The sequence below is a fragment of the Proteiniclasticum sp. genome (genome assembly GCF_003514505.1).
Taxonomy (GTDB): Bacteria; Bacillota; Clostridia; order Clostridiales; family Clostridiaceae; genus Proteiniclasticum.
Genome location: NZ_DOPX01000009.1, coordinates 57,672 through 115,342, shown reverse-complemented (window position 1 = coordinate 115,342; position 57,671 = coordinate 57,672). Strand labels below are relative to the sequence as shown.

Below are 57,671 nucleotides of genomic sequence, written 5' to 3'. Positions count from 1 at the left end.
AAACCTGCATCTATGACGATGAGGGGGTTTTTCAGCCTCTTTTCCATTTTTCCAAGTACTACATCAAGATTCTCTCCTTTCAGAACATCGGCAACTACTTCTAGTATGAACCGATCTGATTTCAGCTCCATCCACATGAGTTCTTTAACTACCTCATAAATCTCCTTGTAAAGAGAAAGTGGAAAAACACAATAGCTTCTCCCTTCTTTCTTCATCTTTTTAAGAACCGGCCTGAGCATCTCTCTTTGCTCCTCCAAAACAAAGAAAAACACAGCAGCTTTCGTCAGAGACATCTCTTCAGATGCCTTTTCAAAATACAGAGCATTTTCCCTCTCTGCACCTTCTTGATCATATATGACCTCTTCAATGTCTTCTTCCAGAATCCACTCTTCTATTGTTAAAACGTTTGTCTTTCTTCTGATTTCTTCCATTATCTCACTTATTTTCATACTGATCCCTCCTGTAGTTCCATTGTGCTCTTTGCACAATTTGTTCCAACTACTTTCTTACAAAGCTCACATAGATATTGTTTTCATTGATTGTTATTATTGTAACAGATATTGTTATTATTGTCACAATCAGATTTGAGCATGAATTGTAAGATGTTTCACTATTATTAAGCTTGAGTTAATTCTAGACGATCCTCAGTTTTATTAATCAAGTGGACTCTACATCATCAGCTCTCTGATGTGCAAAATGCCAAACAAGCAATCTAAAGGAGGAACAACATGTATTATGAACATCTATTAAGTCCCGGTTCCATAGGTGGACTTTATCTCAAGAACCGTGTGGTCATGCCCGCCATGGGAGTCAATCTAGCCAATACGAATGGAGAAGCTACAGAAGTCATCTCCCGCTACTACGAAGAACGTGCAAAAGGCGGTGTAGGCCTGATCATCACAGAAATCGCCAGAATTGATGAGGAGTATGGTGTCGGTACCCCAAACCAGCTTTCTGTAACAGAAGGAAGACACATCCCTCACCTTGAGCGGATGATTTCTTCCATCCAAAAATATGGTACGAAGGTTTTTATCCAGCTGCATCATCCAGGAAGAGAAACAAAAAGCGCCCTCATTGGTGGAAAACAGATTGTTGCCCCCTCCGAAGTCATGTGCAAAGTCACTGGAGAAATGCCAAGAGCACTGACAACAGAAGAATGTGAATCGCTAGTAAAAAAATTCATCAAAGGGGCAGTTATCGCGAAAACTGCAGGCGCAGACGGTGTGGAAATCCATGCTGCACACGGATATCTTTTGAATCAGTTCTTGTCTCCCTATACCAACCATAGGACTGACAAGTACGGTGGAAGCTTCCACAATCGAATCAGAATTCTCTCTGAAATCATCACAGGCATCAAATATATGTGCGGTACACACTTTCCTGTCTCTGTCAGACTGAGTGCAGATGAGTTTGTAGAAGGAGGGTTACGCCTTCCTGATTCAGTGAAAATTGCTAGAACCCTTGAAAGCTATGGCATAGATGCTCTAAATATCAGTTCAGGAATCTACGAAAGTGCAATCACCATCATTGAACCTGGCTCCTATGCACAAGGCTGGAAAAAACATCTGGCTTCTGAAATCCGAAAAAATGTCAAAATTCCAGTAATCGCAGTCAATAACATAAAAGATCCTGAGACCGCTGAAGCGCTTTTGGAAGAAGGCGTTTGTGACTTTATCGGTATTGCCCGAGGACATCTTGCAGATCCTTACTTTGTTCATAAAGCCTCCACCGGAAGAAGCAATGAAATCCGGAAATGCATCGGCTGCCTCAACTGCTTCGCAGAACTGAACCAGGGCAGACATATTAAATGCACGGTCAATGGTGCACTGGGAAGAGAAGTGGAGTTTAGCTCACTGGAGAAAAACGGTGGCGGAAAAGTAGCTGCAGTCATCGGCGGCGGTCCTGCCGGGATGCAGGCATCGCTTGTCCTTGACAAGAAAGGATACCAGGTGGTTCTTTTTGAGGAAAAGGATCATCTGGGGGGAACATTAAATGTTGCCTATCAGGCCCCTTTAAAGGATAAAGTCAAAGCTATGAATGATGGTCTAATTAGTGAAATCGAAGCAAGCTCTGTAGAAGTCCGATTAGGAAAGAAAGCTTCTGTGGAAGATGTGAAAGCACTAAATCCATCCTGCGTCTTCGTTGCTGTGGGTGCTTCTCCTTCTATACCTCCCATTCCTGGTATTGATAAAGATAACGTTCAGAAAGCAGAAGATGTTCTTCTTGGAAAGGTGAAACCCGTAGGAAGAGTTCTCATCATCGGTTCAGGGCTTACTGGTTTAGAGACCGCCGAAGTCCTTGCAGAGAAAGGACATCCTGTAACTGTAGTAGAAATGCAGAAGGAGATTGGCCCTGGCATCAACCGCACCATTCTTATCGATCTTATGATGCGGTTTAAGAAATTCAATCCTGCACTATTGCCCAATCATAAACTTCTGTCAATATCTGACCAGGGTGTCATGCTTATGAACCAACGGACTTCTCAAGGTATCTTCGTAGAAGCTGACACGATAGTTCTTGCCTTAGGAGTAAGTCCACGTAGGGACCAAGTGGCTGCTTTCAGGCAGTCATTTAATAACGTTCGTGTAATCGGCGATGCCAACCGGGGTGGTAGAATTCAAGAAGCGATCAAAGACGGCTATCAGGAAGCCTTCGCTTTCACCTCTATGGAGTAAAGGAGAAAAAGATGAAAGAGTTTAAAAATAAAGTAGCACTTATAACAGGTGCAGGAAATGGGTTTGGGTTTGAAATTGCCAAAGAATGTGCAGCTAGAGGTATGAAGCTGGCACTAAACGATATCGACAAAAACGACCTGGAAGCGGCTTCCGAGGTTCTTCGTAAAGCCGGGGCAGAGGTTCTCACTTTACACGCAGATGTCACAGTATCCGAAGAAGTAGAAAAGCTCGTAGACAGTACTATTGAGACTTTTGGGCAGATCGACTTTCTTGTCAATAATGCTGGAGTTGCTATATCAGGACCTGTCTGGGAACTACCTCTTCAGGACTGGGAATGGATTGTTTCTGCCAATATCATGAGCCAAGTTTATGCTATGAAAAAGGTCATTCCTCTCATGCTGAAACAGGATACAGAATGCCATATTCTCAATGTAGCCTCCGTGGCAGGCCTTATCACCTCCAATGGGATGCCGGCCTATCATACTACAAAGCATGCCAGTGTGGCACTCACAGAAAGCACCAGCTTCGACCTTCAGGCCATTGGCTCCAAAATAAAACTCTCAGTTTTCTGTCCAGGATTTGTACAAACAGATCTTCACAACTATGAACGTCATCGCCCAGAACGGTTTAATGACAAAAGTGATCCCTACTATCAAAGTCCTTCCTACTTTGCAGGTCTGAAAAGAGCAGAGTTTGTCATCAAAACAGGAATGCCCATTGATTCCATCGGTATGAGTGTACTCACAGCCATAGAGGAAAATCAGTTTTATATTCTGACTCACCCACTCTACAATACCATCATCGGACGTAGAGTGAAGGACATGTTAGAAGGCCGTGGTCCAGATCTTCAGGTGCTGAGAGGTTAGTATCTCCTCTAGAAACCACATATATCTTTAACTAAGGAACACAAACTCTCACTTTAAACACGTCATAAAACTTTTATCCAATACGTTGATTCACCAAAAGAAACACCTTGGTTTTCAAAAAGTTTCTTTTGGTGTTTTTTTCAGATTCTCAGTATTTGCCCTTCAAAAAATCAATCTCACAATATTTGCATAAATATTCATTTCATACAAAATAAGTCTAGGATGTAACCTTTACCTGCTGTATCATAAAAGGGTAAACCCCTGGGAGATGCGTCTTTTCCAATTCCACCTTGAAATCTGATATTCCTTCCCTTGATTTAATTCTTTCGACGCTTCTTCCTATTTTACAGCATGAGTCTCCTGTTTAAGCTAAAACCTTAAGCAGGAGACTTCTTGTTTCACCTGAATATTCCAGTAAAAAAAAAGAACCCCATTCTTTTTCGAAAATCTCCGTTGAAAGAATGGGGTTTTGAAATGAGAGGCATGGTCTATGAGGGAAAAAACGATCTTATGCTTCCAGTTCCTTGATTCTCTTCGCCAGAGCCAGGGCTGCCTTCTTGAAGCACTCCATTGGAGGATTTACAACACCTGCTCCAATCATACCGATACCAGGCTCTTTATGAGCAATGGCAGTATCGATGAGTGGGAGAACACCTGTCTCCAGAACTTTTCTCAGATCAATTCCAGTTGGAATACCCTGGAAGTTCAGGATTGGAATGGTCACATTTGGATTTTCAGTGTTGGTGATTTCACCCATCTTCTTGGTGTAGTTGATGGCGTCATTTACAGTTCCACCAACAAGGGAAACGATGGCTGGGGCTGTGGACATAGCGAATCCGCCAATGCCATAGGTTTCTGTGATGGCGCTGTCTCCGATATCAAGGCCTGAGTCTTCTGGCTTGAATCCTGCAAAGAGAGGTCCTACAACCACCTGAGCGGGTCCAGTGAACCACTGGTTGCCTTCCAGTCCGCTGACACGGATACCGAACTCATATCCATTTCTGGCCATGGTGGTCAAAATGGAGCTGTATTCCACATTGTGGGCAGCGTCCATGGCATTCTTCGCCAGAGCCATCCATGTAGGTCCGGAGAAGTAGTCAGAGGATGCCACGAAGTTGAACACATCCACCTTGTCTTTGGTGGAGAAGCTGGTCTGCACCAGATAAGGGGTCAGTGCCTGAATAAGAAGTGTAGTACCTGCTACGTTTCTGTTATGGCACTCATCTCCCATGTGTAGCGCCTGGGAAAGAAGAAGTCTCAGATCGATTTCTCCTGCAATCTCCATGGCTTCCTTCAGCATTGGTCCAAGTACATCTCTCATCCAGATGAGTCTTTCAATAACACTTTCGTCATTGGCACCCATTCTGAGGATCTTGGAAAGCTGCTCGCTGAGGTTTGTATAGGAAACATTTCCGTAGGTCTTGTTTTCTACGATATGCACGTACATAGAAGGAGAGGTGACTCCTGCCATGGATCCTACCGTGCTGTGCTCGTGGCATGGAGAGAACTCAATCTCTCCAGAAGCTGCCAGTCTCTCTGCATCAGCAATATCTTTTGCCAATCCTTCGAAAACAAGCGCTCCTGTCACCGCACCCTTCATGGCACCACACATGTTTTCCCAAGCCACTGGTGGGCCTGCATGGATGATCATGTTCTTCTTCATTCCTGGAATGACGTTGATCGCCTGATCAAAGCCAATGAGTACAGGTCTGGAAGAAACTACTTTTTCTACCACTTCTTTGTTTGCTGCTTCTATCTTTTCGCGGATTCCTGGAGTATCCAGATAGTCCAGTGCTGCCAGCACTTCTTCATCTCCATCTGCTGGAGGCATGAAATTCACCTGGGATACTTTTACCCCCTGGCTGTTGAGATCTTCTTTGAACATCTCCAGTCCTACGTTGACAACTTCCAGGTCACTGCTGAATAATTCGTTGATTTTTACCATGATTAGTTTTCCTCCTTTGACACGAATCCTCTGGATAAGAGTCCAGTGTTCTCACTGCTGCTGGAAATGGTCACACCTTCTGCCATGAGTCTTTCCACCTGATCATCAAAGACCTGTGGATCCAGCTCAGTTCCTAATACAAATGCTAGAATTTCCAGATGTCTGCCTTCTTTTGCTGCAATGGCCTTTGCTTCCTTGATGGCAGGAAGAGTAGCACCCACTGGGTCCATATGAGCGCCGTATCCAAGGATCATATCAATGGCAATGACGCCAACTTCAGGATCTTTCGCTTCCTTCACAATACGGTCCAGTCTTAAGGATGGGTCAATCATTGGATGAGGTCTTCCCTGTGTGAAGCTGTCATCTCCAAAATCGATGAAGGTATGCTCTTTGCTTACTTCCATAGGTCCGATCTTATAAGCTTCCTTCTTGGAGATGTTGCTGTATACAGGTCCAACAGCTTCTTCTACAAGGTATGCAACTTCCTGGCAGATGGTTCCGCCACAGAAGAGGCCTCTTACATATTTCTGCTCTGGATTCAGCTTAGCTTTGATTTCTTCAATGAGTGGCATATTGAGTGAATGCTTGTTGATGGTTTCTTCTGGAACACCAGACAGAATCACAGCCTTCAGCGCTGCCTGCTTGGTGGTCTTTGCATAAATCGCTCCTGAAGCTTCGATTTCCTTTTGGTCTCCCCCAAGGAAACAGATGACTACAGGCTTCTCGCTCTTCTGTACTTCTGCATAAATCTTGTCTGCAACTTCTTTTGCGGGTGGCTTGGAAACCAGAATGATAATCTTGGTGTCCTCATCTTCCTGAAGTGCTTTGATGCCGTCCAGCATCATGATGCCGCCTACTTCTTTAGACAGGTCTCTTCCGCCAGTTCCGATGAGCTGGGAAACACCGCCGCCAAAGTCATGGATACGAACGCTGACTTCCTGTGCGCCTGTTCCTGAAGCTGCAACGATTCCGATGGATCCGCGTCTTACCTCATTGGCGAAGCAAAGTCCTTTTCCGTTTAATATTGCGGTACCGCAGTCTGGTCCCATGACAAGAAGACCCTTTTCATGCGCTTCTTTCTTCAGTTCAATTTCATCTTCCAGTGTCACGTTGTCACTGAACATCATGACATGAAGTCCTTCCCGGATGGCTTTCTTTGCCACTCTTGCTGCGTAAGCGCCAGGTACGGAAATTACAGCAACCTTAGCATCCTTGTGGTGCTTTACAGCGGCTTCTACACTGCTGTAAGTAAGATCCTTCTCTTCGCCCTGCACTTCTTTTCTCTGCATGACTTCTTCTACTTTTACGAGAAGCTCTTCTGGATCGTAGCCTTCCTCACTCTCGATGACGATCATAAGATCTCCAGGCTTTGCCTCTTCTGCTTCTTTCTGAAGAAGACCTGTGTTCTTTAAAACATCCTTGTTCATGCTGGTGCCCATGGCGATGTTCACCTGCTTGACGCCTTCTACACCATTGGCTTTGGTAGAAAGTGCCATAAGGGATACAGAATCAAAATAAGTGTTCTTTTTGATGATGGTTTTAATTGCCATTTCATTTCTCCTTTTCCAAACATATTTTTAATAAGCTCAGGACTCCTAAAAGAATATCCTGGCCAGAAGTGTGTCCAATTGATCTAACCTGTTCTCTTTCTTTTTCAATCTCCTTATCTCTCAGAATGGCCTTTATGAAATCCAGGAGATTCCTCCGTACAAAGCCTTCCCGTGCTCTTGCGAGGCCATGGAAGCTCAAGAGATTTGTCTCGTCCCGGGCTTCTAAAAGCACCTGGTCAAAAAGCGGCAGATATTTTTCATATGGATTTCCCGGAAGGTTTAGTACGAGCATCATGCCAAGAAGCACATCATCTCCGCTGGGGGTAAGCCCAGGTCCAAGCCCAATGAGCTTTTTAGAAGACGAGAGAATCTGATCTTCATCCTTCTTCTGGAAGGCATCGGTAAGATCCATCAGCCGTTCATGAAGCAGTTTTTCCACAGCTCTCTCATATGGGGAATCTCCGTGTTGATTTTCTCTCTCCAGTATGTTTTCTGTTTCCTGTATCAATCTATAACACCAGGGGGATGGGTCATAGGGAGGAAAGAGGAGAGAAAACCGGGAAGCATTCTCCAAAGGTATGCGATGCCCTGGAATGCTAATCTCTTCTCTGGTCATGAGGATCCTCTGATCTTTTATAAAAGGAGACTCCTCGAAGCTCTTCAGGGATAAGGTAACGGCCAGAGGTCCGTCATCCATTTCAGAAGTGAGCAGGGTATAGAGATGGTTCTCCTCATCAATGATATTCAGCGCTTTCTGAAACACACTGTGCACCTGGCCCCTGATGGGTCCTTGAGTCAGCAGTCTGTCCAGCGCATCATGAATCTTCAGGGCTTCCATCTCTATGTCCTCCTCTACTTGCTATGCTTTTAAAAAATAAGGTTTATCGGGCTTCCAGTTTTTCTTCCACTCTGGAAAGCTCTGCTTCATATACAGGAGACTGCTTCATGGAAAGCGCCAGGTTCAGCAGCTCTTTTGCTTCTTCCAGACGTCCCAGAAGATGAAGTGACTGCGCCTTGTGGAATACATAAAGAGAGTTTCCTTTATCCAGTACAATGGCTTTGTCCATGGCTTCCACCGCTTCCTCATGACGTCCTAGAGATCTCAAACTGTTTGCCTTGTGGAAGCAGTAGTCATACCGTGGTGGATCCAGTTCCAGAAGATCATCCATGGTTTTCACCGCTGCTTCATGCATGCCCAGTTCTCTCAAGTAGTTGGACATGTGGTATCTGTAGAAGAAGTCCTGTGGATTCATCTCGATGGCTTTCTCATACTCTCGAAGGGCTTCTTCGCTCTTCTTCATAAGTCTTAAGGTGTTTGCAGTGTAGAAGTAGAATTCAGGAAGTGCCTTTGGCAGCTTCGCCCCTTCCAGGTAAGCTTCCAGAGCCTTGTCATACTCTACTTTCAGAGTGTACACATACCCTTTCAGGTAGTAGGCTTCCAAAGCTGTCTTCTCTTCCTTCACCAGGGTATCCAGCACTTTCAGCGCTTCTTCATAATGGTTCTCTTCAATAAGACGTCTTGCTTCCAAAACTGCAGGAACCTTCTTTGGCTCCCTTTGCTCTAAGATAGAAAGGACTTTCTCATTTCCTCTTTTTCGGGCTACTTCTATGGGGCTGTTGCCATCGTGATCCACATCATGGGGACGGGCTCCGTTTTCCATGAGTTTTCTTACAATATCACTGTACAGGAAGCTTTCGTTACCAAGGATCACTGCTTCCTGAAGGGCGGACCAGCCAAGATCGTTCACGTGATTCACAGGAACCCCTGCCTTAATACCCACTTCTACGGTCTTTAAGTATCCTTTTTCAGAGCTTGGAAGAAGCACAGTGCCGCCAAAGCGGTTTACGGACTTCAGATCTGGTGAGAACGCCAGAGCCTTCTCCAGAATTCTGTGGAACCCGTTGGCTCCTGCACAGAGCCAAGGACTCAGCATGGTGTTGTCTCGGATGTTGAGATTGGCTCCTTTTTCCATAAGAAGCGTAGCCAGCTCCAGATTGTTCTTCTGAACAGCAATCATCAGTGGAGTACGCCCGTCTTTGTCCTGTACATCGATGAATGCACCCTCTTCAATGAGCCGTGCCACTTCTTCTATGTTTTCAAGACCTGCTTGGCGCAGTAATTCGTCATTCATTGTCATTTCTCCTTACTTTTGGAATGGGAGGAAGGAGCCTTTTCATATGAAGGCTTCCTTCCTCATCTTTTATCTTCTGTATCTTCTTAAGCGGTCTGATCCGGCATATCTGTTTCTCCAGCCAGGCCCTTCTTGTCTGCAAAGAACTTGTAGGCAAAAAGACCAGCGATGAGAAGGTATCCGACGGTGATTTCTGGCTGCAGACCAAATCCTACGCCAGGGGAGTGGATAACACCTGTATAGGTTAGGACTGCTGCAGTAACTGCTGTGATGATGGCTTTTGTGGAGTCATTTCTGATGGCAAAGACCACAAGACATCCCCAGACAATACTGGATATTGGTGCGCCGCTTCCAAGAGCGACCAGGCCTCTGTGGTACACGCCTGCCTTGGTGAAGGCTTCCAGTCCTACAGCGCCAGCGTTGGTTCCAGCTGCGCTCAAGGTGTTGTTCACAAGAGTCAGAGCCCAGTTGGCAATCCATGGGAAGAGGGATACAAACACAACAGGCAGTTCAATCTTTGGTGTTTCATTGGCAGCCTGTCTAGCTACAACGATTCCTACGTAGAAGAGGATTGGGAATACAGCACTCAGTGGAATGATGCCCAGGAAGAGGCCACCAAGACCTAAGATGCTGATGATAAATACAGTGAACCCAGTGACTAAGGTATATCCGATACCTGCACCAATGGATTTCCAGCCTGGATGTCCGATGTATACGGTGGTTGGGAAAGGACAACCAAAGAAACTTCCGATGATGGAGGAGATTCCGTTGGCCAGCATGATGTTTCTTACGTTGAAGTCATCGCCAGCTGCAGAAGCGGATTCAATGTTTTCCAGGGTGAAGATAAAGTTTGTAACGCCCAGTGGAATCGCTGAAATCAGGAACACCATCGCTGGGGAGATGCCTTTGAAAAGATCTCCAAACTGTGGAATTGGGAAGGAGAAGCCAACCTGCTTCAGACCTTCTGTGATGCCTGAAGCATCCATCTGTCCAAAGAGCCAAGCCAGTACAGTACCGATGGCAAGGATCAGGAATCCTGTAGGAATCTTAGGGAATACCGCTTTCTTACCAAACCAGTTGATGAAGATGACAGCGATCACAACAAATGCTACATAAGGTGCTTCAAAGGACTGAAGGATTGGGTTCATAGCAAGAAGCAGAAGTCCCAGTCCAGAAAGAGCGGATAGAAGAACGCTTCTTGGGATGATTCTTCTCAGCCAGTCTCCAATGAATGCGCCGGAAAGTTCGATGAGCGCTTCCAGGAAACACCAGCCAAGAGCTACACGCCAAGCGTAGTACACATCTCCAGTGGATTTTGCGATAGGCATGATGACCATAAACACTACGATGAAGATCGAGGGTGCACTAGGCCCCGATGGAAGCGCAGTGACATCCGTACGTCCTGTTTTCTTCATCAGGTTCTTTCCTGCATACCAGTAGAAAAAACCTGCAATGAAGATGGCAAGTCCGAAACCAGGAGCAATTCTCTTATAGACAAATTCCGCAGGCATGCCAACGGTAAAAATCAGAAGTCCCGCCATGGTAAAGAAGTTTGTAAGATTATTGGCAAGCAGTCCGAAGTATGCACCCCAGTCGCCTTTTTTCCAGCCAAGTAGTTGAGCCATAATATACCTCCTAAAAATAAGTTCAAAATATTGGACTCTTTTTTCCTCCTCCTGCATGAACCCGGGTACCCTGTCGAAGACACACATTCCGGAAGGAAATTTCCTTTGTCATGTTCTATGTTAACTTTTGTAAACAATTTCATCATTGGCTGATATCACCTAAGATTTCACTTTCTGTTTGTGCACAAGAAACAAAGTCATTGTTCTTTTTCACAAGGAAGCCTATAATGTATCTAACTTATGAATTTTTTAACAAATCGAGGTGTGAGACAATGCTTACAGTCAGGCAACTTTTAAAACTTCCGGCACTTCGGGATCTCAAGCTGGTGTCCGGCGAAGAAGGACTGGACCATGTGATCTCCAGTGTCAACATCATGGATAATCCCGATGCTCTCGACTGGTTCTCCCCTGGAGAGATGCTGGTCACTTCCGGCTATTTCTTCAAGGACAGTGAAGAACGTCAAAAAGAAGTGATGAAGCAGCTGAAGAACCTCAACTGTCCCGCCCTGTGCATCAAGCCCAAACGGTATTTCGGCACCGTTCCGGACTGTATTCTGGAACTTGGCAATAAGTACAAAATGCCCATCATTGAGATCCCCTACGGCATGTCTTTTGCTAAAATATCTACCTTTGTTCTGGCAGAAACATCCGAGAACTATGATGTGATCAATAAAAAATCCCTGGAAATCCACGAGGAGTTTCTTCGGATCTCTCTTCACAGCGGAGGTCTCAAAAAAATATGTCAGAGCCTTTCCTCTATGATTGGAAACTCCGTGATTCTCATGGATAAGTACTGGAATGTTCTCCTATGGGAGCTTCAGGAGGAGGATCCACATCCGGTGACGGAGTTTCTTCCACTGGAGATGTCCAAGTCTTTTGTGGATGATGAGTTCATCCGGACGCTCCCTATGGATTTTGAAAGTCTTCAGAAACCCCTCGTCCGTTCCACCACCCTCCACGACGTGGAGATTCCTTTTGTCCTGATGCCTGTTTCCATCGGTGTGCAGCACCATGGGTATATTCTGGTATGGAATACCTTGAAAGAGCTCCAGGATGTGGATTTCATCGCTCTGGAAAATGCGGCCATGTCCTTTGCCCTGGAAAGAATCCGGAACAATGAGCTGGAAAGAACCAAAAACAGAGTCCGAAGAGATTTCTTTGACGAGCTTTTATCCGGTCAGATCAAGGACGTGGAAAATCTCACCTACCTCTGCGAGGTCCACGGTCTCAATCCGAGTCTTTCTTATACGCCTATGATTCTCTCCGTGTCCTTAGAAAGTGAGTATTCCCTAGAAAATCTTCTTGAACGAAAACGGGAGGAAGATGAAAAGGTCAAAGAAACCCTCCGCTTTATAGAGGACTACGCCAGCCAGAAAGATTACGTTCTTCACGCTTTTAGTCAAAATACACAAATCATTCTTCTTCTGGGAAAAAAAGCCAAAGAGGACCATTCCATCTCCTACATGAAATCCTTGGGAGAGGAGCTTCTGACGGATGCGGAAATGTACATCAAAAGTGTACAGCTCACCCTGGGCATCGGTAAAACTGCCACAAACCTTCTGGATCTTCACAAATCTTTCCGGGAAGCCAAGGAAGCCCTCAGGCTTCTGAAAAAGTCCCCTACAGAGAAGAAGATCTCTCATTTTGAAGATTTCATTGTGCACCACTTTCTGGAAGAGAACATCGATCCCAAGGAGATGACACAGTTTTTCCAGCATACGTTAGGCCCCATCCAGGAGTACGATGAGAAATACAAAAGTGAGCTTCTGCCCACCTTGGAGTCCTGGATTGCCCACCACTTCAATGTAGCCGAAACCGCCCGTGCTCTTTTTGCCCATAGAAACACCATCCTCTACCGGATGGACCGGATTTCCACCATCCTACAGTCGGATCTGAAAGACTCCGACGAGATTCTCAAATACCAGCTGGCTCTTAAGATCTACCGGCTGCTGGATCTTTAAAGGATGACTTTCAAAAAATTTAAAGGTCTGGGTTTATGCCTCACAAAGCATGAACCCAGACCTTTTCTTTTGTGTTTCTATGATGTTTTCTTTAGTACTTGACGATTCTTGTACCCGTCTCGCCCTTGATGGCACGCTTCAGCTGATCCATGGAAGTAATGAGCGCTTCCCCACCTGTGGCCTCCACAAAGGAAAGAGCCGCATCGATCTTGGGTCCCATGCTTCCTGCAGGGAACTGTCCATCGGCCATGTGTTTTCTTGCCGCTTCCACATCCATGACAGAAAGGTTCTCCTGTGTAGGCTTGCCAAAGTTCACTGCCACCTGTTCTACACCCGTAAGGATCACAAGTAGATCTGCATCAATTTCCAGAGCAAGCAGTGCGGATGCATAATCTTTATCGATGACCGCCTCTACTCCGTGATACTGGTCTTCCACATCTTTAATGACTGGAATTCCGCCGCCGCCAGCTGCGATGACCAGGTATCCTAGACCTGCCAGAGCTTTAACAGCTTCCTTCTCGATGATCTCCTGAGGTTTTGGTGAAGCCACTACTCTTCTATATCCACGGCCGCTGTCTTCCTTCATCACAAATCCTTTTTCTGCCATGAGAACATCTGCTTCTTCCTTGGTGAAGAAAGGTCCCACTGGTTTTGTAGGATTCTTAAATGCTGGGTCTGTTCCGTATACTTCCACCTGGGTCACCAGGGAAACAATCTTTTTCGTCAGGCCTCTCTCCTTCATACGGTTCATGAGGCTCTGCTTGATGACATAACCAAGAAGTCCTTGGGTCTCTGCACCGCAGGCATCCATGGGATACGCAGGCACAAGATCCTTCCCCGCTTCTCCCTTAATCAGAGAATTCCCTACGTGGGGTCCATTTCCGTGGGTCAGCACCACATTGTATCCTTCTTCTAAAAGATTGATGATATGGTCACAACTTTTACTCACATTTTCAAACTGCTCTTCGATGGTTCCTTTTTGCCCTTCCATGATGATGGCATTTCCGCCTATCGCAATGACTGCTGTTTTCATGATAATCCTTCCTTTCTGAAATCCTTTTCTAGGAATAACTTTATCATGAGAAAGAAAGAACAACCCACCCACAAAACAGCCAAAAAGAACCCTGTTCTTTTGGTTATAGTAACCAAATTGCATTAAAAGAAAAAAGACCGGAGCATCTTACAGCTTTCTCTTACTTTTCCTTATTCTTCCCACAGAATTGGCACAAGCTTCTTTAGGAGAACACCCTCCGCTTCCTCATAAAGAGGGAAGGACGCTTCCTCCTTGGATACGAGAAGCCTGTCTATGGACTCTTCTCCTTCTAAAGAAGATTCATACTCCAGGAGAAGATATGCTGTATCCTTATCTGGTCTGTACTCTTCCAGATTCTCAGAAAAAGGAAGCACTGTTTCCTTTCTGATAGCATGGTCCTTTCCCATCTCAAATATTCTCACGACTTCCGGTGCCGCTTTATACAGAAAGCTCACCTTGAACTTCATCTGATATCCTTCGTTGTTTCCGATTTCGTCATAAGAGTCATCTTCTGAAAGCATCAGCGCACTGAGATGATCCACTTGATAGCCCATGTCATCAGACCGCTGCATGAAAACCTCTCCGTTCTCATCCTGGCGAATCCGGTAAGGATAGAAGATCTGATTTTTCTCTGTGAAGTAGAGCACGGCTTCCACATCTTGCGCGGTTCCACCTCCCTCTCCCACACTGACAGTGATATTCATGTCTGAAAGATGGCCACTGGTGACCTGCTCCTGATATCTTTCTCCATCTTTTTTGGTTACAGAAGGAGAAAAAAAGAAATATCCTTTCTCCTCTTTCACCTCATAGGTCTCCGTTTCTTCATCATAGACCACTTCTGGAAGATCTTCTTCTTCTAGTTGCCCCATCCGGTCTGTTCGTAGGTATACCCCGATGAACCTTCCTTTGGAAACCTGCTCCTCCTCTTTCGCCAGCTGACATCCTGTGATCATCATGACCCCCAATAGGAGACCACCAATCAAAAATTTATGCTTCATATTCTTCCTCCTCCAGTTCTCCGTCAAATTTCAACAGATCCCCCACATCACACCCCAGAAAATAACAGATTCGGTTTATCGTATGGAACCTGATGCCTTTCGCTTTTCCACTTCTTAAAATGGAGAGATTGGCTTCTGTGATCCCCACAAGACCGCAAAGCTCCTTTGCTGTCATGCCCCGCTCTTTCAGCATCTCATCCAGATGCACGTTAATCGCCAAGAAACTCCCTCCTTTTTATATGAACAGATCGTTGTCTTCTCTCAGCGCTTTGTTTTCCTTCAAAAGCACTGTCAGAAGATAGATCCCGATGGATGCCATCATGGGCAGAACCGGCAGTAGGAGGGTCACTTCCATGGAAAGGATGTTCCCCAAAAAAAGCAGCTGCAGGAAGTGATAGGAAAGGTTCATCAGAACCGTCATCTGGATGAGCGTAACACTCCCTTTTCCAAGCCGCTCTGAGAGGGCTGCCGCTTCTTCTGTAGTCCCTTCTTTTGAAAGCTCCAGAAGCCTCGCTCCCCGATAAAGGAGCGGAATGCCCAAAAGGTACGGAAGAGCGCCCAGTAAAAACTGCAGAAGTAGGAAAAATTGGCTGATGGTAAGACTGCCAGTTCCATAAAGTACACCCAGCATCTCAGTATTTCCTTGAAGAAGAGCTTCACTTTTAGAGATCCACTGCCACAGCTGAGGGCCCATCACTTGAAAAACAAAAAGAAGAAACATCAGATAAAGGGCTCCTTGCCCATAGGCAAAAAGACCTGTGCGATCCTTCTCTTTCAGGGCATGAAGGGCAGACAGCACAATATAGGAAAAGAGGAGAGAATATAGAACGCCTCCCATGAGCATCGCAAAAATGCCCTCTCCACCGAAGTCTCCATAAAGCGCAGACAGATTTCTTGGATTCATGAGCTGATACAAGGCGTAAAACAGAAGCGCACTTCCAGCTCCCAAAAGCACCTCCCGCAACAGCCTCTCCTTTTTTCGCCTGAGAAACAGCACATAAAGAGGAGACAGGGAAAGATCGAGATAAAGAAGCCAGGCCAGCACATTATAAAACCCACCCTTCAGGGAAAGACTCCTTAGGATCTTTGCAAGGGGCAGAAGAGGAAAGGAGAACACGGAGAGAAACATCTCTGGAGAGCTTCTACGAAACAGAAGAACCAGCAGTAAGATTCCAGACAGTATCCCCGCACTGATGGTCCAGACCTTTTTAGATTGAATCATACAACACACCTTCTTTCTAATTATTGTAAGACGATAATTATTGATCTTAGTGTATCATCAAAATTATTGTTTTACAATAATTTGTAGAGGGAACAGTAGATTTTCTTTTATTCTCTTTTAGAAAGATCGTCGAAGTCATTTTTTATCATGAAAAGACCTTGGCCCTCCTTCTGCTCCAGCAAATCAAATCACATTCTGACATATTCCTTCTGCAGAATTACATTATGTGATATTTTCACTTTCAAGCTTCCTTCCTTCAGAATCTTAGAAGTGCTGTAACTGCCTAAGCTGAAGCTTTACAGTGGTTTTTTTCTGTTTTTTGCTCACGGGATGCTTTTTTCTTCCTCTTCTCTACTCCTATAAACAGTATATCTGTTGTATAATACAACCAAGTGAAAAATTAAGGAGGAAGAACATGTTTATCTGTACAATCAGTGTCTTTCACAAATACGGAAAACAGATTCTGGATGAGATGCTGCAGCCCCTTCAATTGGATTGGCGTTCCATGGTGGTGCTTCTTGTCGTGGATCAGGTTCCGGGCATCTCCCAGGGAAGACTCATCCCTTTTCTTCAGACGGATAAAGCCAATGTGGCGAAGCTTCTGAAAGAAATGGAAGAAAAGGATCTTCTGGAACGGAGAGAAGAGGAAGGCGACCTCAGGATAAAAAACTGTCATCTCACTTTAAAGTCTTCCGCATTGATGCCAGAGCTGAAGAAAATCATGAGAGACTGGGAAGAACAGTGTTTCAGCGGAATCACGGAACCAGAGAAAGAAGTGTTTTTAAAAGTATCCCGTCAGATTGGCTATAATCTCACAGGCCACTGGAAGCTTTAACATCATAAATCAAATAAGACTTACAGAAGAACGGAGGAAAAGTAATGGGAAAAAAAGTATTAGTTGTCGGAGCCGGCATGGCCGGTCTGTCCTCAGCCATACGGCTGCAGCATGCAGGGTATGAGGTGGAGATCTACGAACAGGGACCACAGCCCGGAGGCAAAATGCATCAGATCCAAGCCGAAGGGTTCACCTTTGATGTGGGACCGACTCTGGTCATGATGCCTTCCATCTACCAGGAAGTCTTCGCCCTGGCAGGAAGAAATCCCGATGACTACATCCCCATGAAGAAACTGGATCCTATGTATGAGGTGTACTTCAAAGATGAACCCTACAGACATTATGAAGTAAGTTCGGATCTCACAAAGCTCATGGAGATGGTGGAAAAGAAAGGACCGGAGAATGCCAGAGGCTTTCTTCAGTATCTTTCCGAAATCTACACCCGGTATCAGGTGGCTCTTGATCACTTCATCACGAGGCCCTTCCGGAATAAAAAAGACATCTACAATCCTTTTATGATGCAGCAGGCACTGAAGCTCAAAACCTTTGACAGCGCGGACCATATGATGGCCTCCTTTATGCCGGACAAGGATCTTCAGCAGATGCTTTCTTTCCAGACCCTTTATATCGGGGTATCTCCACAGAAAGGACCCTCTCTTTACAACATCATCCCTATGATTGAACTTCTTTATGGCGTCTGGTTCATTGAAGGCGGGATGCACACCATGGCACAAGGCATGGCGAGACTCTTTGAGGAGCTTGGCGGTAAAATCCACTACAATCATCAGGTGGATGAAATTCTCATCGCGGGTGGAAAAGCCCTGGGACTTTCTGTGAAGGGCAAGGCAGTGACATCAGACTATGTCATCAGCAATGCGGATTTCCCCTACACCATGACCCACCTCATCAAAGAGGACAGCGCCAGAGGAAAATACACCAAAGAAAAGATCGACAGCATGGACTACTCCTGCTCCTGCCTTGTGTTTTACTGGGGTATGGATCAAACCTATGAAAAGCTTGCACCGCACACCTTTGTGATTTCTAAGGATCTGGATGACAACCTTACCCGAATCTTTGACGGACGTCTCATTGAGGATCCTTCCATCTACCTTCATGTGCCCTCCCAGGTGGACCCTTCCATGGCACCGGCAGGCAAATCCAGTTTCTACACACTGATTCCTGTGTCAGAGCTTGGCACAGGAACCTATGAGTGGAGCGAGGAGACCATCAGCTATTACCGGGAAAAAGCCTTTGAAACCCTCTCCCGGATCCCTGGTCTTGAAAATATCCGGGAGGAAGTGGTGTTAGAGAGGATCTTTACTCCAAAAGACTTTGAGCAGTCTTTTTCTGCCTATCGAGGCGCTACTTTTGGACTTCAGCCCACCCTCCGTCAGAGTAACCACTGGAGACCCCAGGCCAAATCCATGGAAGTGGAGGGACTCTACTTCACAGGATCCAGCACTCATCCTGGTGCAGGGGTTCCCATCGTCCTTCAGTCTGGAAAGATCTGCGCCGAGGAGCTGAGACGGGACGAACCAGGAGATGACTTCAAGTGATGGAAAAAGAAAGAAAAGAAGATGTCCTTCAGCGCTCCTATGAAGCCGCAGAAGACATCATGAAGCAACGTGCCAAAAGCTTTTATGAAGCTTTCAGAAGACTCCCTGAAGAGAGATTTCAAGGGGTTTGCGCCCTTTACGCCTTCAACCGCTATGCAGACGACCTGGCAGATGGAGATGCTTTGGGGAAAACAAGAGAAGAAAGGCTGCTGGCCTTGGAAGAGCTGGAAAGAAACGTGAAGAACCTGTATCATGAAGAAGATCACAGTTCTCCCTTGAAGGAAAGTTTCTGGCCCGCCTTTGAGGACACTGTGACCTCCTGGGGAATTCCTCTAGACGCACTTCTTCTTCAGATAGAGGGACAAAAAAGCGATCTCTCTTTTCAGAAGATCACTACTCTGGAGGAACTCAAAGAATACAGCCGGAAAGTAGCGGGGTCTGTGGGCAGAATGATGGTACCTCTATTGGCACTGGATGAAAAACTGGCGGAAGATCCGGAGTTTCTAAGGACTTGTGAAGAACTTGGCATTGGCATGCAGATCACAAACATTCTGCGGGATGTGGGGGAAGACCTTCGGGACAGAGACCGGCTGTACTTGCCTTCAGACCTTTTGGAAGTCTATGGAATAAAGGAAGATATATTAAGAGAACTGAGTTTAAAAGAAGCCTTCACCGAAGAATCCCTACCTGCAGGCTTCATCCCTATGGTGGAGCATCTCATGGATCTTGCGAATCCCTTGTATGAAGGCATCGCTTCTTATCTCCCCTATTTTCATCCAGCAGCAAGAACCCCTTTGCTATCCGCAGCACTTCTTTACCAGGGCATCCATGGAGCCATCCGGAAATCCCGCTATAATGTATTCACAAAAAGGTGCTATACAGATTCCATGACCCGGGCTAAGCTGGTGCTAAAAGCAAAAAGTCTTGTGGATCTTCTGTAACACAGCAATGAACTAAAGGAAGGATAAGAAATATGGAAAACATCATCGGTCTCACTTCATCGCTGGCCTATATTTTCTTTGTCATCGGTATCGCCACAGTGGTGGCAAAGAAAAGCCAAGGCGCTTCAGAAACCTCTCGAAAAGTAGTTCACATCCTGGTGGGCAACTGGGTTTTTCTCACGCCTCTTTTCACGGAGCTCTGGGCTGTAGTCCTTGTGCCCTTCACTTTTATCATCATCAACAGCCTGAGTCTTAAATATACGCTCATTTCGGCCATGGAAAGAAACGATGACAGCTTAGGGACCGTGTACTATGCCGTCAGCCTTTTCTTTCTATCTGGTCTTGGATTCCTCCTTGGGTTCCGGGCGCTGCCTTATATCGGTGTCCTCACCATGGCCTACGGAGATGGTTTTGCCGCCATCTCCGGCAAAAAATGGGGAAAGAAAAAGCCCTTTTCCTTTGCACCTCTTAAGTCATTAACCGGAAGCCTGACGGTGGCCGCTACAGCATTCTTAGCCACCTTTGGCAGTCTTCTCTACTTCCAAAAGGAGTTCAGTATAGAGCGCAGTTTTCTCTTTATTCTTTTTGTTGCACTTCTCAACGGCATTTTTTCTGCCTTCATGGAGCTCACTGGAAAAAAAGGCTGCGACAATCTGACGCTTCCCATAGGATCAGCACTCTTTGCCGTCCTTTCCATGGAGTTTGGCACCCTACCTTATTTTATTTATCTGGCAGTAGCCCTTGCCATACTGGTTTATGCCTTCAGAAAAGAAGCGATCACCCCGGATGGAATGGTGGCTGCTCTTCTCACCGCTGTAACGTTATATACCCTTGGCGGATTTCTTCTGGGCTCCAGCCTGATTCTCTTCTTTATTCTTGGTACCGGCGTCAGCAAGATGAAAACCAAAGAAAAGAGCGAAGCTGAAAAGACCCAGGAACATACAGGCGCCAGAAACTGGAAGCAGGTCCTGGCAAACTCTCTTCCATCGGTAATCCTCTCCTGGATCTACTTTTTCACAGAGGAACCCATCTATCTGTTTCTTGCCTTCACGGTTTTCTCTGCCGCAGCATCGGATACCTTCTCCTCGGAAATTGGGATGATGAGTAAAGGCAGAGTCTTCCACATCCTCACCGGTAAACCTCTGCCCATGGGTGTTTCCGGTGGCGTGACTCTTCAGGGTCTTGTGGCGGGCATCGTCGGAAGCGTCCTTCTTTCTCTTCCGATTCTGCTGGCCTTTGGCCCAGAAGAATATCTTCTCGGGGTTCTTCTTGGGTTCTTTGGCACCATCATAGACAGTGTTTTAGGGGCCTCTCTTCAACGTAAGTATGAAGATGTTTCTGGAAAACTGCAGGACATTCCTGCCCATGCCATGGACCTGCCGAAGAAAGGCTTCAAGCTGGTATCGAATAACACCGTGAATCTTCTCAGCCTCACTCTGGTAGCCATTATAGGGTATGTGGTGACCACCCTTTGATTTTTGAATTTGAGGATAAAACAATAAGAGCTGGCAACTATGATTGATTTCATGGCTGCCAGCTCTTTTCTATGTTTTTAACATGCTTTTATACGTAAGGATCCTCTTCTTTAGATACATCAGCTGTACTTAAGACACTGTTTTTCTCCAGCTCTTCCAGACGTTTTGTGAGATCTTCCACCGTTTCAATCTGATGAAGAATAAAGGTCATGGGGATGGCTGTCATAAGAGCAAAAAGCAGGAGGATCCCCCATCCGCTCAGTAGCGAATCACTAAATACTGTTAGGAGCAGTATCAGAATCACAAGATTAAGGAAAAATAGAGCAAAGAAATTTTTCATGGCATCTCCTTCCATTTACGTTTCATGATGATACTTTCTCAGAAGCACTTTTTCCAAGTATCAGCTGATATCTTATTGTACTCCCTTTAGTGGGTAGATGGGGTCTAAGCTCCCTACAGGGTAATAGGCCAAGTCTTCTGCCGTCCAGTTACTGGTTGAGAAGGCTTGCCGGTTCTGGTCCGGTAGGGGAAAAAGATCTTTGTCCTCTACTTTTCCAGTCTTTTGGTAGAGATTCCCCGATGAAATCTCATAATAGTAATGATAGTCCTCTATGGTTTTCTCATGGGTGAAACCAAATAGAAAGATCCCTTTTTCATCACTGCTGAGTCTTGTTTCTGAAAGTACGCCCTCTCCAAAGGCTTTCTCCACATTGAGGTCAAAAGCGGTCAGCATTTTTTCATTTTCCACATCATAGAGAAATACACCAAATGACGTATGAATTCCGATCTTTTCTTCTGTCTCGTAAAAGAGATTCCCGATTTCAGCGCGTTTATTCGCTTCACTGTATCGTGGTGTCTGAAGATACTGATTATAGTTTTCTATATCCTTATTTTTGTCACAGGCTGCTCCAAATAAGAGAAGCATGCCCAGAACAATACTCCAATATTTTTTCATACTACTCACCCTTACATCAACTACATGATGCATTCTTTCTTCGTTATTTTTCTCTGCTTTCTTTCAGATAATAGAGATCTTTTCGAAAGGCAAGATAGACCCATATGATGAAATAGACGGGGATGAGAAGCATCAGCAGCGCAAGGTATCCGGACTGCTGAAACATAACAAATCTTCTTCCAGAAAGAAAGATGACAAAAATCAGCATGAGGAGGAACACAAGAAATGCCCCAGCGAACAAAGCTCCGCTCATATCCATCAGATGCTTGCCCATGAACCGGTCCCCTTGCTCTGTTCCCAGGAATACTAGAAAGGCCAGTAAAATGGGACCTGGCCAGGTCCATAGAATATAGGATTTCTGGTCTACTTCTTCTTCTCTTTTCAGGATCTTAATGATTTTCAAATGATTTCCCCCTTAATTCAGAGCTTCTGGTTCGCGGAGTTCAAGTTTTATGAAACGGTCCATCTCAGGATAAACCGGCACCACATCTAAGATAAATCGGTACAGATTTCCTTCCACAAAGTCCTTCACCCGATATCCCGGATAAGAGAAGGATTCTTCTGTTCCATCCCCAGTGTTAAAGACCAGGTAGGTTCTGTCAGTTTCACCATGATAATAGACCTGTTCTAAGCGGTCTTCCACAATCATCTGGTCTCCGGCCACATAGTTTCGCGCTTCAAAAAGGACCATCCCTGTCTTTTCGTCCTTCATCTCCCACTGGACATCACGGAATGTGAGTACTCGGTTTTTATCATAGCCAGCTTCTCTTTCCACGGTGTCCCTCACAACAAACATAAAGTTCTTATATTCATAAACTTTCAGATGGTCTCCGAATACCCTTTCCACTTCCTTGGGCTGGATTTGGTACTCTATTTTGACTGGCTGCTGCTCTTCTGTTTCTAGGATTTCATCTATGATCTCCGCAGATGGCTTCATCACTGGGTTTGTCAAAAGCAGTACCGCTGATATGCCCAAAAGCATCAAGGAGAACACCCTGATCCACTTTTTCGGTTTTTTATACTGAAGGATATTCCGGACTCTTCCCTTAAGATCTCCAGCGGAATACCCCGCGAGAAGCAACGGATCCGGTTTTCTCATTTCAAGACTGAGCAGGGTCTCTATATAGGCTTTGTGCTGAGCCTTCTCCATGTTTTTCAGGACGGCCTCATCACAGGACTGCTCCATATCCCGGACCATGAAGACGAAAGAAATAAAGAGGATGGGATTGAACCAATGAATCAGAAGTATCAGATAAGAAAGGGCCTTGATCAGAGGATCCTGTCTTCTCAAATGTTCTTTCTCATGCTCAATGATATGAATACTTTCGATGCTGCTTAAGTTTTTTGGAAGGTATATCCTGGGACGTATGATCCCATAGGCAAAGGGTCTTTTTATCTCATTGCCCGTGAAAATCTCACCGGATATCCGTTTTGCTCCCTGGATCTTTCTTCGGATTTTCCATAGACTGCCGATAAAGTGAAGAAAAAGGATTCCAAGGACACCGTAGTAAACTGCGGCTAAAATATCAACCAGTACGAGATCCTTTACGAGGGACGCCTTGTCTCCCAGAAACAGTACCGGGACCTCAATGAAGGTTTCTGTGGTCTCCATGGTGATGCTTTCTTGGGCTCTTTCTGCCACAAGAGTCTCTGGCAGGATGCTCACAGGACTGTTGATGCCAACAGGAAGGAGCAGACGAAAAAGCAGAATGCTCCATAAAGCATAGGAAAAGATTTTCGGAAACCTCTTCAGAAGCATTCTCACAAAGAAGATCCAAAGAGCCACATAAGATGCCTGAATCGAAAGGCTGAGGATGGCGATGAACAGCTCTCTCATCCGTTTTCCTCCTCCATCATTTTTCGTATTTCGGCAAGCTCTTTCTCCGAAAGCTTCCTCTCTCCTGTGAAAGAAGCCAGAAACGATGGAAGAGAACCTTGAAAGAACCGGTCCAGAAAGTCTTTGCTTTCGGCGTAGAGCGCTTCTTCTCTGGATATCAACGCACTGACCGTTGCTTCTTCATTTCTCAAAAATCCTTTGTGCACCAATTTTCTTAACACGGTATAGGTTGTGGATTTTTTCCAGCCGAGGGTTTCCTCTGCTTTTTTCACAAGTTCCGTGGAGTTGATGGGTTCATGCGCCCAAATAATATCCATCAGATTATATTCTGCTTCAAAAAGTTTATATGCACTCATACAGATCCTCCTCCTTTTTTCTATAAGTTTATCATAATAAACCTCTCTTCACAACAACAGATTCTGAATTTTCTGCACGCATTCTGGCATTTCTATTCCTTCATCCCAGAAGCTATGCAGTTTTGATTTCTTCGTTTCAACTTCCAGCCCATTTACGTTATAATGAGAGAGACTTATGAATTTGAAATATCGAAAACGAGGTGCCGTATGCAGGATATATTAAAACTAAAACCCATCTTCCAGGAAAGAATCTGGGGTGGAAGAGCCTTAGAAGAGTACTTTGGATATGAGATTCCCAGCGATACCACCGGTGAATGCTGGGCAATCTCCGCTCACAGAAATGGAGACTGCCTCATTGAGAATGGAGAATTGGCGGGAAAGAAGCTGAGTGAAGTCTATAAAAGCCATAGAGACCTTTTTGGCAGGATCAATTCTCCTGTATTTCCTCTACTCACGAAGATTCTGGATGCCAAAAACGATCTCAGTGTGCAGGTCCATCCCGATGATGAGTATGCCATGCAAGTGGAAAATGACTTAGGAAAAACAGAATGCTGGTATATTCTTGATTGTGAAGAGGGCGCGGAGCTCATCTTCGGACATACCGCAAGAACAAGAAAAGAACTGGAAGAAATGATACAAAGGGGAAACTGGGACAGGCTCCTGACTCGCGTCTCCATTCAGCCTGGGGATTTCTTCTACGTGCCCTCAGGGACCATCCATGCGCTCTGTAAAGGAACGCTGGTTCTGGAAACCCAGCAGTCCTCTGACACCACCTACCGGGTTTATGACTATGACCGTGTGGATGATGAAGGGAAGAAGAGAGATCTTCATATCGAGTCCTCCATTAAAGTGGCCATGGTGCCCCATGTCGGCACTCGAGTGCACCCAACGGTACAGGAAGAAGAAAATCTCACCATCACCCACTATGTGGACTCCACCTTCTTCACAGTGGAAAAGTGGGATGTTCATGGAGAATCAGACAAGAAGCTTCCTGGATTCACCTTGGTCAGTATCCTTACCGGAGAAGGCACCATGAATGATCTTCCAATTAAAAAAGGAGACCATTTCATCTTGACAGAGGCTAAAGACACGGTGAAACTAGAGGGACAGTTCACCGCCATGGTGTCCTGGATTGCTAAAATAAAGTGCTGAAACCTCTAAGAAAAATAACAAGACCTGCTTTCATGAAGGACTCCCTTCATGAGTAAGCAGGTCTTTTGCTATGGAAAACTAATGGATAACGATGATTTAAGCTGCTTTATCAGCCTTCTGGTCTTTCTTCAGCACACTGGCCTTCAAGAAGAATCCGAGGCATCCCAGTGCAAAGACGATACCCACTGGGTAAGCAATGGAAGTGCTGAGCTTGAAGCCTTCAGGTGCCATCAGAATGTAAGTCATACTTACTGCTGACATGAAGGTCGCAGGAATCGCAGCCAGCCAGAAATTCTTTGCGTTTCTGTACAGATACATAGCAGCCAGCCATAATGCCATCATGGCTAAGGTCTGGTTACTCCAGGAGAAGTATCTCCAGATCATCTGCACATCCATCTGTGTAAGGATTGCACCAACACCAAGAATTGGAAGTGTCAGAAAGAATCTCTTCTTTGTGTCTTTCTGGTCAATGGCAAACCAGTCTGCAATGACAAGTCTAGCACTTCTGAATGCTGTGTCTCCTGAAGAAATCGGACAGGCAATAACACCGATCATGGCGATGACTGCGCCTATTGGCCCGAGGAGCGTGGAGGTAATTTGATATACAACAGGTCCTTGTCCGCCAAGCTCTGTTAATGCCGCCTGAAGTCCACCTGTGGTTTCATAGAATGCCACACCAGCAGCAGCCCAAATAAGAGCGATGACACCTTCAGCCACCATGGCTCCGTAGAATATCTTTCTTCCGTCTTTCTCTGTATTCATGCATCTAGCCATAATAGGTGACTGGGTTGCATGGAATCCGGAGATGGCTCCGCAAGCTACTGATACGAACATCATAGGCCAAATTGGTGTACCCTTTGGGTGAAGATTGGATAAGGTGATTTCTGGAATATGGTATCCTTGGAAAAGGATTCCGCCAATAACTCCAAGTGCCATAAAAATCAGGCTTAATCCAAATATTGGATATATTTTACCGATGATCTTATCAACAGGAACAAACGTCGCAATAAAGTAGTAAATGAGAATCACAACCAGCCAGAACACCTTATCCAGACTGTCAGGTGTCAGCATGGCAAGAAGTGCCGCAGGACCTGTGGAGAAAGCCACACCAACCAGTACAAGAAGCACTACTGAGAACACTCTCATGACCTGCTTCATGCCAGTTCCAAGATAAATACCCACAAGCTCGCCAATGCTCTTTCCTTCATGTCTCATGGAGATCATTCCGGTCAGATAGTCATGGACACCACCCGCAAAGATTGTACCAAAGGTGATCCATAAAAATACAGATGGACCCCATAAGGCTCCTGCAATGGCACCGAAGATTGGTCCAAGACCTGCGATGTTCAGAAGCTGAACAAGAAATACACGCCACATAGGCATTACAACATAGTCTGAGCCATCCGCCAGAGCAACCGCAGGCGTCACTCTATCATCAGGTCCGAACTGCCGTTCCACATACCTGCCGTAGAGTGCATAACCAGCGATGAGAACAAAAAGACAAATAAAAAATGATACCATGAATAAATCCTCCTTCATCCTAGTTCAAATGTCTTTATAGGCCTTAAAGACATTTCCTTGATTCTCATGGTATCACTTTGTTTCATTTTAGAATCCGTTTTCTGTAAAGGTTATCATAATCAGTGGGTGAAATGCAAAAATTACGGTGTCAAATGCAAAGTTCTTCTCTCAGCTCCTTGATGATCTTTCTGCTCACCGGTAAAACTACATCTTTCAGTCCTGTGAGCTTCACCGAATAGGTGCCATGAAACCAGGGAGCAATCTCAGACACATAGCGGAGATTGACGATGTAACTCTTCTGAATCCTGAAAAACCCCTTGTCTTTTAAACGCTCTTCGTAGTAGTTCAGTGTATTGTGATCTTCAAAATCTCCACTCTTTGTATGGATGACACAAACTCTGTTCTGGGATTCTATGTATATCACCTCGGATAGATCCACCATCAGGGTTTTCTTTTCTAAAGTCACAGGAATCTTCTGAAAAGATTTTCGCTTCGGCTCTTCCTCTTCCTCTTTTCTGTCTTTTTTCACATGATACCGCTCCAGCATCTGTTTTACTTTTTCTCCCGAAAAAGGCTTCAGAAGATAATAAAGCGCTTCCACTTCAAAAGCCTTTTCCGCATAGGTGCTGAGAGCTGTGGCAAAGACTATTTCCGTCTCCGGCATTTTCTTCCTGGCCATGTACGCCAGTGCAGAGCCACTGATATCTCCCAGGTTCATATCTATGAGAAGTAGATCAAAGTTCTCTTTCTTCAGCACTTCCAGAGCTTCTTCTCCTGAAGAGATTTCAGTGAACTCCGCTTCTTCCTCATAAAGACCAACGAGATACTTCAATTCACTTCTGGCGGGTTTTTCATCATCTATGATGGCGATTCTCATTCTCTTCTTCCTTTCCTATGCAAATACTGGTGTATACTCTTTTTCCATCACTTTGGGCAGCGTGATGGTGACCTTGGTGCCTTCTTCTCCCGTTTGGATCTTAAGCCCACGATCTTTGCCATAAAGATAACGAAGTCTCTTCTCCACATTGAACAGACCAATGGAAAACTCCTTGGTTTCTCCCTCTCTCAGCGCTTCCAGCACTTTCTCTGGAATGCCCTGTCCATTGTCTTTAATAGAGATTTCCACATCCTCTCCAATACTCTCCACAGAGATATGGACAATTCCCTTCTTCCTTTTCATGGCTCCATGTAAAATGGCATTTTCTACTATGGGTTGAAGGATGAGACAAGGAACCTTCATTTTCAAGTGATCCTCAATGGAAAGTGTCACTTCCAGACGATCTTCAAATCTTGCTTTTTCAAGTTCCAGATACGCATTGACATATTCCAGCTCCTCATAAATGCTCACAAAGCCATCTTGGGTCTTGATGCTGTTTCTGAAATAGGCTGCCAGGGCAATGAGAAGATCTCTTGCTTTCTCCGGTTTTTCTCTGGTAAATGCAGAAATGGTGTTCAGAGAGTTGAATATGAAGTGCGGATTGATTTGGGACTGCAGTGCCCGGTACTCCACTTTATGAAGCAGCGCCTTCTGATGGTCCAGTTCTGCTAAGTCATACTGCACAGAGAAAAACTGGGTCAGTCCCTCTACAAACTCTTTGCCCGTGGGGATGCTGAAACCCGTCTTGCTGCTGACCACAATGAGCGTCCCCAGGGTTTCCCGATTTTTGAAAATGGGGGATCCCATATAGACTTTGCTTTTTCCAAAAAGCTCTCGCTTACCTGAAGTCCCCGAGCTCTCATAGAGAAAGCTGGACTTCTCTTCATAGATCTTCTTGGCAAAGGTTTCCAGAACCATAAGATCCTTCTGGTTCAGTTCCCCATATGTTGTCAACAGCTTCTCTCCCTGGGTGAACACAGCGGCCTGATGACCCGAGTGGGTCACAATGGTTTTGGCAATCTCAAAAAGGCTCTCTTTGTCATAGGTGCCTTTGGCAAGATACGGCAGACATTTTCTCGTGATTTCAAAGGTCATGGTGGTGTTTTTCCCAATCTCATAAGCCTGCTCTGTGAAGATGCTCTTAAAGATGCTCATAAAAAATACCATACCCACGGAGTTGAACATGACCATGGGCACAAAGATTGCGCGAACCAGCGTATATGCCATATCAAAAGGCCGAGCGATGAGAAGGATCAGCGCCATCTGCAGAAGCTCCGCAGCAAAGGTCAGAAGAAACACATGGGACTCCTGGTAGCCTTTGGCCTTGATTCTCGTGTAGAAAAAAGCAGAAAGCACCCCCTCTGCCATGGTGGAAATGGCGCAGGAAAGGGCTGTGAGTCCACCCACATCGCTGAAGTAGCGGTGAAGCCCTGCAATGACAGACGCTCCGATGCCCACCACAGGTCCACCGATGAGCCCCCCCGCCATGACGCTGATGACTCTAGTGTTTGCAATGGCTCCAGAGACCTCATAACCTGTGATGGTGGAGACAATCCCCATGACGCCAAAGAGGGCCATGAGAAAAACCTGTTCACTCAGTGTCTTCTTCTCTCCCGTGATAAACCGTTTGGTGATGGAAAACTGGGTCAGAAGCAGTGCCAGAATCACCAATAACCCAATATTCAATATAACACTTCGTATAATTTCAAGATCCATGATCAAAGCGGAATCGCCCCCATAAAATATTCTCAAGTCCTATTGTACCTCAAAACCATTTCTTTGAGTACCAAGGATATCGGAAGAATTTTCATAGAGACCTCCTAGTAAGTCGTTCTAAGGTTCAAAGAGAAACCTTCCCGCAAAAAGAGAGCAGAAAGTTTCTCTGCTCTCCAAATAAGTCACTATTTCCTGGATTCTCTGAAATGGATGGCAGCTCCAATCAGATTGGCTTCACTTCTGAATGCGCAGGGGACCAAATTTATCTCAAGTCCCTCTGCTCCTCTCTTCTTTATGTAAAATTCCACCTTTTCTTGGAGTCTCGGTACCAAATCTTCCCGTTTTGAGAGTCCTCCACCTATGATAACAAGATCGGGATTAAAAGCTACTGAAAGATTGAAGATTCCACGGGAAAGGCTATCTAGAAGATTTTCTACATGTTTCTTCGCCAGTTCTTCACCTGCATCAGCTCTCCGAAAAACTTCGCTGCCCTCTGATGATTCCCCTTTTTCAAGACTGTATCTCTCTGCCATCTGCACCGGGCTTCCCAGTTTACTTAACGTATCTTCTCCTTGGATCATCATATAGCCAAACTCACCTCCAAAAAGATTTCTGCCTTTATGGAGTTTTCGGTTTAGGATCACTCCACCACCAATACCTGATCCAATGACCATAAACAGTATATTTTCTGACTCTTTTGCAGCACCTTCATAGAGTTCTGCAAGAGCAGCGCAGTTCGCATCATTCTCCAGTGATACTGGTACTCCGAATAGATCTTCAAGATCCTTTTTAATATCAAAATTGTGAATATAAGGCACAGCACTGAGTCCACCGATAATTCCCAATGTACTCTCAACTGCTCCTGGAGCGCTGATAGCGACTCCCTCTAAATCCTTATCCTTTTTCATTCTCATAAATATATCTGACAGTTCACTCTTCATTACTGCATATGAATCTGGGGTTACAAAGGAGCCTGTGTCCGCTAAGCCATCCCGTCCATAATATCCGTATTTAACACTTGAACCTCCGATATCAATCACTAATAAACTCATGATTTCTCCTCGTTTTCTCAATTTCTGGTCAGTACAATTTCGATGGAGTATTCATCCCATCTGTGAACCGAGATCGAATATTCAAAAGCTGCACCTGTATCCAAATATCCCACCTGCTCTGCTACTGCCACTGGGTCTCCTTTTTCCAGACATAACTCTTCTGCTTCAAAATCAGAGGCTTTTCTCACAGAAACAGTACGATGTGCACTCTGAAGCTTCAGTTTCAGTTCATTCTCAAGATACTCATAGATAGAGGCTTTGATATTTTTTTCTTTTAACCCTGGAATGAGATCGATGGGCATATACATCTTCTCCATAACTTTGGGTTTATCATCCACGTACCTCACACGATATATATCATAAACAAAGGTATCCCAGGGAAGATTGAGCTTTTTCGCCACATCCTCTGGCACACGGATTACAGAAAAATTAAGGACTTTACTGACCACTTCTTTTCCTGCATTGATGGCTGTGGTTCCTCTGAACTGATTGGCCATCATGATTTTCTCCATCTCTTCCATGTTAAGATCTTTCACGAATGTGCCTGCGCCGCGGCGCTTGATGATCAGACCTTCTGTCACCAGCATATCCAACGCCTTTTTCACAGTCATTTTGCTTGCTCCATAGAACTCACACAGATCTTTTTCAAAGGGAATCTGCTCGTTGGCCTTGAACTCCCCCTTCAGTATTTTATTACGTAAATCATTGGAGATAATCACATACTTTTGCATAGGACACCTTCTTTCCTGAATTATCCGCATTTTGCATACGAAATTAAAAGTCTATACTTAGTATAACAAAAGTTTTCACTCCATGACAGTTGAAACTCAAGGATTTTCTAGAAAGGTGACACAAATCCTTCTGGAAGTGTCATCGAATTCTCGTCCGCTACTGTTCTGAACCAGAAACCCGACTTCTTAATGGTCTTCACCTGGGTGTGGATATTATTGGAAATCATGCCATAACGATTTCTGTAGGCATTCTTCCAGGACCAGCAGTCAATGGGCGTCCAAAGATGATAGCCAAAGCAGTTGGATCCTTCTTCAATTCCCTTATGAAGCCAGTAGAGGTGCTCCATGATAAATTGGATACGGTAATTATCCTCAATAATCCCATCTTTTCCGAGATATCTCTCTTCTCTGGAAACCCCCATCCCATTTTCAGAAACGAACCACTTAATGTTTCCGTAGTTGTCTCTCACATTGACGGCAATATCAAAGAGAGCTTTAGGATAGATTTCCCACCCTTTATCCACATTCATTCGTCTACCTGGCATCTCATATTCCTTAAAATATTTGGTAGGCATCCAGTCCACGGTTAAACTGTTGGGGGAAATATCTGGTCTCATGACCCGATGAGGATGATAGAAGTTCACGCCTAAAACATCAATGGTATTTTCTTTGAAAATCTTCTCTTCCTCTTCTGTTCCTTCCCATAAGACGCCATCTTTTCTAAGTACTGAAACCAGCTCTTCTTTAAAGGTACCTTTCACGGAAGCATCCAGGTAGAAATCATTCATCCAAAGGTTTGCAAAATGTGCTGCCTTAAGATCTTCTTCCTCTTCTGTCGCCGGATAGTTCGGTGTGAGATTAAGAATGATTCCGATTTCGCCTTTCTGCTTTTCTTTAAACTCTTTGTTGTACACTTCCACAGCTTTTGCAGAGGCTAAGGCAATGTTATAGGCCACTTGCACTGCTTTTTTCCCATTCACTTCCAGAGGATAATGGAACTCATAAAGGTATCCGCCATCCACCACCACCATGGGTTCATTGAAAGTGAAGAAAGACTTTACCCGATCTCCAAAATGGTGGAAACAAGCTCTGGCAAACTTCACATAGAGCTCCACCACATGTTTATTCTCCCATCCACCGTACTGGTGCTGAAGTTCTACAGGAAGATCGAAATGAAAAAGATTCATCACGGGAGTTATCCCAAGAGCCAACGCTTCATCAATGACTGCACTATAAAATCGGACTCCCTCGTCGCTGACTGTTCCTTTTTCCAGGTCTTCCATGAGCCTCGTCCACTGTATAGAGGTACGGAAGGAATTAAGACCGATTTCCTTCATCATAGCAAGGTCTTCTCTATAGCTGTTGAAGAAATTGGAGGCGGTGTCAGGTCCTACCTGATCATAAAATGCGTGAGGATCTATCTCATACCAATAATCAAAAACATTGGCATGCTTTTTCATAAATCTGCCTTCACTCTGCGGTCCTGAGGTGGCTGCACCCCACCAAAAATTCTTTGGAAATTCTAATCTCATTTGTTCTATCTCCTATCACACATAATACTTCATTCTTAGACCTGCTTGAGATGAATCACTTTACTGTGAAAATCTCCTGGCAGCGTCCTGCCCCAGTAAGACTGAGCACGTCCGATATAATTCTCTCCGAGAAGGATCCCCACTTCCATGAGTTCATCCCCTGGTCTTGTAGACCCTTTATCTATTTGATAAACCCCTTCTGCATAAAGACCTTTCAGTCGGATACGCCTATAAGGCTTATTCGGCGAAGCCAGCACCTCATAAATGCCTAAAAGTGCTTCCTTCTGATCTTTTGAAACTACCATCCAAGCAGTAATATTTTTTTCAAAAGGACTGGACAATCTGTAGAAATCTCCTGTCAAAAGAAGATTCTGATGCTTATTCCTAAATGCAATCTGGATTCTTATTTCTTCCTTTTCCTTTTCAGTAAACTCCATGGGATTCAGCTCATAGCCAGAAGTGCCGAATAGTGCCACATCTCCTCTCATAGTAAGAGAGGTAATTCTTGCTACCTGATGGTTCGGCACCTGACTCACATGGCTTCCAAGACATGAAATAGGATAGACTAAAGAAGCGCCATATTGAATTTTCAGCCTCTCCACAGCATCGGTGTCATCACTCAGCCAGATCTGAGGAGAGAAATACAGCATACCCGGATCAAACCTCCCACCGCCGCCGGCACAGGCTTCTATAAGAAGGTCTGGGTACTTTTCAAGGATCATTTCGTAGAGGCGGTACACCCCAAGAATATACCGATGAAAAAGCTCACCTTGATGTTTTTTCCCAAGGTGCTCCACATACCCTTCCGAAATATATCGGTTCATATCCCATTTGAGATACGCAAGATTGCTTTTTTCGAGGATCTTATCCATTTGTCTGAAGATTTCCTCCACCACATCAGGATTCGAAAAGTCCAGCACATACTGATTTCTGCCATGGGATATATTCTTCTTCGGATGGCCGATGATCCATTCCGGATGTTCTTGATATAAAGGAGTATCTTTATTCACCATCTCCGGTTCAAACCAGAGTCCAAAAGAAAGCCCCAGATCTCTAATCTTTTTTGAGAGACCTTCCATCCCAGAAGGAAGCTTCTTTGGATCTTCCTTCCAGTTCCCAAGAGAGGAATTGTCGCTATTTCGATTTCCAAACCATCCATCATCCAGAACAAAAAGCTCGATGTCCATCTCTTTTGCTTCCTTGGCCATGGAAAGGATCTTCTCTTCGGTGAAGTCAAAGTAGGTGCCTTCCCAGCTGTTTAGAAGGAGCGGTCTTTTCCTCAGTGCCCATTCTTTTCGGATGAGATGCTTTCTGAAGAGATTGTGAAACCCACGGCTCATACCTCCTATCCCCTCTTCACTGAAGACCAGTACTGCTTCAGGGGTGGTGAAGTGCTCTCCTTTTTTCAGTATCCAGGAGAAGTTTCTTGGATTGATGCCCATCATGGCTCTAGTGACCTCATAGGAATCCACCTCCACCTGACCTAGAAAATCTCCACTGTAGAGAAAGCTCAGACCATAAACGCGTCCTGTCCCTTCTCCAGCATCCTTCTCCAGAAGTGCGAAGAACGGATTGTGAATATGACTGGACGCACCTCTGGTACTCCCGATGGAGGTGATGCCCCTTCCGAGGTCCTTTCTTTCCATCTGCATCTCTCTTGCCCAGGCACCATGAAGGTGAACAAAATCAAAATTTCCTTCTGGAAGATCAAGTGATATACTCATTAGTCTTTCTATCGTCACCTCCTCTTCACCAAGATTCTGAATTTCACTATGCCTGATGAGGACAGGATGATCTTTTAAAATGCTGTACGAAAGAAGAAGCGAAAGTTTGCTGTATCTATCCCGAAGCTCCACCACAAGAGTTTCCCCTTCCTCCTCATTACAGAAGGTATGGGGCATGCCAGAGAGCCTTGGTTTCCCTTTCATGGTGTAATGGCTGTGGTAGGCAAAATGAGAGATGGTATCTCCATCCTCATAGCGAATACTGACGCCAGGTTCCCTGAAGTCTGTAGTGCCATATACGGGCATCTCCTGTTTCACGTGCTCAAGAGAAGTCAGAAGACTGCCTTCCAGAAGATTATTCGATGGTCGGACCTCGCGCTCCAGAAGATGGTTATAAGAAGGTTGAGGTCTCAGTGCCTTTCCGGTATACAGCTGCTCCAAAACTCCTGTATCTTCCATGACTCTGAAAATATAGCTGATTTTTCCATTGGTGAGGTGAAATTCCAGATTCTCCTCATGGATGTGGATCATTGTCTTCATAAGGGCTCCTTTCATCGCTTTCTGCGGATCTTACAAGGGTCAACTCAACTTCTTTATCTTCTTCAGAAAACTGTGTCCTTCCTTTCAGGTACAGATAAAGGAAAAGACCCGGAAGCAGCACAGCCGTAGTCACCGGATGCACAAAAGAGAGCAGATATCCTGAAAAACTGAGTAAAAAATAAAAGAAGGAAGCTTTAGGCTTTAGAAATATTCTCTGGAAGGCCATTGCCATCTGCATCTTCCCAATCTTTCTCCTTTCTTCTGATAAAAGCATCAGAAGATACGTTGTAAAAAAGATAAAATAAAGCAAAGAAACCATATAGAGAAGAAGGTTCATAGCAGAACCCCTTCTTGCCATACCTCTTGCAGCGAAGAGTGTACAAAGAAGAAAAAGAGACCACAGAAAAGACAGCAACCTATTATGGGCAATCTTAAGAGGTCTTTTGTCTACTTCTGACCACCCGTAGTCTTCTGCTTTCTCCATTCCTTTCAGGAGGCCATGAAGAACACCAAAAACTCCGCCGTGCATAAAGGATACGAGGATCATGGTGAGAGAGATTTCTGCCATTTCATAGATTTTATCCACAAAAAGAAAAAGTTTTGATTTCTTTTCCATTGGTTCTCCTTTCGATTACTTCACAGAACCTGCTACCCCGTTATAGATATACTTCTGCAAAAAGAGGAACAAGAGCAGAATTGGTAGAATCACAATCATCACCCCTGCAAGGATCACCGGCCAGTTAGTGCCGTAGGGACCTTTGAAAGCAAACAGCGCAGTGGAAATCACTTTAAGATCTCTACTTGGCATATAGAGAAAAGGGTTATAAAAGTCGTTATAAACACCCACGCCACTGATGATCAGCATGGTAACAATGGGCGCTTTCAGATTCGGTAAGATCACATGCCAGAAAATCTGAAAATAAGATGCTCCGTCAAGATATGCCGCTTCATCCAGAGAAATCGGAATCTCATCCAGATACTGCATAAAGATATATAGGGAGATGACATCTGTTCCAAGGTTCAGAAGAATAACAGACCAGATGGTATCATAAAGCCCCATCCCCACGATAATCTGGAAGGTGGCCACCTGACTGGTGATGGAGGGAATAAGCATCGCCGTCATAAAAAGAGCCAGGATGAGCTTTTTGAATTTGAAGTCAAAGCGGTTGAACGCATAAGCGAACATAGAGCTTAAGGTAAGCTTTCCCACCATACTGATGATGAAGATAAAGAAGGTGTTCTTAAAGCCTATAAGCATCTGACCGTCAACAAAAGCGGTCTTGTAGTTGCTGAAATCCAAGGACTTGGGTAGAGAAAGCACACTGCTTGTAAGAAACTCCTCATTGGATTTCATAGAGCCTATGAGTACCACCAGAAGGGGCAGTAATGCGACGATGGCACCAATGGTCAGTACAGTATACTTAAAGATACTGCCAGGCGTAATCTTCACCTTTTTCTTTTTCCTTTTTTGATCCTTCACAATTTACCCTTCCTTTCTTTCCCGTACTGCATATCTCTGAATGAGGGTGACCACCACAACAATGATGAGCAGGATCACAGCCATGGCTGATGCAAGCCCTGTCTTATTGTACTTGAATGCGGTGTTGATGGTCTGAATGACAAAAGTCATGGTGCCGTTGGATCCTCCTGTCATGATATAAGGAATATCGAAGACACTTAATGAACCACTGATCCCCAGAATAATATTGAGGAATATGATATTCTTGATACTTGGAACGATGATATATTTGAACTCATCCCAGCGACTGGCTCCATCAATCTGCGCAGCCTCATAGATTTCAGGACTTACAGACTGAATGGCCCCCAAGAAAATAAGAAAATTAAAACCTGTATATCTCCATACTGAAGTGAAAGCCAGGGATATATTGTTGATCGAACGGTCTCCCAGCCAGAGCTGAATCATATGATCAAGGCCAAGAAAGCTTAAGACAGAGTCTAGTGTTCCGCCTCCTTTATAGAAGTAAAGGAAAATGAACCCAATGGCTACACCATTCAACAGATAAGGGAAAAAGAGAACTCCTTTCCACAGGTTCTTGAACTTCACCTTGAAAGATAGAAGTGTAGCAAAAAGAAGAGCAATGCCGAGCTGAAAAAAAGTCGCTATGAAATAGTAGAGACTTGTTTTAAACACCGTAAAATAGTTCGGATTCGTCATGACCGTCTTGTAGTTTTCAAGCCCCACAAAGTCAGGATTTGGTGTGATCCCATTCCAGTTGGTCAGTGAATACTGAAACATTCTGACCAAGGGATAATAGGAGAACAATACCAGAAGACTCACAGGGATGAATGTAAACAAAAAGATCAGGATGCGCTTTTCTGTCTTTTTGCTGATTCTATATTTCTTCAAAACCTTTCCCTCCATTTATAAACAGGCGCTACTTCTTTTTATGAAGGAGCGCCTGCAATAAGTTCCTTAGTTGCTGCTGAACTTCTTAACAGCGTCAGCCCAGCGTGTATTGTACTCGTTCATGATATCTTCAAACTTTTCATTGCTGTTGCCCACTGCAGCATCAATGATTCTCTGCTTCTCAAGGTCTGTGGACCCCACTCCCAGTTCAGCTTCATTGTTCACATCAGAGAAAAGGGATTCCTTTCCAGCTGGTGCTGGATTCTCTTCCAAAAGGATAACACCTGCGTCCTGGCTTGCTTTCAGTGCTGGTGGATATTCTCCGCCCTTCAGTGCTGGTAGTCCACCATTTTCAACTGCGTATGCAGATTCGTCGATGAGCCAGTCAAGGAGCTTTCTTGCAGCTTCCTTATGCTCAGAGTTCACATTGATGGCAAGGTTATAGTCTCCACCAACACCCATATACTGTTTTCCATCTGCTGCTGTGACAGGGAAGGTCTGGAAAGTGATATCATCCGCATTTTCAGGAACAATGGCCTGTACCTGTGGTACTGCCCAGCTGCCGAGAACCATCACACCAATCTTTCCATTTGCCATATCCACTTTGGACTGCTCCCAGTCAGATGTGGTTGGATCCGCTTCGATGAGTCCCTTTTCAGCAACCTGGAATAATACATCATAGATGGTATGCATGGTATCGCCCTTTTCAAAAGGAGCTTCGTCCTGTGCCATCTTGGTGGTCACATCTGGATCTCCAGATACACCAGTTCTCACAAAATCCCAGTTGGACAGTGTCCAGCCTGCAGCATAGTTTGTGTAAAGAGGAATCACATCAGGATTCTTTTCCTTGATGGTTTCCAGCGCCTTGACAAACTCTTCCGGTGTCTTTGGGAACTCATTGATTCCCGCATTCTGGAATACTTTCATATTAACAACCATACCGGTGGCATTAAGCTGTGTTGGAATTCCATACTGAACCCCTTCAAAAGATCGGTCATTGAGACCCATATACTTTTCAGACAGCTCCTCTTTCTGGCCCAGTGGTTCAAAAAATAGTGCATAGTCTTGTGGGCTAATGTCTGCAGGCAGCATGAGCAAATCCCCATACTCCTTGGTGTTCATTCTAGTCTTCATCTGACCGGCATAATCAGTGATGGTCTGGATTTCTACTTTAATGTTTGGGTGAACTTTATTGAATTCTGCCATATACTCATCCCACTTGCCGTTGGTCTCCCAATCCGTCTTGTGGTTGATGAAGGTGATGGTCTCCACTTCCCCTTCTGCACCTGGAGTCTCTGGATCCTTTGGTGCGCTGCTATTTCCGCAGGCGGATAGAAGCATGGATGTGACTACAGTCAATGATGCTAAAGCAAAAATTGATCTTTTTTTCATTACATGTCCTCCTAGACAAAATATCGTTTACAGGTTTATATTAGCACTTTTAAATTTAAATGTATATACTTTTAAATGAAAATGTTTAATTATTTTTATAGAAATTTTCGACAAGAGTTTCAGATGGCTTGCCATACAAGGCATAGTCCATATCTTCAGTAGCTTTTTCAATGGGATAAAGCCGAGCTTTCCAGTCCCAAAGTGCCATTCCTTCCACAAAAGAAAACTTAGAGACTCCATATAAAAAGGCTTCATACCAGACTTTTTGCTCTTCCAAAGAAGGTTCTCCCTGAAGCTCCCAGTTATTCGGCAGCCATTTTGCTCCGACTCTGGATGCACAGCCTGCCTCACAGAAGAAGAATGGTTTTCCTTCCTTCTGAACCACCTTCTCGATCCTCGCAAGTTCCTCGTCTATTTTATCCACAGGATAGTAGCCGGAGGAAGAGATTACATCCACTGCATCCCACCAGGTGATATTTCCTTCCTGATACTTATCGCAGTTATACGTTATAGGTCCATTGTATACTTCCCTGACTTCCTTTATGAGCGTTCTCCATTCTTTCTCCCTTCTATCAGCATTCACAAGTTCGCAGCCGATGACAAACATCTCAGATTCCGTCTTCTCTGCCATCTTACCATAATGTCTGATAAAGGCGGTATAGGAAGAGAACCACTCAGACCATTTTGGTTCACAGGGAACATCATGGTCAAAAAAATTGATATGGGCTCTCCAGTGACCCGTCGTAATGTTCACCATGGGCTTCATGATGACTTTCAGTCCCAGACCATGGGCATAATGGACCATAGCCTCCACTTCTTCATCTGAGAGCACACAAGAATCCTGCCAGTTGATCTCTGTGGCATGAATATGTTCCTGCTCTACTACCACAGCCAACACCACATGAGTGATGGCCATTCTTTCCTTTAAGAGTCGCAACGATTCTTTCGCTTCCTCTGTTTCCCATTCTCCTCTTTTGCTGAGATACCCGAAGGTGACTGCTTTGATAAATTCCATAAAAACCTCCTATTAAGTATTGACATTGATTTTTAAAAGTATATATTTATTAGTATACTGAATACGATACCACCTGATTGTGTTCCTGTAAAGAATACACTGTACAAAAATCCCAAAAATCAATCCAAACCGGAGGCTCCTTATGACAGACAGCACTTATACTTTCTATAAAAAAATGTGGTATTTCGCCTTACCAGTCACCTTACAGATGCTCATCACCTCAGGACTGAACATGGTGGACTCCCTGATGGTGGGGGGCCTTGGTGTATCAGCCATTGCTGGAGTAGGTATAGCTAACAAATACTCCCAGTTTCTCATCATCGTGCTTCAGGGATTTGTCAGCGGAGCTACGATTTTTTCCGCACAGTATTTTGGCAAAAGAGATCGGGAAGGCGTCAAGAAGACTCTAGACCTGGTCTTTCTTTATGTAACATTCTTTTCCTTGCTCTTTGGTATGTTCACCTTCATTTTCACAGAAAATGTTCTTTCCATCTTCACAGTGGATCCATCTGTCATGGTGAATGCAGTATCTTATATCAAAATCATTGCCTTCACGTATATGCTCACCGGTTGGAGCATGCTCTTTGGCGTAATCCTCAAATCCATGGGCATTGTTCATAAACCCACTGCCTACAGTGTCATAGCACTTCTGTTCAATACCTTCTTTAATTGGATTCTGATCTACGGCCCTTTCGGGCTGCCGGAACTTGGCATCAAAGGTGCTGCTTATGCAACGCTCCTTGCAAGACTCATCCAGACAGCACTTCTTCTACATCTTCTTTACCGCGAACGTCTGGTTGGGAGTGATGCTGTTAAGTACAATAAAGAAGGAGGTTTTGAAAGAAGATACTTTTCCCTGACACTTCCTTCTATCTTCAACCACCTGACCTGGACTCTTGGAGACTTGACCCTCTTTTACTTCTATACGCAAGTAGGCACCAATGAAACCGCGGCAGTAACCCTCATCGATCCCCTTGTCTTCATTTTCATCTGTGTTTATACAGGACTTAGCGATGCCTCTTCTGTGATGATTGGACATGAACTTGGCAAATCATCCTTTAAGAAAGCAAAAGGATATGCAGATCAGTTTTTAAAACTAACACTTCAGCTTTCTTTGGTCACCGGTATCTTGATTATTCTCTTCAGTCCGAGGCTTCTCACTCTTTACAACATCACCAGTGAAGTTGAATCACTTTCCAGAATCTTGCTTTATATCTATGCTGGACTCTCACTCTTTAAGCACTACAATTACGTGAACAATGTAGGAATACTTAGAGTTGGTGGAGATACAAAATATGTGCTCTACATGGATACCTTGAGCGTTTGGCTTGTGAGTATCCCTCTAACCTGGATACTACTTATCGCGTCTGTACCTTTCCCTTACATGTACCTGGCGGCAGGTTTTCATGAAATCATCCGCTTTCTTCTTGGCAGTAATCGTACGAAGAACGGGAAGTGGTTGAACTCACTCATTGAGAAAGATCATAAAGGAGAACATCATGAATAAAGAACACTTCATCTACGAGCTGGAACATACTGTTCTTCCATTCTGGCGTAGCCAGTTGGACACTCAATATGGAGGCTTCTACGGAGCTGTAAACATTCATCTGGAGGAACAAAGAGAAGCCCCAAAAGGGGGTGTTATGAACAGCCGCTTTCTCTTTGCATTCTCGAAGGTTTATTCACTGACCAAAGATAAAAATGATCTCAATATAGCGGATCATGCCTATAATTTTCTGTGCGAGAAATTTCTGGATCCACTCTATGGTGGTATCTACTGGATGGTGGATAAGGATGGGACCCCTTTAGACACAAGAAAAGTCACTTATGCTCAAGCCTTTGCCATCTATGGTCTCAGTGCGTATGAAAAAGTAAAACCTAAACAAGGTGCCAAGGAGAAAGCTCTTCATCTTTTCTGTCTATTGGAGGAAAAAGTCTGGAATGAAGCAGGGCACTATTATGAAGAAGAGTTTCTCTGCAACTATTCAGCAAAACGTCCTGAAATTCTTACCTTAGATCAGGGAGATGCATCACATACTACCAATACATTTCTCCATATTCTTGAAGCCTATACAGCACTTTATGCAGTGACCCAAAACCCCCTTGTTCTCGCAAAGACAGAGCTTCTTCTTGAGATTTTCCATGAAAAAGTATATATATCCGAAAAATACTGTGCTCAAAGTTTCTATAAAGACTGGACACCGGTTCACGATACGATCTCTTATGGACACGACATCGAAACCGCTTGGCTTCTTACAGAAACTCTATCCATTCTTCCTCTGAAAGCCACACTGAAGGAAAAAATCTACAGAATGAACCTTCGCCTTGCAAGCACTTCACTCAAAGAAGGTCTTCACAGAAGTGGTGCATTGTTATCTGACAGCAGTGAACAGCACCATCCCATTTTTGTATGGTGGCCACAGGCAGAAGCGGTCATAGGGTTCTATGATGCCTATGAGAAAACTGGCCAGAAAGACTATCTTGATGCAGCTGTAAAAGTATATGATTATATTGGAAAGTTCTTTATCGATAAAAGACCAGGAAGCGAATGGTATTCAAGACTTACAGAAGAGGGAGAACCTTTATCATCACTTATTCATAACCATCAGGAACCGGAACATATTTCAGATCACTGGAAAGGGCCTTACCACACTGTCAGATACTATTTAGAAATGATCAGAAGAACAGGAGGAAAACGATGACCATCGAAGAACTGAAAAGCTACAAAGGAATGGGTAGAAAACCCGAAGATTTTGATCTCTACTGGGACAATGCCCTCAAGGAAATGCAGGCACTACCTCTTAGTTATCATTTAGAAGAAATTTACTTCCCCTCTAAAGTTGCCAGAGCTTATCATCTTACGTTCATTGGTGTTGGAGGAGCAAAGGTTCACTGTCAGCTGCATACACCAAAAGAAACAGAAGGAAAACTGTATAAAGGAATGCTCCAGTTTCATGGCTATCATACAGACTCCGGAGATTTTTCTGATAAAGTTGGACTTGTGGCAGAAGGCTTTACGGTCCTTTCCATGGATGCTCGTGGCCAGGGTGGCCCCTCTGAAGACAATACCAAGACCTCTGGTGGTGTCATGAAAGGCCTCATCATTAGAGGTGTAGAGGAGGGGAAGGAAAACCTGTACTACAGAAGAGTCTTTATCGATACTGCACACGCTGCAAGGATTCTTATGTCTTTTCCTTATGTGGATCGAACTGATATCTATGCTCAAGGTGCTTCTCAAGGCGGAGGGCTAACCATCGCTTGTGCGGCCCTTGTCCCTGAAGTAAAAAAAGTGCTTGCTGTGTATCCTTTTCTATCTGATTATCGGAAAGCCTATGAGTTAGGAGCAGAAACTTCTGCCTTTGAAGAACTCCCTTATTATTTCCGTTTCAGGGATCCTCTGCATAAGAAAGAGGTAGAATTCTTTGAAACTTTGGAGTATATCGATCTTCAGCATTTAGCACCGCGAATCCAAGCCGAAGTGCTCTGGGCAGTGGGTATGAAAGATGAAGTTGTTCCGCCGGTGACACAGTTTGCCACCTTCAATAAAATTAGAAGCAAAAAAGAACTTCTCATTCTTCCAGAATACGGACATGAATATCTGCCAAAAATATCTGACGAAATCCGTCCATTTTTCTTCGGGGAATAGTTTTTAGAAGAAACAGAGGCCTGCCAAAGTGATGGCAGACCTCTGTTTCTTTTTTAGTATTCTATCCTTAAGTATCCTTATTTCCCAAAATGCTGAGTGGCCAGGGTCACATATTTCCCACCATAAAAAGTTCCGCTGACAGGAGCTGTGATGATGCCAACTCCGACATAGATATACTCCGGATCCAGCATGGCTTTATTGTGAGAAGGAGAGTTTTTCCATCCTTCAAAAATCACCTGGGCGGAAACTGCCTCACTGCCCATATTGGCAAAAAGATTCTCTCCTTTTTTGGTGTAATGGGTATAGCCGAAAATGAAGTTCATAAGGTCTCCAAAGGAAATATACTCTAAGTGGGGATTATAGTGAGCAAAGTAATCATGCTGCAGCATGGACTCACTCTTATATCTGGCTGAACTCATGAGATCCTCTTTCAGAAGCAGCTCTTTGAGTCCATTGTCTCTTCTGTAGGCATTCAGAAGTTTTAGAATCTCTTCTTCCAGATTTTTATGGACAACAGATTTGTAGTTTTGGGGAAGACTTTTATCTGCTGTGCTAAAGTATGCTTTTTTATCCGATGCCACCGCAATCTTTATGTCAATGGTGTCCCCTTTCTTATAAATGCCTGGCTTTGACACCATCTCCAAAATGGTGCCATACGGATGGGTATCATCGGGAACTTCTATGGCGTTGACACGCAGTCCAATATGCCGCACTTCCCTCTGGTGCTTCATCGTCGCATCTTGAAGCCTCACTTCATCGCTGGCTAAAGCTCTTTCTGAACTCAGCGGAGAAGTCTCACCAGAACTTTTCCCTGTTTCTTCCCCTGGTGACTGTTCCTGAGGCTTCGAGGCAGTCTCCAAAGCTTGCTCTGATGGGTTATTCTCTGAAGGGGTTTCTACAGGTTCTTTCACCGGTGAAGTTGTTTCTTTCGAGATCTCAAGGGGTTTTTCCTCTGTGAGAAGAATGCCGCTGAGATACCCCTCCTCACTTCCGTATCGGACTTTGTACCACCCATTGCTGACTTTTTCCAGGGTCTCAATCTTTTCCTCTTCATAAATCACTTGAAGAATCTCATACTGAATCCCGGGACCTTGGCGAAGATTTCCTGTCATTTTCATAAAGAACACCTGGTGATGCTTTATGAAGGTGAGAGGTTCCTCTTTTCTTTTTACACTCTCCTCTGGTGATTCAGCCGTGTTCCTTCTGGATGATAAAGAGGTATGATCTGATACGGGCTCCATCACTTCATTTTCCGGAACCTTCTCCACCTTTTGGACTTCAGGATGCTCCTTTACACTATCTTCTTTAGAGAAAAAAGGATTCTGGGTGCAGGAAAAAAGAACGAGACTCGACAACATAAGACTGAGCGCTTTAATTTTCTTCATACCTGCACCTCCTTGCTTCATTTCTTACATTCATCATAGCACTTTTCTGGAAATCCGTACGAAAAAACCGGCAGATTTTCCACTGCCGGTAAGAATTGTCATATTTTGTCTATGGACCATCTCAAGCCTTATGGAACAGTGGGAATGAGATTTCCCATATCCACGATTTCATAGCCTTCCGGCACTTCAAACAGAGCATCAGAAAGATCTCCCACTTTGAAGTCCGTCACTTCCATGACAAAGGCTTCAGAGCCGTCTTTATTATGGGATTCCATCTTCATGGGGAATCCATACTCTTCATGGAGCCACATTTTCACATGATAGCCCTCTTCAAGCTTTGTGCTCTCCACCACATGGCAGGAAACTCCGTTTAACGTTTCTTTTCCCACATAGGTCATGTCTGTTTCATCCACATCACTGGTGAAATCGTCCATGGTAAAAGTATCCTGCTCTCCCTCGGCATCTTCTCCCAGAGGCATTTTCATGGCTGTTTTGCTGGAGGCATCCAGGATATACAGCGCATCTTCTCCATGAATCATCACAAAAGTCTGCCCCATGACTTCGCTCTCCGCCCTCATTTTGGTGCCTTTCATATACATGCGGCTGATGGTGTTCTCGCTGCCCATACCCGTAACCTGCATCTCGTAGTAGACTTCCGCCATGTCCTTTCCACTGCCAAAAAGATCTTTCAGTTCTTCCTTGCTGAGAGTGTTTTCTTCTGCAGGTTTCTCCTCACCAGGCGTTTCTTCCGGCTTCTCCTCCTCTTGTTCTCCTTCTTCCGCTGGCGGTGTTTCACCAGGTACAGAAGGCTCCTCCTTAGAACTGCAACCAACAAAGAGGGCAAACAGCATAGACACCATGAGTACACTCATCCAGCGCATGAGTAAAGATTTCTTTTTCATGACCACTCTTCCTTTCTTTCATGCAGGGTCATTTTCCCCCGCCGTTGTTCTGAAGCGTCAGTCGATAGAGATACATCCTCCATACAATTTGATAAGATACACCGCTGTATATTTGACCTCATTGTAGCATTCTGCAAAAAGAAGAACAAGTGCCTTCAGGTTGTGTACATAACGTAAAAATCAGCACTCCCATGTTGAGTGCTGATTTTACCATAAACTATTCTCCTCTGTACTGGTCGTCAATCTCCTTCATGCGGTCCACCTTAGGAAGAGAACGTCCTCCTTGGAACTCGCTGTGAAGATACGCTAGCGTGAGCATTTCTGCATGGGCTTTCCCCATGGTGAGTCCACCCATGGTGATGATGTTGGCATCATTGCTTTTCGCGGCTCTTTCTGCAGAGTAAACATCAGCCACCTGAGCCGCTCTTATGCCATGAACTTTATTGGCTGTGATGGCTACGCCAATGCCCGTTCCGCAGATGATGATGCCCCGATCAAATTTCTTGGATGCCACTTCCTTTGCAACCTTCTCTGCTATGTTGGGGTACAGAATGGTTTCTCCTTCAAAGGAGCCGAAATCCTCATACTCATACCCGTTGTCTTTTAATACCGTAAGGATATGCTGCTTCAACTCATATCCCATTTCATCGCAGCCAATGGCGATTTTCATATTAAACACCCTCCTTTGCTTTTCTTACGTTTCTTACGATGGCTTCCAGGTTGTCCATCTCATGTCCAAACCTTCCGATGAATAAACCATCCACATCTTCCGACTGTGCAATCTCTAAGGCCGTCTCTTTCTTCGCAGACCCGCCATAGATGAGACGAACAGCTGAGCTGGCTTTCTCTCCAAAATGCTCCCGGACAATATCTCGGATGAGGGCCATGGATTCATGCACATAGGAAGCCTCTGCAGGCTCCGGCTGACCAATAGCCCACTCTGGCTCATAGGCCAGGACGATATCTTTGAACCTCTCCGGTGAGATGCCTTTCATATAAGAAAGAATCTGGTCCTTCAACGCTTCTTTTCTTCCTTCTCCCTTTTCCCGTTCTCCGATACAGACGATGGGCCACATATGGTAGTGTAAGGTCAGGTGCACCTTCTCATTGATCATTTCCGGTGTCTCCTGAAAAAGAGCTTTACGCTCCGCATGGCCAAGCTCCACCAAAGAGCAGGAAAGATCTTCCGCACTCTCAATGGAGAACTCCCCTGTATAAGCTCCTTGGGCTTTCGGTGCAATATTCTGCACACCATAGCGGATGGCAGAGTCTTTTAGAATCTCTGCCACAGGATAGAGTGTCCCCATGGAGGGAATGAGAAAAAGATCCAGATCTTCCATCTGCCCGAGCCTTTTCTTCATCTCCTTCGCCAGGGTCTTCGCCTCTTCCATACGGTTCACGTAAATCTTCAGGCTCATGCCCACGATGGGTTTTCTCTTCATGGTGTTCTCCTTATGCATTCTTCATTTCCTTCAGCATTTCCTGATAAATGAGATAAGAGGAGAAGGAACCGGGATCTCTGAATCCAATGGCTCTTTCCCCCAGTCTCATGGCTCTTCCCTTCTTTGCGATGAGTGGAATGGTTCTGTCAGAACCTGCTTTCAGTTCATCCACAAAGGCTTCAAAGCTTTCCACATCCTCAGTACCTGCCTCAACAGAGTCCTTCAGTTTATCCACAGCAGGCCTCAGCGCATCCACCATGGTCTTATCTCCCACCACAGCCTTACCTCTGGCTTCAATGGCTTTTACCCCATTGTCGATGAAGCCCACAAGTTCCGGGAAGGTGATTTCATTCTTGCCTTTGATATCTTCTCCGGCTTTCATGAAGAGGCTGCCATAAAGGGGACCTGCAGCCCCACCTACTTTTCCAAGAATGATCATGCCGACTTTCTTATAAAAAGAAGCGATGTCTTCTGTTTCCTCATAGATTTTATCCAGCTGCTTTTCTACTTCACGGAATCCGATGGACATATTGACCCCATGGTCTCCATCTCCGATGTCGGAGTCCAGTTTTGACAGATAGTCACGATGCTCCTCAAACATGGGGATGAGACGCAGAATAAAGTTTTTGAAAAATTCCTTGTTATATACCATACTATTTCCTCCGGCCAGAACCAGCGGTTCCGGGATTATTATCTTCTTTTGAAATGGAAGGATATCCGCTCAAAAAAGGCCAAGACCCTTTTTTCTGCGGATATCCTCAAGTAGAGATGTATCTTATCTGATGCTCATATAAGGAGTATCCACTGGATAATCCAGAAGCTCCTTCAGCTCCTCGTCCACCTTGACGATGGTGATGCCCATACCAATCATATCCATTGAAGTCGCATAGTTTCCTACGAGAGATTTGTAGACTTTAACGCCCTTTTCTCTCAGCACTTCTTCCAGATGGTTATGAAGAATATACTGGTCCATGAGAGGCAGTCCGCCAAGACCATTCACCAGAGTGTACACTTCATCGCCTTCAGAGAGCGGGAAGTCCTTCAGAATATGTTCCATGATTTCATCGACCACCTGGTCTGCAGGTTCGATCTTACCACGACGTACTCCAGGCTCACCGTGAATACCCATACCGATTTCCATGTCTCCATCTTCCATATCAAAAATAGTGCCGCCCTTTACTGGAATGGTGGAAGATGAAAGCGCAACACCCATGGAACGGGTATTGTCATTGCATTTCTTTGCAGCAGCAACTACAGCATCCAGGTCCATGCCCTTGGCAGCAGCGGCAGCAGCAGCTTTGAACACAAAGAGGTCGCCAGCGATTCCTCTTCTGTCCTCAATATTTTCAGAAGAAACCACGTCATCTGTCACAAGAACAGTCTCTACGCGGATGCCATCGTCGGCTGCCATTTCAGCACCCATATCAAAGTTCATCACGTCTCCTGCATAGTTTCCATAAAGATAAATACAGCCTTTTCCCTGATCCACTGCCTTTACAGCATTATAACAAGGTTCTGGTGATGGAGAAGTATTGATGTTGCCGATGACAGCAGCATCTGCGAAGTTCTTGCCTACATAGCCCAAAAATAGAGGTTCGTGTCCTGAGCCGCCTCCGATGATGACACCGACTTTTCCAGGTACAGGATTTGTAGTCACAACCACTCTTCCATCATGCTCCAGAAGTTTCACATAGTCGCTGTGTGCCTTCACATACCCAGACAGCATTTCCTCCACCACGTCATAAGGATCATTGATCAGTCTTCTCATTGTTCATTCTCCTTTTATACGATATTAAAGTTCTTTAAAATCCACTATATTTTCTATGCTTTAGTAATATATTTGAATTTCAAAGAATCCTCATATCTCTATTATTGAGCAAAAAATGAACGGATTCAACCGGTGAATGTAAACCTTTTATTAACGATTTGGTTTTTTTCCCATTAGAACAGAATTAAATTTCAGCACATCATAAAGTGCTCAAAAAAGAGAGCCTCAGCCCTTGGAACTGAAGACTCTCTCAAGAGGAAACCTTCTGCTTTTATACAGCAGCTTCTTTTTGATCGTGAATGGCCTGCTGAATCTCCACCATTTTCTCTCCATCCAGCTCATAGTATCTCATGGCAATGAGAGAAGCCAGCCAGCCTAAAATTGGCATCCCGATGAAGAAGAACATGGTCATCCAGAATATTGGACCGGAATAGGGTGTATCTGCTGTGGGCAGCTGCTCCCGGAACCCGATGGTAGCAACCATGATACCCACAATGCTGGCACTGAAGGCTGAAATCAGCTTATCCACAAAGGAGAAGATGGTGCCCATCATCCCAGGAATATACTGCCCGGTTTTGTAAGTCTGATAGTCAGAGCAGTCTGCAATCATTGGGATGACGATATTGGATCCGATGGAGATGGCACCGCCCTGTAGGACCATCAGAACAATAAACAGAATCGTGGCCAGATTGATAGAAGACAGAGAGATGCTTCTAAGATCCGCAGTGGCGAAGAAGAGAAGAAGGAGAACACCCAGCAGCACGGAAATCCAGGTAGAAACCACATAAGCCTTTTTCTGACCCAGTTTTCTGGCATAGCCGATGCCGATGAAAGTCAATACAATGGTCAAAGGCGTCATGATCAGTCCCATGGTCCCAGATAAGGCATAGTTTCCAAGTAGGATGCCATAGAGCATGATGACCGTGACAGAATTCTGTTTCACAGTGGCAGCCAGCTTATCCGTGGAGGCGGAGATGATGAGCATCTGAAGGGGTCTGTTTCCTTTGATGATGGGCCAGTAGTCCCGGAACTTAATCTGAACATCAGATGGAACACCCCAGTTCTCTTTCACATCCTTTTTCCATAAAGAAATCACAGAAAGAGCGGTGAACACACCAGAGACCACAATGACATACACCATCATTTCACGGAAGAAACCCATGGTGAATCCTCCGTGCTTAGGTACCAGCACATTGGAGATGAGAAACTGTCCTCCTGTGAAAAGCACGGTATTGAAGATGCCGTCAAACAGAGTGAAAAGGGGTCTTTTCTTCGGATCGTTGGTCAGAACAGTCTGAGCCGCTTTGGTGCAGGCTGTCTGAAAGGTGTATCCAATGATATAGACTGAGTACACCAGAATGAAGTAAACCAGCCTGAATCCTTGTGGCACCAGATGGGTGGTCATATGTAGAAGAACTACGCTGAGAGCAAGGATTACATTGCCCAGTACCATATACGGTCTGAACTTACCAATCTTGGACTCTGTTTTATCTATGATAAATCCGATGATGGGATCTGTAATACCATCAAAAATTCTCATGGCTGTCATGATGGTGGTTACGGCCACCACAAGAAGCCCCGCTACCCCTGTGGCATAGTAGGAAACAAACAGCATAAAAAACATATAGAGATTCGTGGCAGTATTGTTCAAGACGAATAGGCCGATCTGGGCAGTCGAGGCAGTATTATAGGTGACTTTATTATTGTTTTCCATGATTTCCTCCGTATAATTATAAAATCCTGTAGATGAATGGACTGTGCTTCGTTCGTTTTAATGCCTATCCATGAAAATGGCGCCTATTCGCATGAATATGTAGCGGGCGGGATGGAAACACCATCCCTGAATCTTTCCCCACTTCTTTCTCTTTTGTCTACCGTTTTTTCTGCTTTTTCAACTCGTTCTGTTCTTCTTGTTGTCTATTTGTTCTTATATCCAAAATCCGGAATATTCATCCAGCGGTCTCTCACAGAGTGTGCAGCCATCTTCGGGTGTCTCTGTCTTGTGAAAAGACCCTTCTTGTTCCCCTGGACTCTGATGATGCCCACAGAGGTTTCAAAGTCTGCGAAATTCCACATCTGTTCTCCGATGACATGGTCAAACTCATCAAAGACTTCATGATTCGCCTGAAGATACCTTACCTGATACTCTTCGGTAAATGGAATGTCATCCACTGCGTGGAATCCAGCCACAGTGTCTGCACCATATTCTGTGAACATCACCGGTGTATTGGGATACGCTTTCTTCCACTCTAGAAGTTCATTTCTTAAAGCAGTCTTTGCCTCTTCCAGTTCTCCCGTATTCACATACCATCCATAATAACGGTTGAGACAGATCACATCCAGATGTTTGGACACCACATCATTATGAGGCATGGACATCATGATGAGCACCTGGGTCACAGGTCTCTTCTGAGGATCCAGCTCTTTTGTGAGCTTGATAAGTGGTGCAAAATACTCCTCTGCACCTTCTTCAATGGTGGTGGCTTCGTTGGCCACAGACCACATGACAACGCAGGCAAGATTCTTGTCTCTTGCTACCAGCTCTCTCAGCACCTGCTCATGTGCTTCTTTGGTGTTCATCACTTCAAAGGTCTTCTTCTTGTCTCCATCTCCACCAAACAGTGCAAAGTTGAAGCCATGCATAAGTCCCACTGCAGGCGTCTCATCAATGACAACAATCCCCTGCCTGTCACAAAGTCTCATCATCTCTTCAGAATAAGGATAATGGGCAGTTCTGAAGGAATTTGCCCCCAGCCACTTCATCAGGTTCAAATCCGTCACATTCAGTGCCTCATTGAGGCCACGGCCGTTGACAAAGAAATCCTCGTGCTTTCCAAAGCCCTTGAAGTAGAACGGCTTATCATTGATGAGGAACTGATTGTTTTTCACTTCCACCGTTCGGATACCAAAGGATTCTGTATAGATATCCACAACTTCACTGTCCTTCTCCACATGAACTTCCACTTCATAAAGATAGGCCTTCAAAGGCTGCCAAAGGATGACGTTTCTAATGAGGGCATCTTTCTCATATCCGTCATAAACCACCTGCTGGTTCTCATCTCTCACCAGGAACCTTACTTTGTCGAAGTCTCCTTTTACAGTTTCAGAAAAGTGCACCACTGCATGACCTTCCTCCACATCATAAGTGATGGAGAGATCTTCCACATAGCTCTTCGGAGTGGAGTAGATCTTCACAGGTCTATGGAGACCGGCATAATTAAAGAAATCAAAGTTCGGCTGATTCTTTTTCACGCCATTTTCTTCTTTGTAGTTTCCAACTGGTAGAGTGCTGTAATCCAGGATATTGTTCACTTCCACCGTGACACGGTTCTTTCCAGAGATCAGATATTCATTGATCTCTGCCTCAAAAGGCATGAATCCGCCCTTATGTTCTGTGACGAGCTTGCCATTGACATATACTTTTGCATAATGGGTCGCACTGCCAAAACGCAGCACCAGCCTTTCAGAAAGAAGTTTATGAAAGATCTCAAAGTCCTTCTCATACCATACAGAGCCCACGTGGTTTCTGATCTTTCTCAGCACACCCTGCTCATTGAAAGAACCTGGCACTGCCATGACCTCTCCATGGGACAGTGGACTTTTCGGATCGTGGTTCTCCTCCAGAGAAAACCTCCAAATGCCTGATAGGTCCATAAGCGTTCTGGTCGGGGTCGATATTGGATATAACAAGTTGCATTCCTCCTCATACTTTGTGAATCAATGAACTTATTATAAAAAATGATAACGTTACCTATTGCAATTATTTTGTTGTTTATAGAAATAATATGCTGTCTCTCTTTGAAAAACCAAAGAATTTGTGATTTCATTGACAAAAACATGAAAAAGACTGAACCTATCCTATAGATAAGATGCAGTCTTTTACTATTCCTGTATTTTATGCTGTTTCTGATAGTTCAGCGGCGTCATCCCTGTTTGCTCTCTGAAGATTTTGCTGAAATAATTGAGATTCTCAAACCCGCAGGACAAGGCAATGGCTGTGACGCTTTCCTGATTTTCTGAAAGAAGGGCTTTGGCCCGGTCCACTCTTCTTTTATTGATGAACGCTGTCATGGAGAGTCCCGTTTCTTTCCGGAACTGCCTGGAAAGATGGGACGCACTGATATGGACATAATCGGCCACATCCTGAAGATGGATTTTCTCCTCCAGATGTGCTTCCAGATAATGAATGGCATTTTGGATATGTCTGGAGTAACCTACGGTGGTCATTCTCTGAACCAGAGCAGCATACTCGTCAATGAGCCTGTCAGAAACCTCCTGAACCATTTCGATGCTCTGCATCCTCTCAATGTAAATAGCCATGTTATCAGAAAGCTGATGGATGCTGATAGGCGGAACCCCTGCTCTTTCCACGGCGATGCGGAGAATGGTATTAAAAGTCAGATACAGATTCTTTAAAGCTCTTAAAGGATCTCCCGGTACCCGATAACTGAAATCATATACGGTCTTACTCATGATCTTCTTTGCGGACTCTCCATCTCCGATGCTCACATAGTACATCATTTTATTTTGGATCCGGTACCGCTCATCGATGAGCGTGAAGGACTCTTCGATCTCCCGCGGCCTTATTTTTTTGAAGTCTGTGATTCTGGATCGGTGATAGTACACTTTCGCATCAAGATTTTTCTTCGTGAGGCTCCACACCATGACTTTTGCAAGGGACTGATATTCCTCCTGATTGAGAATTTTGATGGTTCGATAAGCTTCCAGAAGAAACTTCTGATCCTGCATCGGAATCCCATTCTCCTCCAGTAGATCCAACAGCTCTTCTTTCGAGACGTGGGCGTTGAGAAATGGCCCCCCCACCACCACATAGGGCTGCTGCTCAGAAAAAAGGCTTACAGCCAGGTACTGAAGTCCCAGATTATCTTTGTATACCAGCACCTCTTCTGCTTTTCTTGTGAAGGTGCTTTTCACCATATCACTTTTATACTGCTGACGGTACTTGAAGAGGGTCGTGTCTTTTCGAAGAACCAGTCTGAAGAGGGTTTTTGCATCGCTATTCAGAAGAGAGAACTCCAGACCGGACACTTTTCCAAGGGATGTGCAGACTTCTATGAGTTCATCTTCCACTTTACTGTTTTCCATCACGACACCTCTCTTTCATCTTGTTATTTTCAGCATACACAATTCTTCTCAAAAATGAAACAGAAAAGCATGCTGCTTCTTTCTCAGATCCTCCAATAGAAAAAACACCTGACTACTGGGTTTTCTCTTCACTTCTCCCAAGATCCGCAAAGAGATAAAAGATCAGATAGATGAAAAAAGACAAAAGGAAAAACTGAAGGCTGAAAGAAAGTGCATGTTTATCAAAACTTCCCACAACAAACCGGAGAAGATGCACTGGCCGAAGCACCGCATCCCAGGAGTTAAAGCGGATGAACCTGCCAAGATAGATGGCATAGCCACTGAGAAGATGGACAGCAACAACCATCCCCCAGGCTCTTCTGCTGCCCTTCGCCCTTCTCACCTCCCCATGGAGAAGGTATAAGGAAAGGGCACTGAGAGCACACCCCAGAAACACTGCATAGGAGATAGAGAAAAAATTGTTCCAGGGCAGTTTCTCCATGCTGTAGAGGATGCGCTCTGCTCCTGAATAAGGTTCATAGGACGGGTTCGGATAATAAAATACATCCTGACTCAGATGGATAAAATCCGTAATCACATACACTGCGTTGGGAAAGAAGAAAAGCCATAAAGCCGCCAGGAACCCTTTCCCCAGAGCCCGGAGCCCCGACGGCTGTTTCTTTCTCTCCTTTATCAGGACCAGTGCAATGCCCAGAGGAATCCACGCCAACAGGAGATTCCATAGAAGATAATACGTATCAAAAGGTCCTCCAAAAAACATCCATCCCGTGAACATCACCGTCATCAGCATCAGAATCCCCACAACTTGTTTCAGTTTCTTTTCCATTTATGTACCTCACACCCATTCTTTACTACACTTTCTTCTATTATCTCCATTGAAGTCTAGAAAAGTCCAAGTTTTTTCTGAAAGGTTCCTGACTTTCTTCATCATCACCACAATGAAACAGCAAAGGACTGTGCAGATTGCCTGCGCAGTCCTTTTATCTGCTTTCTTAAGGCCTACTCCCCGGAACCTTCCCGCCTCCTGGGATCATGCCTCCTCCAGGGTTCTTGCCACCATCTGGTGTCATGCCAGAAGTGCCCATGGTTGTCACAAGGCTTGTCATAGACACCTCACTCAGTGCTTTCCCTTCCGAATAGACCCCATAGGTTTCTCCTTGTTTCAGGTCTTCTGAGGAGAACAGGAGAGAAGCACTGTTTTTCTCAGTAGTATAAGAAAACAGCTCTTCTCCTGAGGATGTCTTGATGACCAGGGTTTCACCCGCAGCCACTTCTTCACCATTTAAGAGAAAGGCTCCTTGGGTAGAGGTCTCTGAGACATTCATGGCCATACCGCTGGAGCCAAGAGCAAGCAGTGTGCCTCCTGTAATCGAAAAGCTCCCGTTATAGTCCAGAGCGCTGTTTCCATCATTTAGCGGTCCTTCAATAATGACCAGCCCGCCAGTCATCTCTGCATCTCCGTTGACATCAATGCCATCTCCTTCCGCATTCACTCTTATTTCTCCACCAGTTATAGAGAGAAAACTCCCATCAGAGGAGAACATATTCTGTCCCGGTCTCCCATTTAGAGAAGAGCTGTCATTGCCCCCTGCGGTGTTGATGCCGTCGTCTTTGGCCCCCACATGGATTTTTCCATCTCCAATGATGACCTTAGACCCTTCTATGCCCTCATAGCTCATTTCAATATAGACTTCCCCCCCGGCAATCTCCACAGTGTCATCTGCATGGATGCCATCATCCCCGGATGAGATGGAAAGCACTCCATTTTTCATAAGAATGTTCCCATTGGAGTGCACTGCATCATCCGAAGAGCTGATGTCAAAGGTTCCACCTAAAATGTTCAAAACTGTTCCAGCTTTCAGCCCCTTTGCAGAATCACTGCTTTCCTCTTCCACCTGAGACGAAGGTCCCCAGTTTCCCCAGTTGTCACTGGTGCTGACGATGCTGCTGCCCCCACCGGTGGTGAGGACATAGGTACCTTCCCTGATTTCCAGCACCGTTTCTGCTTGAATTCCATCATTACCTGAAGATATGGTGACACTACCATTTTCAAGAAGCACAACACCTTTTTCTGGGTCCTCATCATTACTGGATTGGATTCCGTCACTTCCTGCCTCAATATAGAGGGTTCCATCCTTCACTGCCACCAGGTCTTTTCCTTTGATCCCATCTTCCTTGGCATAGACCGTCACTTCTCCGCTGACCATCTTGAAATCATCCTTACTGACAATGCCATGGGCATAGTTTCCATAGACAAGAAGTTCTCCTTCTCCATTGATGGTGAGATCCCCTTTTGAAAATATGGCTCCATTGGGATCAAGGTCTTCTTCCTCATAGAGTTCTCCATCCCTTAAGATGTTCTTTGTTCCCGAAGCGAGGGTCATCACCACTTTATCCGCTTCATAGATTTTAATGGCGGAGGTGGACCTGCTTGTAAGATCCAGCCCATTTAGGATCAGCACCACATCTTCCTCCTCTGTGACCTTCACGGATAAAGATCCATCTTCTGATGTACCAGAGAGAAGGTAGGTTCCGCCCTTTGTAATGGTGACGTTTCTACCCTCTGTTTCTGCACCTTCACCTGTGACCAAAGCTTCCCCGGAGAAAACAATCTTTGTGGCAGAGGTTTCATCATAAGCCGTCTCCAGATCCTTCTTGGAATACTCCACCGTTATGCCCGCATTTTCTGAAGAATCCACAGAAGTATCCACTTCTTCCAGGCCCTCCTGCTCTTCCACAGATGGGGTCTGTACACTTTCTAGTTCTTCTTGAGGCTCCTTCATAGAGCATCCTGTGATAAGTAACAACATCAGCAGGAGAACTCCTGCGCTTTTAAGGCTTTTTCTACGATCATTCATGATTTCATTCTTCCTTTCTTTCTATATTATGCGGAGATCTCTCCCTGAGAGGTCATGAGGGTCACAGCCTCTACGCCGCTGATTGCACCCAGCTCATTGACGAAAGCGGTGCTCTTTGTTTTCAGCTGCAGCTCATAGATGAGTTCAATCTCTCCAGGGTGCACTGTCTTTGATTTGACACTCATTTTCTTTGTTTCTTTCTTTAGAATTCCCAAGGTTTCCACCTCTACAGACTCATCAGAAACATGCAGAAGAAGGAGATAGGAAAGATGCTCCCCATGGCCCCGGACAAAAAGCAGAAGCACCAGTCCAATGAGAAAAGAGCCTAGAAGTGCCAAAGGCAGAAGACCTGCGCCCAGGACAATCCCCACACCGATGGCCCAAAAAAGAAACACCAGATCCAAAGGATCCTTGATGGCGGTACGGAAACGTACAATGGAAAGGGCACCCACCATGCCAAGAGACAGCACCACATTGGAGGTCACCGCTAGAATGACGAAGGTAGTGAGCATGGTGAGAAGCACCAACGATGTATTGAAGGCATCGTTATAAAGGACACCACTGAAGGTCTTCTTATACACCGTGTGGATGAAAACCCCTACTGCAAAAGCCATAAAGAGTGCAATGGCGGCATCCAAAAAGGAAAAGGTAGTCAGGTTTTCCAGAAAACTGGATTTAAGAATGTCTTGAAAGGTCATGTTAATCTCCTCATTTCGTTATCATTTCTTTTTTTGATTATTTCAATAATCCAGGGCAAGTCTGCCCAGGACATACTTGGAGTGAGCGGTCTGAAGAGGGTTTTCTCCAGTAAGGATCTCCGGGATGAAGCTTGGCAGAAACCCGTCGTATTTTACTTCCAGAAGTGCTTTTCTCTTTTCATCTGGCAGGCAGCAAAGATTCTTCTTCAAAAAATCCATAGGATTTCTATAGAATCTGATGTTCCTGTCCAAGGTGATTCTCACATTCCCAGCTTCCCACATGA

General features: G+C 44.9%; 51 protein-coding genes (2 of these 51 cut by a window edge). 11 read left to right on the top strand and 40 right to left on the bottom strand.

Annotation, left to right across the window (positions count from 1 at the left end; all coding sequences use genetic code 11):
* A protein-coding gene (locus tag DEF30_RS02385) for a PucR family transcriptional regulator (RefSeq protein ID WP_294096114.1) crosses the window boundary here: on the bottom strand, positions 1–449 show its 5' end (the start). Its footprint begins 1,114 nt before the window's first position; only the first 449 of its 1,563 coding nucleotides appear in the window; its start codon is at positions 447–449; its stop codon lies off the left edge, out of view.
* Positions 450–728: 279 nt separating this feature from the next.
* Here DEF30_RS02385 and DEF30_RS02380 point away from each other — a divergent pair, with 279 nt between their 5' ends.
* Both DEF30_RS02380 and DEF30_RS02375 read left to right on the top strand, forming a co-directional pair.
* Positions 729–2,675, top strand: coding sequence for an FAD-dependent oxidoreductase (locus tag DEF30_RS02380; RefSeq protein ID WP_294096109.1), 1,947 nt, complete (start codon positions 729–731; stop codon positions 2,673–2,675).
* Positions 2,676–2,686: 11 nt separating this feature from the next.
* Positions 2,687–3,541, top strand: a complete 855-nt coding sequence (locus DEF30_RS02375; RefSeq protein ID WP_294096107.1) for an SDR family NAD(P)-dependent oxidoreductase — start codon at positions 2,687–2,689, stop codon at positions 3,539–3,541.
* 508 nt (positions 3,542–4,049) lie between these two features.
* Here DEF30_RS02375 and DEF30_RS02370 read toward each other — a convergent pair.
* The 5 genes from DEF30_RS02370 to DEF30_RS02350 all read right to left on the bottom strand — a co-directional run bounded on the left by DEF30_RS02370 (position 4,050) and on the right by DEF30_RS02350 (position 10,793).
* Entirely contained in the window at positions 4,050–5,486 is a 1,437-nt protein-coding gene (locus DEF30_RS02370; protein WP_294096106.1) for a DUF1116 domain-containing protein, read from the bottom strand.
* Between the two features lie 2 nt (positions 5,487–5,488).
* Positions 5,489–7,036: an acyl-CoA synthetase FdrA gene (fdrA, locus tag DEF30_RS02365; protein ID WP_294096104.1), complete on the bottom strand. Its 1,548-nt coding sequence runs from the start codon at positions 7,034–7,036 to the stop codon at positions 5,489–5,491.
* Between the two features lies 1 nt (position 7,037).
* Positions 7,038–7,874 carry a DUF2877 domain-containing protein gene (locus tag DEF30_RS02360; protein ID WP_294096102.1) on the bottom strand — a complete coding sequence of 279 codons (837 nt, stop codon included), beginning with the start codon at positions 7,872–7,874 and terminating at the stop codon, positions 7,038–7,040.
* 43 nt (positions 7,875–7,917) lie between these two features.
* Positions 7,918–9,168, bottom strand: coding sequence for a tetratricopeptide repeat protein (locus DEF30_RS02355; protein ID WP_294096100.1), 1,251 nt, complete (start codon positions 9,166–9,168; stop codon positions 7,918–7,920).
* 86 nt (positions 9,169–9,254) lie between these two features.
* Positions 9,255–10,793 carry a hypothetical protein gene (locus DEF30_RS02350; protein ID WP_294096098.1) on the bottom strand — a complete coding sequence of 513 codons (1,539 nt, stop codon included), beginning with the start codon at positions 10,791–10,793 and terminating at the stop codon, positions 9,255–9,257.
* Positions 10,794–11,065: 272 nt separating this feature from the next.
* On the opposite strand from DEF30_RS02350, the gene DEF30_RS02345 reads away from it, so the two are divergent.
* A complete protein-coding gene (locus DEF30_RS02345; protein WP_294096097.1) occupies positions 11,066–12,754 on the top strand; it encodes a PucR family transcriptional regulator in 1,689 nt (562 codons plus the stop codon).
* Between the two features lie 91 nt (positions 12,755–12,845).
* On the opposite strand, the gene arcC is transcribed toward DEF30_RS02345, so the two are convergent.
* The 4 genes from arcC to DEF30_RS02325 form a co-directional block, all read right to left on the bottom strand.
* Positions 12,846–13,787: a carbamate kinase gene (arcC, locus tag DEF30_RS02340; RefSeq protein WP_294096095.1), complete on the bottom strand. Its 942-nt coding sequence runs from the start codon at positions 13,785–13,787 to the stop codon at positions 12,846–12,848.
* Between the two features lie 170 nt (positions 13,788–13,957).
* The gene (locus tag DEF30_RS02335) at positions 13,958–14,785 is read right to left on the bottom strand and encodes a hypothetical protein (RefSeq protein WP_294096093.1); all 828 of its coding nucleotides are present in this window, start codon (positions 14,783–14,785) and stop codon (positions 13,958–13,960) included.
* The gene (locus tag DEF30_RS02330; RefSeq protein WP_031576925.1) at positions 14,775–15,005 is read right to left on the bottom strand and encodes a helix-turn-helix transcriptional regulator; all 231 of its coding nucleotides are present in this window, start codon (positions 15,003–15,005) and stop codon (positions 14,775–14,777) included. The genes DEF30_RS02335 and DEF30_RS02330 overlap by 11 nt, the downstream gene beginning before the upstream one ends.
* A 15-nt stretch (positions 15,006–15,020) precedes the next feature.
* A complete protein-coding gene (locus tag DEF30_RS02325; protein ID WP_294096089.1) occupies positions 15,021–16,007 on the bottom strand; it encodes a hypothetical protein in 987 nt (328 codons plus the stop codon).
* A 415-nt stretch (positions 16,008–16,422) separates the two neighbouring features.
* Here DEF30_RS02325 and DEF30_RS02320 point away from each other — a divergent pair, with 415 nt between their 5' ends.
* Genes DEF30_RS02320 through DEF30_RS02305 form a run of 4 tightly spaced genes read left to right on the top strand, consistent with a single transcriptional unit; the run spans position 16,423 to position 20,814 of the window.
* Positions 16,423–16,842 carry a MarR family transcriptional regulator gene (locus DEF30_RS02320; RefSeq protein WP_294096088.1) on the top strand — a complete coding sequence of 140 codons (420 nt, stop codon included), beginning with the start codon at positions 16,423–16,425 and terminating at the stop codon, positions 16,840–16,842.
* A gap of 44 nt (positions 16,843–16,886) precedes the next feature.
* Complete coding sequence (gene crtI / locus DEF30_RS02315; RefSeq protein WP_294096086.1) at positions 16,887–18,398, top strand: phytoene desaturase family protein; 1,512 nt, start codon at positions 16,887–16,889, stop codon at positions 18,396–18,398.
* The gene (locus tag DEF30_RS02310) at positions 18,398–19,339 is read left to right on the top strand and encodes a phytoene/squalene synthase family protein (protein WP_294096207.1); all 942 of its coding nucleotides are present in this window, start codon (positions 18,398–18,400) and stop codon (positions 19,337–19,339) included. Before crtI ends, DEF30_RS02310 begins: the two co-directional genes overlap by 1 nt.
* A gap of 32 nt (positions 19,340–19,371) precedes the next feature.
* Positions 19,372–20,814 carry a DUF92 domain-containing protein gene (locus DEF30_RS02305; RefSeq protein WP_294096084.1) on the top strand — a complete coding sequence of 481 codons (1,443 nt, stop codon included), beginning with the start codon at positions 19,372–19,374 and terminating at the stop codon, positions 20,812–20,814.
* A gap of 88 nt (positions 20,815–20,902) precedes the next feature.
* On the opposite strand, the gene DEF30_RS02300 is transcribed toward DEF30_RS02305, so the two are convergent.
* The 5 genes from DEF30_RS02300 to DEF30_RS02280 all read right to left on the bottom strand — a co-directional run bounded on the left by DEF30_RS02300 (position 20,903) and on the right by DEF30_RS02280 (position 23,962).
* Positions 20,903–21,154 carry a hypothetical protein gene (locus DEF30_RS02300; RefSeq protein ID WP_294096083.1) on the bottom strand — a complete coding sequence of 84 codons (252 nt, stop codon included), beginning with the start codon at positions 21,152–21,154 and terminating at the stop codon, positions 20,903–20,905.
* Positions 21,155–21,226: 72 nt separating this feature from the next.
* Entirely contained in the window at positions 21,227–21,769 is a 543-nt protein-coding gene (locus tag DEF30_RS02295; RefSeq protein WP_294096082.1) for a hypothetical protein, read from the bottom strand.
* A 43-nt stretch (positions 21,770–21,812) separates the two neighbouring features.
* Positions 21,813–22,172: a hypothetical protein gene (locus tag DEF30_RS02290; RefSeq protein ID WP_294096080.1), complete on the bottom strand. Its 360-nt coding sequence runs from the start codon at positions 22,170–22,172 to the stop codon at positions 21,813–21,815.
* 12 nt (positions 22,173–22,184) lie between these two features.
* On the bottom strand, positions 22,185–23,606 hold the full coding sequence (locus DEF30_RS02285; RefSeq protein ID WP_294096079.1) for a M56 family metallopeptidase: 1,422 nt from the start codon (positions 23,604–23,606) through the stop codon (positions 22,185–22,187).
* On the bottom strand, positions 23,603–23,962 hold the full coding sequence (locus DEF30_RS02280) for a BlaI/MecI/CopY family transcriptional regulator (protein WP_294096077.1): 360 nt from the start codon (positions 23,960–23,962) through the stop codon (positions 23,603–23,605). Before DEF30_RS02280 ends, DEF30_RS02285 begins: the two co-directional genes overlap by 4 nt.
* A gap of 207 nt (positions 23,963–24,169) precedes the next feature.
* On the opposite strand from DEF30_RS02280, the gene manA reads away from it, so the two are divergent.
* Positions 24,170–25,114: a mannose-6-phosphate isomerase, class I gene (gene manA / locus DEF30_RS02275; RefSeq protein ID WP_294096075.1), complete on the top strand. Its 945-nt coding sequence runs from the start codon at positions 24,170–24,172 to the stop codon at positions 25,112–25,114.
* 96 nt (positions 25,115–25,210) lie between these two features.
* On the opposite strand, the gene DEF30_RS02270 is transcribed toward manA, so the two are convergent.
* The 12 genes from DEF30_RS02270 to DEF30_RS02215 all read right to left on the bottom strand — a co-directional run bounded on the left by DEF30_RS02270 (position 25,211) and on the right by DEF30_RS02215 (position 39,582).
* Positions 25,211–26,635: a carbon starvation CstA family protein gene (locus DEF30_RS02270; RefSeq protein WP_294096074.1), complete on the bottom strand. Its 1,425-nt coding sequence runs from the start codon at positions 26,633–26,635 to the stop codon at positions 25,211–25,213.
* Positions 26,636–26,783: 148 nt separating this feature from the next.
* Positions 26,784–27,512, bottom strand: coding sequence for a LytTR family DNA-binding domain-containing protein (locus DEF30_RS02265; RefSeq protein WP_294096072.1), 729 nt, complete (start codon positions 27,510–27,512; stop codon positions 26,784–26,786).
* Positions 27,513–27,527: 15 nt separating this feature from the next.
* Positions 27,528–29,264, bottom strand: a complete 1,737-nt coding sequence (locus tag DEF30_RS02260) for a LytS/YhcK type 5TM receptor domain-containing protein (RefSeq protein ID WP_294096070.1) — start codon at positions 29,262–29,264, stop codon at positions 27,528–27,530.
* Between the two features lie 149 nt (positions 29,265–29,413).
* Positions 29,414–30,280: an ROK family protein gene (locus DEF30_RS02255; protein ID WP_294096069.1), complete on the bottom strand. Its 867-nt coding sequence runs from the start codon at positions 30,278–30,280 to the stop codon at positions 29,414–29,416.
* Positions 30,281–30,297: 17 nt separating this feature from the next.
* Positions 30,298–31,011 (bottom strand): GntR family transcriptional regulator, encoded by a 714-nt coding sequence (locus DEF30_RS02250; protein ID WP_294096068.1) that lies wholly within the window; start codon positions 31,009–31,011, stop codon positions 30,298–30,300.
* Positions 31,012–31,118: 107 nt separating this feature from the next.
* Positions 31,119–32,543 carry a glycoside hydrolase family 1 protein gene (locus DEF30_RS02245; protein WP_294096067.1) on the bottom strand — a complete coding sequence of 475 codons (1,425 nt, stop codon included), beginning with the start codon at positions 32,541–32,543 and terminating at the stop codon, positions 31,119–31,121.
* A 35-nt stretch (positions 32,544–32,578) separates the two neighbouring features.
* Entirely contained in the window at positions 32,579–34,807 is a 2,229-nt protein-coding gene (locus DEF30_RS02240; RefSeq protein WP_294096066.1) for an alpha-galactosidase, read from the bottom strand.
* On the bottom strand, positions 34,782–35,423 hold the full coding sequence (locus DEF30_RS02235) for a hypothetical protein (RefSeq protein ID WP_294096064.1): 642 nt from the start codon (positions 35,421–35,423) through the stop codon (positions 34,782–34,784). The genes DEF30_RS02240 and DEF30_RS02235 overlap by 26 nt, the downstream gene beginning before the upstream one ends.
* A gap of 15 nt (positions 35,424–35,438) precedes the next feature.
* Complete coding sequence (locus DEF30_RS02230) at positions 35,439–36,287, bottom strand: carbohydrate ABC transporter permease (RefSeq protein WP_294096063.1); 849 nt, start codon at positions 36,285–36,287, stop codon at positions 35,439–35,441.
* 3 nt (positions 36,288–36,290) lie between these two features.
* Complete coding sequence (locus tag DEF30_RS02225) at positions 36,291–37,175, bottom strand: sugar ABC transporter permease (RefSeq protein ID WP_294096061.1); 885 nt, start codon at positions 37,173–37,175, stop codon at positions 36,291–36,293.
* 66 nt (positions 37,176–37,241) lie between these two features.
* A complete protein-coding gene (locus DEF30_RS02220; protein ID WP_294096060.1) occupies positions 37,242–38,567 on the bottom strand; it encodes an ABC transporter substrate-binding protein in 1,326 nt (441 codons plus the stop codon).
* Between the two features lie 85 nt (positions 38,568–38,652).
* A complete protein-coding gene (locus DEF30_RS02215; RefSeq protein WP_294096056.1) occupies positions 38,653–39,582 on the bottom strand; it encodes a 1,4-beta-xylanase in 930 nt (309 codons plus the stop codon).
* A 142-nt stretch (positions 39,583–39,724) separates the two neighbouring features.
* Between DEF30_RS02215 and DEF30_RS02210 the strand changes: the two genes are divergently transcribed.
* Genes DEF30_RS02210 through DEF30_RS02200 form a run of 3 tightly spaced genes read left to right on the top strand, consistent with a single transcriptional unit; the run spans position 39,725 to position 43,228 of the window.
* The gene (locus tag DEF30_RS02210) at positions 39,725–41,089 is read left to right on the top strand and encodes an MATE family efflux transporter (RefSeq protein ID WP_294096055.1); all 1,365 of its coding nucleotides are present in this window, start codon (positions 39,725–39,727) and stop codon (positions 41,087–41,089) included.
* The gene (locus DEF30_RS02205) at positions 41,082–42,284 is read left to right on the top strand and encodes an AGE family epimerase/isomerase (RefSeq protein WP_294096053.1); all 1,203 of its coding nucleotides are present in this window, start codon (positions 41,082–41,084) and stop codon (positions 42,282–42,284) included. Before DEF30_RS02210 ends, DEF30_RS02205 begins: the two co-directional genes overlap by 8 nt.
* Entirely contained in the window at positions 42,281–43,228 is a 948-nt protein-coding gene (locus tag DEF30_RS02200; protein ID WP_294096051.1) for an acetylxylan esterase, read from the top strand. Before DEF30_RS02205 ends, DEF30_RS02200 begins: the two co-directional genes overlap by 4 nt.
* Positions 43,229–43,305: 77 nt before the next feature.
* On the opposite strand, the gene DEF30_RS02195 is transcribed toward DEF30_RS02200, so the two are convergent.
* The 13 genes from DEF30_RS02195 to DEF30_RS02135 all read right to left on the bottom strand — a co-directional run.
* Complete coding sequence (locus DEF30_RS02195) at positions 43,306–44,613, bottom strand: CAP domain-containing protein (RefSeq protein WP_294096049.1); 1,308 nt, start codon at positions 44,611–44,613, stop codon at positions 43,306–43,308.
* A 128-nt stretch (positions 44,614–44,741) separates the two neighbouring features.
* Complete coding sequence (locus tag DEF30_RS02190; protein ID WP_294096047.1) at positions 44,742–45,515, bottom strand: DUF4412 domain-containing protein; 774 nt, start codon at positions 45,513–45,515, stop codon at positions 44,742–44,744.
* A gap of 217 nt (positions 45,516–45,732) precedes the next feature.
* Positions 45,733–46,185 carry an RpiB/LacA/LacB family sugar-phosphate isomerase gene (locus DEF30_RS02185; RefSeq protein WP_294096045.1) on the bottom strand — a complete coding sequence of 151 codons (453 nt, stop codon included), beginning with the start codon at positions 46,183–46,185 and terminating at the stop codon, positions 45,733–45,735.
* Between the two features lies 1 nt (position 46,186).
* Positions 46,187–46,957 carry a triose-phosphate isomerase family protein gene (locus DEF30_RS02180; RefSeq protein WP_294096043.1) on the bottom strand — a complete coding sequence of 257 codons (771 nt, stop codon included), beginning with the start codon at positions 46,955–46,957 and terminating at the stop codon, positions 46,187–46,189.
* Positions 46,958–46,967: 10 nt separating this feature from the next.
* Complete coding sequence (gene dhaL / locus DEF30_RS02175) at positions 46,968–47,609, bottom strand: dihydroxyacetone kinase subunit DhaL (RefSeq protein ID WP_294096041.1); 642 nt, start codon at positions 47,607–47,609, stop codon at positions 46,968–46,970.
* Positions 47,610–47,732: 123 nt separating this feature from the next.
* Positions 47,733–48,725: a dihydroxyacetone kinase subunit DhaK gene (locus DEF30_RS02170; RefSeq protein ID WP_294096040.1), complete on the bottom strand. Its 993-nt coding sequence runs from the start codon at positions 48,723–48,725 to the stop codon at positions 47,733–47,735.
* A gap of 271 nt (positions 48,726–48,996) precedes the next feature.
* Complete coding sequence (locus tag DEF30_RS02165) at positions 48,997–50,439, bottom strand: MFS transporter (protein WP_294096037.1); 1,443 nt, start codon at positions 50,437–50,439, stop codon at positions 48,997–48,999.
* Between the two features lie 203 nt (positions 50,440–50,642).
* Positions 50,643–52,415 carry a beta-glucuronidase gene (uidA, locus tag DEF30_RS02160; protein ID WP_294096035.1) on the bottom strand — a complete coding sequence of 591 codons (1,773 nt, stop codon included), beginning with the start codon at positions 52,413–52,415 and terminating at the stop codon, positions 50,643–50,645.
* A gap of 192 nt (positions 52,416–52,607) precedes the next feature.
* Positions 52,608–53,831, bottom strand: a complete 1,224-nt coding sequence (locus DEF30_RS02155; RefSeq protein ID WP_294096033.1) for an AraC family transcriptional regulator — start codon at positions 53,829–53,831, stop codon at positions 52,608–52,610.
* A gap of 112 nt (positions 53,832–53,943) precedes the next feature.
* Entirely contained in the window at positions 53,944–54,657 is a 714-nt protein-coding gene (locus DEF30_RS02150; protein ID WP_294096031.1) for a DUF1361 domain-containing protein, read from the bottom strand.
* A 166-nt stretch (positions 54,658–54,823) separates the two neighbouring features.
* Positions 54,824–56,689, bottom strand: a complete 1,866-nt coding sequence (locus tag DEF30_RS02145) for a carbohydrate-binding domain-containing protein (RefSeq protein ID WP_294096029.1) — start codon at positions 56,687–56,689, stop codon at positions 54,824–54,826.
* Positions 56,690–56,715: 26 nt separating this feature from the next.
* Positions 56,716–57,387: a DUF4956 domain-containing protein gene (locus DEF30_RS02140; RefSeq protein ID WP_294096027.1), complete on the bottom strand. Its 672-nt coding sequence runs from the start codon at positions 57,385–57,387 to the stop codon at positions 56,716–56,718.
* Between the two features lie 42 nt (positions 57,388–57,429).
* On the bottom strand, positions 57,430–57,671 hold the 3' portion of the coding sequence (locus tag DEF30_RS02135; protein WP_294096026.1) for a polyphosphate polymerase domain-containing protein. The gene runs 445 nt beyond the window's last position; only the last 242 of its 687 coding nucleotides appear in the window; its start codon lies off the right edge, out of view; its stop codon occupies positions 57,430–57,432.

What these genes read in the sequence shown, in the direction of transcription:
- DEF30_RS02195 (WP_294096049.1), bottom strand. Translation starts at nt 44,613, where the DNA reads ATGAAGAAAATTAAAGCGCTCAGTCTTATGTTGTCGAGTCTCGTTCTT.
- DEF30_RS02150 (WP_294096031.1), bottom strand. Translation starts at nt 54,657, where the DNA reads ATGGAAAAGAAACTGAAACAAGTTGTGGGGATTCTGATGCTGATGACG.
- DEF30_RS02210 (WP_294096055.1), top strand. Translation starts at nt 39,725, where the DNA reads ATGACAGACAGCACTTATACTTTCTATAAAAAAATGTGGTATTTCGCC.
- DEF30_RS02250 (WP_294096068.1), bottom strand. Translation starts at nt 31,011, where the DNA reads ATGCAAAAGTATGTGATTATCTCCAATGATTTACGTAATAAAATACTG.
- DEF30_RS02145 (WP_294096029.1), bottom strand. Translation starts at nt 56,689, where the DNA reads ATGAATGATCGTAGAAAAAGCCTTAAAAGCGCAGGAGTTCTCCTGCTG.
- DEF30_RS02355 (WP_294096100.1), bottom strand. Translation starts at nt 9,168, where the DNA reads ATGAATGACGAATTACTGCGCCAAGCAGGTCTTGAAAACATAGAAGAA.
- DEF30_RS02140 (WP_294096027.1), bottom strand. Translation starts at nt 57,387, where the DNA reads ATGACCTTTCAAGACATTCTTAAATCCAGTTTTCTGGAAAACCTGACT.
- DEF30_RS02155 (WP_294096033.1), bottom strand. Translation starts at nt 53,831, where the DNA reads ATGGAAAACAGTAAAGTGGAAGATGAACTCATAGAAGTCTGCACATCC.
- DEF30_RS02345 (WP_294096097.1), top strand. Translation starts at nt 11,066, where the DNA reads ATGCTTACAGTCAGGCAACTTTTAAAACTTCCGGCACTTCGGGATCTC.
- DEF30_RS02295 (WP_294096082.1), bottom strand. Translation starts at nt 21,769, where the DNA reads ATGAAAAAATATTGGAGTATTGTTCTGGGCATGCTTCTCTTATTTGGA.
- arcC (WP_294096095.1), bottom strand. Translation starts at nt 13,787, where the DNA reads ATGAAAACAGCAGTCATTGCGATAGGCGGAAATGCCATCATCATGGAA.
- manA (WP_294096075.1), top strand. Translation starts at nt 24,170, where the DNA reads ATGCAGGATATATTAAAACTAAAACCCATCTTCCAGGAAAGAATCTGG.
- DEF30_RS02280 (WP_294096077.1), bottom strand. Translation starts at nt 23,962, where the DNA reads ATGAGTGCATATAAACTTTTTGAAGCAGAATATAATCTGATGGATATT.
- fdrA (WP_294096104.1), bottom strand. Translation starts at nt 7,036, where the DNA reads ATGGCAATTAAAACCATCATCAAAAAGAACACTTATTTTGATTCTGTA.
- crtI (WP_294096086.1), top strand. Translation starts at nt 16,887, where the DNA reads ATGGGAAAAAAAGTATTAGTTGTCGGAGCCGGCATGGCCGGTCTGTCC.
- DEF30_RS02370 (WP_294096106.1), bottom strand. Translation starts at nt 5,486, where the DNA reads ATGGTAAAAATCAACGAATTATTCAGCAGTGACCTGGAAGTTGTCAAC.
- DEF30_RS02185 (WP_294096045.1), bottom strand. Translation starts at nt 46,185, where the DNA reads ATGAAAATCGCCATTGGCTGCGATGAAATGGGATATGAGTTGAAGCAG.
- DEF30_RS02320 (WP_294096088.1), top strand. Translation starts at nt 16,423, where the DNA reads ATGTTTATCTGTACAATCAGTGTCTTTCACAAATACGGAAAACAGATT.
- DEF30_RS02215 (WP_294096056.1), bottom strand. Translation starts at nt 39,582, where the DNA reads ATGGAATTTATCAAAGCAGTCACCTTCGGGTATCTCAGCAAAAGAGGA.
- DEF30_RS02270 (WP_294096074.1), bottom strand. Translation starts at nt 26,635, where the DNA reads ATGGTATCATTTTTTATTTGTCTTTTTGTTCTCATCGCTGGTTATGCA.
- DEF30_RS02190 (WP_294096047.1), bottom strand. Translation starts at nt 45,515, where the DNA reads ATGAAAAAGAAATCTTTACTCATGCGCTGGATGAGTGTACTCATGGTG.
- DEF30_RS02375 (WP_294096107.1), top strand. Translation starts at nt 2,687, where the DNA reads ATGAAAGAGTTTAAAAATAAAGTAGCACTTATAACAGGTGCAGGAAAT.
- DEF30_RS02285 (WP_294096079.1), bottom strand. Translation starts at nt 23,606, where the DNA reads ATGAGAGAGCTGTTCATCGCCATCCTCAGCCTTTCGATTCAGGCATCT.
- DEF30_RS02245 (WP_294096067.1), bottom strand. Translation starts at nt 32,543, where the DNA reads ATGAGATTAGAATTTCCAAAGAATTTTTGGTGGGGTGCAGCCACCTCA.
- DEF30_RS02220 (WP_294096060.1), bottom strand. Translation starts at nt 38,567, where the DNA reads ATGAAAAAAAGATCAATTTTTGCTTTAGCATCATTGACTGTAGTCACA.
- DEF30_RS02165 (WP_294096037.1), bottom strand. Translation starts at nt 50,439, where the DNA reads ATGGAAAACAATAATAAAGTCACCTATAATACTGCCTCGACTGCCCAG.
- DEF30_RS02305 (WP_294096084.1), top strand. Translation starts at nt 19,372, where the DNA reads ATGGAAAACATCATCGGTCTCACTTCATCGCTGGCCTATATTTTCTTT.
- DEF30_RS02360 (WP_294096102.1), bottom strand. Translation starts at nt 7,874, where the DNA reads ATGGAAGCCCTGAAGATTCATGATGCGCTGGACAGACTGCTGACTCAA.
- DEF30_RS02240 (WP_294096066.1), bottom strand. Translation starts at nt 34,807, where the DNA reads ATGAAGACAATGATCCACATCCATGAGGAGAATCTGGAATTTCACCTC.
- DEF30_RS02350 (WP_294096098.1), bottom strand. Translation starts at nt 10,793, where the DNA reads ATGGCTCAACTACTTGGCTGGAAAAAAGGCGACTGGGGTGCATACTTC.
- DEF30_RS02310 (WP_294096207.1), top strand. Translation starts at nt 18,398, where the DNA reads ATGGAAAAAGAAAGAAAAGAAGATGTCCTTCAGCGCTCCTATGAAGCC.
- DEF30_RS02205 (WP_294096053.1), top strand. Translation starts at nt 41,082, where the DNA reads ATGAATAAAGAACACTTCATCTACGAGCTGGAACATACTGTTCTTCCA.
- DEF30_RS02235 (WP_294096064.1), bottom strand. Translation starts at nt 35,423, where the DNA reads ATGGAAAAGAAATCAAAACTTTTTCTTTTTGTGGATAAAATCTATGAA.
- DEF30_RS02200 (WP_294096051.1), top strand. Translation starts at nt 42,281, where the DNA reads ATGACCATCGAAGAACTGAAAAGCTACAAAGGAATGGGTAGAAAACCC.
- DEF30_RS02335 (WP_294096093.1), bottom strand. Translation starts at nt 14,785, where the DNA reads ATGAAGCATAAATTTTTGATTGGTGGTCTCCTATTGGGGGTCATGATG.
- dhaL (WP_294096041.1), bottom strand. Translation starts at nt 47,609, where the DNA reads ATGGTATATAACAAGGAATTTTTCAAAAACTTTATTCTGCGTCTCATC.
- DEF30_RS02180 (WP_294096043.1), bottom strand. Translation starts at nt 46,957, where the DNA reads ATGAAGAGAAAACCCATCGTGGGCATGAGCCTGAAGATTTACGTGAAC.
- DEF30_RS02300 (WP_294096083.1), bottom strand. Translation starts at nt 21,154, where the DNA reads ATGAAAAATTTCTTTGCTCTATTTTTCCTTAATCTTGTGATTCTGATA.
- DEF30_RS02380 (WP_294096109.1), top strand. Translation starts at nt 729, where the DNA reads ATGTATTATGAACATCTATTAAGTCCCGGTTCCATAGGTGGACTTTAT.
- DEF30_RS02255 (WP_294096069.1), bottom strand. Translation starts at nt 30,280, where the DNA reads ATGAGTTTATTAGTGATTGATATCGGAGGTTCAAGTGTTAAATACGGA.
- DEF30_RS02170 (WP_294096040.1), bottom strand. Translation starts at nt 48,725, where the DNA reads ATGAGAAGACTGATCAATGATCCTTATGACGTGGTGGAGGAAATGCTG.
- DEF30_RS02325 (WP_294096089.1), bottom strand. Translation starts at nt 16,007, where the DNA reads ATGATTCAATCTAAAAAGGTCTGGACCATCAGTGCGGGGATACTGTCT.
- DEF30_RS02265 (WP_294096072.1), bottom strand. Translation starts at nt 27,512, where the DNA reads ATGAGAATCGCCATCATAGATGATGAAAAACCCGCCAGAAGTGAATTG.